Annotated in this window: 54 protein-coding genes and 3 pseudogenes (2 of these 57 running past the window's edge); 26 read left to right on the top strand and 31 right to left on the bottom strand. The window is 58.0% G+C overall.

What is annotated here, in order from left to right:
• The 4 genes from KRR23_RS14010 to ribBA form a co-directional block, all read right to left on the bottom strand.
• A protein-coding gene (locus KRR23_RS14010) for an ABC transporter permease (RefSeq protein WP_123581628.1) crosses the window boundary here: on the bottom strand, positions 1-597 show its 5' portion. Its footprint begins 213 nt before the window's first position; 597 of the gene's 810 nt are visible here — the first part of the coding sequence; its start codon is at positions 595-597; the stop codon falls past the left edge of the window.
• A 6-nt stretch (positions 598-603) separates the two neighbouring features.
• The gene (locus KRR23_RS14015; RefSeq protein ID WP_216743162.1) at positions 604-1,548 is read right to left on the bottom strand and encodes an ABC transporter permease; all 945 of its coding nucleotides are present in this window, start codon (positions 1,546-1,548) and stop codon (positions 604-606) included.
• Positions 1,545-2,570 carry an ABC transporter substrate-binding protein gene (locus KRR23_RS14020; protein ID WP_123581626.1) on the bottom strand — a complete coding sequence of 342 codons (1,026 nt, stop codon included), beginning with the start codon at positions 2,568-2,570 and terminating at the stop codon, positions 1,545-1,547. Before KRR23_RS14020 ends, KRR23_RS14015 begins: the two co-directional genes overlap by 4 nt.
• Positions 2,571-2,800: 230 nt before the next feature.
• Complete coding sequence (gene ribBA, locus KRR23_RS14025; RefSeq protein WP_216742970.1) at positions 2,801-3,910, bottom strand: bifunctional 3,4-dihydroxy-2-butanone-4-phosphate synthase/GTP cyclohydrolase II; 1,110 nt, start codon at positions 3,908-3,910, stop codon at positions 2,801-2,803.
• A 71-nt stretch (positions 3,911-3,981) separates the two neighbouring features.
• Between ribBA and KRR23_RS14030 the strand changes: the two genes are divergently transcribed.
• Complete coding sequence (locus tag KRR23_RS14030; RefSeq protein WP_216742971.1) at positions 3,982-4,278, top strand: DUF1330 domain-containing protein; 297 nt, start codon at positions 3,982-3,984, stop codon at positions 4,276-4,278.
• 111 nt (positions 4,279-4,389) lie between these two features.
• Here the strand turns inward: KRR23_RS14030 and KRR23_RS14035 are convergent, their stop codons facing one another.
• The 8 genes from KRR23_RS14035 to KRR23_RS14070 form a co-directional block, all read right to left on the bottom strand.
• Positions 4,390-4,953, bottom strand: coding sequence for an NUDIX hydrolase (locus KRR23_RS14035; RefSeq protein WP_216742972.1), 564 nt, complete (start codon positions 4,951-4,953; stop codon positions 4,390-4,392).
• 2 nt (positions 4,954-4,955) lie between these two features.
• Positions 4,956-5,708, bottom strand: a complete 753-nt coding sequence (locus KRR23_RS14040) for a GntR family transcriptional regulator (protein WP_123581623.1) — start codon at positions 5,706-5,708, stop codon at positions 4,956-4,958.
• Positions 5,709-5,793: 85 nt separating this feature from the next.
• Complete coding sequence (gene pcaC / locus KRR23_RS14045) at positions 5,794-6,183, bottom strand: 4-carboxymuconolactone decarboxylase (protein ID WP_123581622.1); 390 nt, start codon at positions 6,181-6,183, stop codon at positions 5,794-5,796.
• Complete coding sequence (locus tag KRR23_RS14050; RefSeq protein ID WP_216742973.1) at positions 6,180-7,655, bottom strand: NAD-dependent succinate-semialdehyde dehydrogenase; 1,476 nt, start codon at positions 7,653-7,655, stop codon at positions 6,180-6,182. The genes pcaC and KRR23_RS14050 overlap by 4 nt, the downstream gene beginning before the upstream one ends.
• A gap of 62 nt (positions 7,656-7,717) precedes the next feature.
• Entirely contained in the window at positions 7,718-8,203 is a 486-nt protein-coding gene (locus KRR23_RS14055) for a flavin reductase family protein (protein WP_216742974.1), read from the bottom strand.
• Positions 8,204-8,215: 12 nt separating this feature from the next.
• Positions 8,216-9,697 carry an aldehyde dehydrogenase gene (locus tag KRR23_RS14060; RefSeq protein WP_216742975.1) on the bottom strand — a complete coding sequence of 494 codons (1,482 nt, stop codon included), beginning with the start codon at positions 9,695-9,697 and terminating at the stop codon, positions 8,216-8,218.
• The gene (locus tag KRR23_RS14065) at positions 9,694-10,527 is read right to left on the bottom strand and encodes an alpha/beta fold hydrolase (protein WP_216742976.1); all 834 of its coding nucleotides are present in this window, start codon (positions 10,525-10,527) and stop codon (positions 9,694-9,696) included. The genes KRR23_RS14060 and KRR23_RS14065 overlap by 4 nt, the downstream gene beginning before the upstream one ends.
• A 45-nt stretch (positions 10,528-10,572) precedes the next feature.
• Positions 10,573-11,163, bottom strand: coding sequence for an amino acid synthesis family protein (locus tag KRR23_RS14070; RefSeq protein ID WP_216742977.1), 591 nt, complete (start codon positions 11,161-11,163; stop codon positions 10,573-10,575).
• Between the two features lie 905 nt (positions 11,164-12,068).
• On the opposite strand from KRR23_RS14070, the gene KRR23_RS14075 reads away from it, so the two are divergent.
• Genes KRR23_RS14075 through KRR23_RS14085 form a run of 3 tightly spaced genes read left to right on the top strand, consistent with a single transcriptional unit; the run spans position 12,069 to position 15,226 of the window.
• On the top strand, positions 12,069-13,478 hold the full coding sequence (locus KRR23_RS14075; RefSeq protein WP_216742978.1) for a circularly permuted type 2 ATP-grasp protein: 1,410 nt from the start codon (positions 12,069-12,071) through the stop codon (positions 13,476-13,478).
• Positions 13,479-13,481: 3 nt separating this feature from the next.
• Positions 13,482-14,432 (top strand): alpha-E domain-containing protein, encoded by a 951-nt coding sequence (locus tag KRR23_RS14080; RefSeq protein WP_054597419.1) that lies wholly within the window; start codon positions 13,482-13,484, stop codon positions 14,430-14,432.
• Positions 14,429-15,226 carry a transglutaminase family protein gene (locus KRR23_RS14085; RefSeq protein ID WP_216742979.1) on the top strand — a complete coding sequence of 266 codons (798 nt, stop codon included), beginning with the start codon at positions 14,429-14,431 and terminating at the stop codon, positions 15,224-15,226. Before KRR23_RS14080 ends, KRR23_RS14085 begins: the two co-directional genes overlap by 4 nt.
• Before the next feature lie 218 nt (positions 15,227-15,444).
• Here KRR23_RS14085 and KRR23_RS14090 read toward each other — a convergent pair whose 3' ends face one another.
• Positions 15,445-16,104 carry an MliC family protein gene (locus tag KRR23_RS14090; protein ID WP_216742980.1) on the bottom strand — a complete coding sequence of 220 codons (660 nt, stop codon included), beginning with the start codon at positions 16,102-16,104 and terminating at the stop codon, positions 15,445-15,447.
• A 178-nt stretch (positions 16,105-16,282) separates the two neighbouring features.
• On the opposite strand from KRR23_RS14090, the gene KRR23_RS14095 reads away from it, so the two are divergent.
• From KRR23_RS14095 to KRR23_RS14105, 3 genes are all read left to right on the top strand, one after another.
• A complete protein-coding gene (locus tag KRR23_RS14095) occupies positions 16,283-16,591 on the top strand; it encodes a hypothetical protein (protein ID WP_216742981.1) in 309 nt (102 codons plus the stop codon).
• Positions 16,592-16,684: 93 nt separating this feature from the next.
• Positions 16,685-17,125: a CBS domain-containing protein gene (locus KRR23_RS14100; protein ID WP_216742982.1), complete on the top strand. Its 441-nt coding sequence runs from the start codon at positions 16,685-16,687 to the stop codon at positions 17,123-17,125.
• A 93-nt stretch (positions 17,126-17,218) separates the two neighbouring features.
• Entirely contained in the window at positions 17,219-18,838 is a 1,620-nt protein-coding gene (locus tag KRR23_RS14105; protein ID WP_216742983.1) for a methyl-accepting chemotaxis protein, read from the top strand.
• A 162-nt stretch (positions 18,839-19,000) separates the two neighbouring features.
• Here KRR23_RS14105 and KRR23_RS14110 read toward each other — a convergent pair whose 3' ends face one another.
• Complete coding sequence (locus KRR23_RS14110) at positions 19,001-19,198, bottom strand: YbdD/YjiX family protein (protein ID WP_216742984.1); 198 nt, start codon at positions 19,196-19,198, stop codon at positions 19,001-19,003.
• Positions 19,199-19,213: 15 nt separating this feature from the next.
• Positions 19,214-21,271, bottom strand: coding sequence for a carbon starvation CstA family protein (locus KRR23_RS14115; protein ID WP_216742985.1), 2,058 nt, complete (start codon positions 21,269-21,271; stop codon positions 19,214-19,216).
• A gap of 288 nt (positions 21,272-21,559) precedes the next feature.
• On the opposite strand from KRR23_RS14115, the gene KRR23_RS14120 reads away from it, so the two are divergent.
• Positions 21,560-22,921: a cache domain-containing protein gene (locus tag KRR23_RS14120; protein WP_216742986.1), complete on the top strand. Its 1,362-nt coding sequence runs from the start codon at positions 21,560-21,562 to the stop codon at positions 22,919-22,921.
• Positions 22,922-22,954: 33 nt separating this feature from the next.
• Positions 22,955-23,587, top strand: a complete 633-nt coding sequence (locus tag KRR23_RS14125; protein WP_054597410.1) for a response regulator transcription factor — start codon at positions 22,955-22,957, stop codon at positions 23,585-23,587.
• 68 nt (positions 23,588-23,655) lie between these two features.
• On the opposite strand, the gene KRR23_RS14130 is transcribed toward KRR23_RS14125, so the two are convergent.
• Together KRR23_RS14130 and KRR23_RS14135 are read right to left on the bottom strand one after the other, a co-directional pair.
• Positions 23,656-24,294 carry a c-type cytochrome gene (locus KRR23_RS14130; RefSeq protein ID WP_216742987.1) on the bottom strand — a complete coding sequence of 213 codons (639 nt, stop codon included), beginning with the start codon at positions 24,292-24,294 and terminating at the stop codon, positions 23,656-23,658.
• An 11-nt stretch (positions 24,295-24,305) separates the two neighbouring features.
• A complete protein-coding gene (locus KRR23_RS14135) occupies positions 24,306-25,547 on the bottom strand; it encodes a molybdopterin-dependent oxidoreductase (RefSeq protein ID WP_216742988.1) in 1,242 nt (413 codons plus the stop codon).
• Positions 25,548-25,913: 366 nt separating this feature from the next.
• Between KRR23_RS14135 and KRR23_RS14140 the strand changes: the two genes are divergently transcribed.
• On the top strand, positions 25,914-26,582 hold the full coding sequence (locus KRR23_RS14140; RefSeq protein WP_216742989.1) for an ATPase: 669 nt from the start codon (positions 25,914-25,916) through the stop codon (positions 26,580-26,582).
• A gap of 409 nt (positions 26,583-26,991) precedes the next feature.
• On the opposite strand, the gene KRR23_RS14145 is transcribed toward KRR23_RS14140, so the two are convergent.
• The gene (locus KRR23_RS14145) at positions 26,992-27,957 is read right to left on the bottom strand and encodes an AraC family transcriptional regulator (protein WP_216742990.1); all 966 of its coding nucleotides are present in this window, start codon (positions 27,955-27,957) and stop codon (positions 26,992-26,994) included.
• A 291-nt stretch (positions 27,958-28,248) separates the two neighbouring features.
• Here KRR23_RS14145 and KRR23_RS14150 point away from each other — a divergent pair, with 291 nt between their 5' ends.
• The 3 genes from KRR23_RS14150 to KRR23_RS14160 all read left to right on the top strand — a co-directional run bounded on the left by KRR23_RS14150 (position 28,249) and on the right by KRR23_RS14160 (position 30,901).
• Positions 28,249-29,556 (top strand): sugar ABC transporter substrate-binding protein, encoded by a 1,308-nt coding sequence (locus tag KRR23_RS14150; protein ID WP_216742991.1) that lies wholly within the window; start codon positions 28,249-28,251, stop codon positions 29,554-29,556.
• Between the two features lie 231 nt (positions 29,557-29,787).
• Complete coding sequence (locus KRR23_RS14155; RefSeq protein WP_367880649.1) at positions 29,788-30,063, top strand: TOBE domain-containing protein; 276 nt, start codon at positions 29,788-29,790, stop codon at positions 30,061-30,063.
• A 64-nt stretch (positions 30,064-30,127) separates the two neighbouring features.
• Positions 30,128-30,901: an L-iditol 2-dehydrogenase gene (locus KRR23_RS14160; RefSeq protein WP_216742992.1), complete on the top strand. Its 774-nt coding sequence runs from the start codon at positions 30,128-30,130 to the stop codon at positions 30,899-30,901.
• A 72-nt stretch (positions 30,902-30,973) separates the two neighbouring features.
• Here KRR23_RS14160 and KRR23_RS14165 read toward each other — a convergent pair whose 3' ends face one another.
• The 3 genes from KRR23_RS14165 to KRR23_RS14175 form a co-directional block, all read right to left on the bottom strand.
• Positions 30,974-32,392: an amino acid permease gene (locus KRR23_RS14165; RefSeq protein WP_216742993.1), complete on the bottom strand. Its 1,419-nt coding sequence runs from the start codon at positions 32,390-32,392 to the stop codon at positions 30,974-30,976.
• Positions 32,393-32,552: 160 nt separating this feature from the next.
• Entirely contained in the window at positions 32,553-33,605 is a 1,053-nt protein-coding gene (locus tag KRR23_RS14170) for an ornithine cyclodeaminase (RefSeq protein WP_216742994.1), read from the bottom strand.
• A 50-nt stretch (positions 33,606-33,655) separates the two neighbouring features.
• The gene (locus tag KRR23_RS14175) at positions 33,656-34,690 is read right to left on the bottom strand and encodes a histone deacetylase family protein (RefSeq protein ID WP_216742995.1); all 1,035 of its coding nucleotides are present in this window, start codon (positions 34,688-34,690) and stop codon (positions 33,656-33,658) included.
• 119 nt (positions 34,691-34,809) lie between these two features.
• On the opposite strand from KRR23_RS14175, the gene KRR23_RS14180 reads away from it, so the two are divergent.
• The gene (locus KRR23_RS14180; protein WP_123581588.1) at positions 34,810-35,310 is read left to right on the top strand and encodes an Lrp/AsnC family transcriptional regulator; all 501 of its coding nucleotides are present in this window, start codon (positions 34,810-34,812) and stop codon (positions 35,308-35,310) included.
• 177 nt (positions 35,311-35,487) lie between these two features.
• Here the strand turns inward: KRR23_RS14180 and KRR23_RS14185 are convergent, their stop codons facing one another.
• A complete protein-coding gene (locus KRR23_RS14185) occupies positions 35,488-37,380 on the bottom strand; it encodes a sigma-54-dependent Fis family transcriptional regulator (protein WP_216742996.1) in 1,893 nt (630 codons plus the stop codon).
• A 342-nt stretch (positions 37,381-37,722) separates the two neighbouring features.
• Here KRR23_RS14185 and KRR23_RS14190 point away from each other — a divergent pair, with 342 nt between their 5' ends.
• The 6 genes from KRR23_RS14190 (at position 37,723) to KRR23_RS14215 (ending at position 43,953) form a co-directional block, all read left to right on the top strand.
• Complete coding sequence (locus tag KRR23_RS14190; RefSeq protein ID WP_216742997.1) at positions 37,723-38,823, top strand: ATP-NAD kinase family protein; 1,101 nt, start codon at positions 37,723-37,725, stop codon at positions 38,821-38,823.
• Positions 38,801-39,778, top strand: coding sequence for a thiamine pyrophosphate-dependent dehydrogenase E1 component subunit alpha (locus tag KRR23_RS14195; RefSeq protein WP_216742998.1), 978 nt, complete (start codon positions 38,801-38,803; stop codon positions 39,776-39,778). Before KRR23_RS14190 ends, KRR23_RS14195 begins: the two co-directional genes overlap by 23 nt.
• Positions 39,779-39,812: 34 nt before the next feature.
• Complete coding sequence (locus KRR23_RS14200; protein ID WP_216742999.1) at positions 39,813-40,832, top strand: alpha-ketoacid dehydrogenase subunit beta; 1,020 nt, start codon at positions 39,813-39,815, stop codon at positions 40,830-40,832.
• Complete coding sequence (locus KRR23_RS14205; RefSeq protein ID WP_216743000.1) at positions 40,829-41,941, top strand: acetoin dehydrogenase dihydrolipoyllysine-residue acetyltransferase subunit; 1,113 nt, start codon at positions 40,829-40,831, stop codon at positions 41,939-41,941. The genes KRR23_RS14200 and KRR23_RS14205 overlap by 4 nt, the downstream gene beginning before the upstream one ends.
• Positions 41,942-42,031: 90 nt before the next feature.
• Positions 42,032-43,096: a 2,3-butanediol dehydrogenase gene (locus KRR23_RS14210; RefSeq protein WP_253912109.1), complete on the top strand. Its 1,065-nt coding sequence runs from the start codon at positions 42,032-42,034 to the stop codon at positions 43,094-43,096.
• Between the two features lie 188 nt (positions 43,097-43,284).
• Positions 43,285-43,953: a dTMP kinase gene (locus KRR23_RS14215; protein WP_216743002.1), complete on the top strand. Its 669-nt coding sequence runs from the start codon at positions 43,285-43,287 to the stop codon at positions 43,951-43,953.
• A 63-nt stretch (positions 43,954-44,016) separates the two neighbouring features.
• On the opposite strand, the pseudogene KRR23_RS14220 reads toward KRR23_RS14215, so the two are convergent.
• Positions 44,017-45,531 (bottom strand): annotated as a pseudogene (locus KRR23_RS14220) (AAA domain-containing protein); the annotation flags it as partial.
• Positions 45,532-45,534: 3 nt separating this feature from the next.
• Between KRR23_RS14220 and KRR23_RS29405 the strand changes: the two are divergent.
• The 5 genes and pseudogenes from KRR23_RS29405 (at position 45,535) to KRR23_RS14245 (ending at position 49,660) form a co-directional block, all read left to right on the top strand.
• On the top strand, positions 45,535-45,849 hold the full coding sequence (locus tag KRR23_RS29405; protein WP_216743003.1) for a DUF3223 domain-containing protein: 315 nt from the start codon (positions 45,535-45,537) through the stop codon (positions 45,847-45,849).
• A gap of 545 nt (positions 45,850-46,394) precedes the next feature.
• A complete protein-coding gene (locus tag KRR23_RS14230) occupies positions 46,395-46,874 on the top strand; it encodes a hypothetical protein (protein ID WP_216743004.1) in 480 nt (159 codons plus the stop codon).
• Between the two features lie 12 nt (positions 46,875-46,886).
• The gene (locus KRR23_RS14235) at positions 46,887-47,129 is read left to right on the top strand and encodes a hypothetical protein (RefSeq protein WP_216743005.1); all 243 of its coding nucleotides are present in this window, start codon (positions 46,887-46,889) and stop codon (positions 47,127-47,129) included.
• 985 nt (positions 47,130-48,114) lie between these two features.
• Positions 48,115-48,723, top strand: a pseudogene (locus KRR23_RS14240) (XdhC family protein); the annotation flags it as partial.
• 25 nt (positions 48,724-48,748) lie between these two features.
• Positions 48,749-49,660 carry an AraC family transcriptional regulator gene (locus KRR23_RS14245; RefSeq protein ID WP_216743164.1) on the top strand — a complete coding sequence of 304 codons (912 nt, stop codon included), beginning with the start codon at positions 48,749-48,751 and terminating at the stop codon, positions 49,658-49,660.
• A gap of 84 nt (positions 49,661-49,744) precedes the next feature.
• On the opposite strand, the pseudogene KRR23_RS29115 reads toward KRR23_RS14245, so the two are convergent.
• The 7 genes and pseudogenes from KRR23_RS29115 to KRR23_RS14275 form a co-directional block, all read right to left on the bottom strand.
• Positions 49,745-49,891: pseudogene (locus KRR23_RS29115) on the bottom strand (DUF2256 domain-containing protein); the annotation flags it as partial.
• Complete coding sequence (locus tag KRR23_RS14250) at positions 49,854-50,666, bottom strand: oxidoreductase (RefSeq protein ID WP_216743007.1); 813 nt, start codon at positions 50,664-50,666, stop codon at positions 49,854-49,856. The pseudogene KRR23_RS29115 and the gene KRR23_RS14250, both read right to left, overlap by 38 nt.
• 58 nt (positions 50,667-50,724) lie before the next feature.
• Positions 50,725-50,988: a hypothetical protein gene (locus KRR23_RS14255; RefSeq protein ID WP_216743008.1), complete on the bottom strand. Its 264-nt coding sequence runs from the start codon at positions 50,986-50,988 to the stop codon at positions 50,725-50,727.
• An 89-nt stretch (positions 50,989-51,077) separates the two neighbouring features.
• The gene (locus KRR23_RS14260; protein ID WP_216743165.1) at positions 51,078-52,076 is read right to left on the bottom strand and encodes an NADP-dependent oxidoreductase; all 999 of its coding nucleotides are present in this window, start codon (positions 52,074-52,076) and stop codon (positions 51,078-51,080) included.
• Positions 52,077-52,152: 76 nt separating this feature from the next.
• Complete coding sequence (locus tag KRR23_RS14265) at positions 52,153-53,022, bottom strand: alpha/beta fold hydrolase (protein WP_216743009.1); 870 nt, start codon at positions 53,020-53,022, stop codon at positions 52,153-52,155.
• A 103-nt stretch (positions 53,023-53,125) separates the two neighbouring features.
• Positions 53,126-53,914, bottom strand: coding sequence for an SDR family oxidoreductase (locus KRR23_RS14270; RefSeq protein ID WP_216743010.1), 789 nt, complete (start codon positions 53,912-53,914; stop codon positions 53,126-53,128).
• Between the two features lie 52 nt (positions 53,915-53,966).
• Entirely contained in the window at positions 53,967-55,067 is a 1,101-nt protein-coding gene (locus tag KRR23_RS14275; RefSeq protein ID WP_216743011.1) for an alkene reductase, read from the bottom strand.
• A gap of 167 nt (positions 55,068-55,234) precedes the next feature.
• Between KRR23_RS14275 and KRR23_RS14280 the strand changes: the two genes are divergently transcribed.
• Positions 55,235-55,834: a TetR/AcrR family transcriptional regulator gene (locus tag KRR23_RS14280; protein WP_216743012.1), complete on the top strand. Its 600-nt coding sequence runs from the start codon at positions 55,235-55,237 to the stop codon at positions 55,832-55,834.
• Positions 55,835-56,025: 191 nt separating this feature from the next.
• Here the strand turns inward: KRR23_RS14280 and KRR23_RS14285 are convergent, their stop codons facing one another.
• On the bottom strand, positions 56,026-56,418 hold the 3' portion of the coding sequence (locus KRR23_RS14285; RefSeq protein ID WP_216743013.1) for a TetR/AcrR family transcriptional regulator. The gene runs 147 nt beyond the window's last position; only the last 393 of its 540 coding nucleotides appear in the window; the start codon falls outside the window, past its right edge; it ends in the stop codon at positions 56,026-56,028.

Consider the following 56,418-nt stretch of genomic DNA (forward strand, 5'->3'; position numbering starts at 1 on the left):
CGCACCGGCAACCATGCCCGGACGAATCGCCGGAAAGGTCACCTTGAACACCGCTTGCAGGCGTGAGGCGCCACAGATCACCGCAGCGTCCTCGATCGACTGGTCGAACAGCTTCAGCGAGTTGATGATCGAGATGATGGTGAATGGCAACGCAACGATCACGTGGCTGACCACAAAGGCGAACATTGTCCCGGTGTAGCCGAGCTTGAGAAACAGCGCGTACACCGCCACCGCGATAATCACCAGCGGCACGATCATCGGCAGGGTGAACAGGCCATAAAGCATTTCCCGTCCAGGGAAGCGTCCTCGCACCAGGGCAAACGCGGTCGGCAATCCGAGGGCTACGGCGCAGATCGTAGTCAGCACCGCGACCTTGAGGCTGGCCATGGCCGCGTTCATCCAGTCGGCGTTGGAGAAGAACTGGCCGTACCATTTCAGCGTCCAGCCCGGTGGCGGGAACACCAGCCACTGGGAGGAGCCGAAGGACAGCAGCACGATGAACACGATCGGCAACAGCAGAAACAGCGCAATCAGCCCAGTGGTGAAATACAGGCCGAAACGCATGCGTCGGCTCATGGCATTGGGGGTCAGGAGCATGACGGCTTACCTCGCGTTGCTGGCGCCAACCGGAGATTCCGGCTGGAGCTTCAGGTAGAAGTAGAACAACACCAGCGTGATCACGATCAGCAAGTCGGCGCCGGCACTGGCCAGGCCCCAATTGAGGAACGACTGCACCTGCTGAATGATGAATTCCGGCAGCATCATGTTTTGTGCGCCACCCAGCAGCGCCGGGGTGACGTAGTACCCAAGGGACATCACGAACACCATCAAACCGCCGGAGAACAGCCCCGGCCGGCACAGCGGTAGGAACACCCGGAAGAAGTTGGTCCACGGGCTGGCGCCGCAAATCGAACCGGCCTGCAGGATCATCGGGTCGATGGCCTGCATGGTCGCCTGCAATGGCAGCACGATGAACGGGATCATGATGTAGCTCATGCCGATCACCACACCGGTGAGGTTATGCACCATCTCCAGCGGCTGATCGATGATGCCCATCGCCATCAATGCCTTGTTGATCACCCCGGATGCTTGCAGCAGCACCAGCCAGGAGTAGGTCCGTGCCAGGAGGCTGGTCCACATCGACAGCAGCACGATGTTCAGGATCCAGCGGCCCCAGCCACGGGGCACCAGCGTGATCGCCCAGGCCAACGGAAAACCCAGCAGCAGGCTGAACAGGGTCACCAGTCCGGCCACCGAGAAGGTATTGAGCAACACCCGCGCATACGCTGAGTTGGCGAACAGTTGCTCGTAGTTACCCAGGCCCGGGACCGGCTCAAGCACGCCACGCAACAACAGGCCGATCAACGGCGCCAGAAAGAACAGGCCGAGGAACAGCAGGGCGGGGAGCAGATTACTTGCGCCACGCCAGCGTTGTGCCAGTGACGGGGATTGCTTCATCACAGCCGCCTTGCCAGGGGACGAGCCGGTAGCGTCAGAGACGCCCCCGGTCGCAATGGAGTGACGGGACGCAGTGGCCGTCATTTTCATTTGACTAGCCATTCGTTCCACCGTGTCGCGATGGCCGGACCGTTCTTGGCCCAGTACGCGAAATCAAGAGTGATCTGATCCTTAGCGTAGGCAGTCGGCAGGTTCGGGGCCAGCACCGAATCCAGGCGCGCCACGCTGTCGACGTTGACCGGCGCGTAGGCGGTCAGGTTGGAGAAGTCGGCCTGGCCTTTGGCGCCGCTGGCGGTGGCCAGGAACTTCATGGCCGCTGCCTTGTTTTTCGTGCCTTTTGGCACCACCAGAATGTCGGCCATGACCAGGTTCTGTTTCCAGCTCACGCCCACGGGTGCGCCATCTTCTTGCAGGGCGTGGATCCGGCCGTTCCAGAACTGCCCCATGCTCGCTTCACCAGAGGCCAGCAGTTGTTGCGATTGAGCACCGCCGCCCCACCAGACGATATCTTTCTTGATGGTGTCGAGTTTCTTGAAGGCACGATCCAGGTCCAGCGGATACAGCTTGTCGGCGGCTACACCGTCGGCCAGCAGGGCCAGTTCAAGCACACCCGGGCTCGGCCATTTGTAGAGGGCACGTTTGCCGGGATAGGTCTTGGTGTCGAACAGTGCGGACCAGTCCTGAGGTTTGCTGGCGCCGAGCTTGCTCTCGTTGTAGCCGAGGACGAAGGAGAAGAAGAACGAACCGACGCCGTAATCGGAGACAAACCGCGGGTCGATTTTATCGCGCTGGATCACCGAAAAATCGAGGGGTTCGAGCAAGCCTTCGGAGGCTGCGCGCAAGGCGAAGTCGGCTTCTACATCGACCACGTCCCATTGCACGTTGCCGCTTTCGACCATGGCTTTGAGTTTGCCGTAGTCGGTAGGGCCATCCTGGACCACGGTGATGCCGCTGGCCTTGCTGAACGGATCGGCCCAGGCCTGCTTCTGCGCATCCTGGGTGCTACCGCCCCAACTGACGAAGTTGACGCTTTCAGCCGCCATCAACGCCTGGCTGGTCACGCTAAGCAGTCCCGCAAAAAGTATTGCGGTTGCAGATTTGTTCAACACCATTTTCACGCCCTCATTGTTGTGTTTATGAGCGGGGCATTTGAGTGCCCGCCTATCGGGAGCAGTAGGTCCATCTGGTCAGTTACGACTGTCCGGTCTATGGAATATCATATTATGGTATTCCAATCTTTGTGCAAGCACTTTGCCTGACCGGCTATCAGCCAAAAGCGCTTTTTTTATCCATCAGGCCGCCGGGTAGCGCGGCCTACGCGGGTATAGCGACAAGCCCGGAATCATTCGGTGAAAGGGATGCTCTCCACCACTTCGAGGTCATAACCGGTCAAACCGGCGTACTTCAGCGGCGGCCCGAGATGTCGCAGCTTGCCGACCCCGAGATCCTGCAGAATCTGCGCCCCGGTACCTACTTCAGAATAGATGCGCGATTGCGAACGGCTGAACTGTCGCTGTGCCTGGGTCAGCTGGGGCACGCGCTCAAGCAGCGCCTGCGACGACTCATGGTTGGCCAGCACGACCACCACGCCGCGACCCTCTGCGGCCACCCGCTGTAACGCTGCCCATAGCGTCCAGTTGGAGGGGCCGTTGTATTCGGCGCCCACGAGATCGCGCAGCGGGTCGATCACATGCACACGCACCAGCGTCGGTTCGTCACGGCGTAACTCACCCATGACCATCGCCATGTGGACGCCGCCTTCGATGCGGTCTTCAAAGGTGATCAGCCGGAAGGTGCCATGCACCGTGGGCAGTTCACGTTCGCCGATACGCACCACGGTGCGTTCGGTGCTGAGGCGATAGTGGATCAGGTCGGCGATGGTGCCGATCCTGATCCCGTGCTTGCGCGCGAACACTTCCAGGTCCGGGCGGCGGGCCATGGTGCCGTCATCATTCATCACTTCGACAATCACCGAGGCGGGAGTAAAGCCGGCCAGGCGCGCCAGGTCGCAACCGGCCTCGGTATGACCGGCGCGGGTCAGCACGCCGCCTTCCTTGGCGCGTAAGGGAAAGATATGGCCGGGTTGCACAAGATCGGCAGGCCCGGCGTTGGCGGCGACTGCCGCCGCGACGGTGCGCGCCCGGTCGGCGGCGGAGATACCGGTGGTCACGCCGGTGGCGGCCTCGATAGACACGGTGAAGGCAGTGCTGAAGGCGCTGCCGTTGCTCGGCACCATCTGCTCCAGCCCGAGGCGTTGGCAGTGCTCGTCGGTCAAGGTCAGACAGATCAGGCCACGGGCTTCGCGGGCCATGAAGCTGATGGCCTCGGCGTTGCAACAGTCGGCGGCGAGCAGCAGGTCGCCTTCGTTTTCCCGATCCTCGTCATCGACCAGCAGCACCATTTTGCCGAGACGATAATCTTCGATGATTTCTTCGATGCTGTTGAAGGCCATGCTGGAACTCTCAGTGTTTGGTGGGTATATTTATTGGTATACCATAATACAAAATCAAACAAGAGGTCACTATGAAGGCGTACTGGATTGCACATGTGGATGTCACCGACCCCGATCAATACAGCCAATACACGCAGCGGGCACCGGCGGCTTTCGCGTTGTACGGTGGGCGGATGCTGGCTCGGGGCGGGCGCAGCGAAGCGCTGGAAGGTCGCCGCGAACCACAACGCAGCGTGGTTATCGAGTTCGATTCTTACGAGCAGGCGCTGGCCTGTTACCGCAGCGAGCAATATCAAGAGGCGAAACGACACCGAGAGGGCGCGGCTCGGGCCGAAGTAATCATTGTCGAGGGCGTAGCGCCGTTGTAATGCCACCCGTAGGAGCTGCCGAAGGCTGCGATCTTTTGGCGGTTCAAGATCAAAAGATCGCAGCCTTCGGCAGCTCCTACGCAAGACGGTTGGGGCTGTAGATGGGGACTGCTAGCGGATGAAGTGGATCTTGCCGGTGTCGTCGTTACCGATGTAGATGCCGTAGACCCCGGCCCGGCGTTCCTCGATGTAGCGTTCGAGGATTTGCCGGATCGCCGGGTAGTAGATGCTGTCCCAAGGGATGTCCTCGGGCGCGAAGAATTTGTAGTCGAGGGTTTCCGGCCCGTACTGGCCGGTGATCTCCAGGGCGATGGCGCGGAAGATGATGTACACCTCGCTGATCTTCGGCACGCTGAAGATCGAGTAGGGCGAGAGGATTTCCGCGCGCACACCACTCTCTTCCCAGACTTCGCGCAGCGCGGCCTGCTCGGTGGTCTCTCCACCTTCCATAAACCCCGCCGGCAAGGTCCAGGTGCCTGGACGCGGCGGGATGGCGCGCTGACACAGCAGGTACTTGCCGTCCTGCTCGATGATGCAGCCGGCAATGATTTTCGGATTGACGTAATGGATGTAGCCGCAACCGCGGCACATCAGGCGCTCGTGCGTATCGCCCGGCGGAAGCTGAGACCTGAGGTCATTGCCACCGCACTTTGGACAAAAGCTCGGGCTGAACATGGTTAGCGACCTATGCGCGGTTCTTTGAGCGCGATGGGCAGGGTGATCTCCGGAATAACGCCGGTTTCTTCCTGTTTGCGCTTGAGGTAATCGAGAGCGACCTTGGCGGCGGCGCGCACGTGGTCGACACACGCCTGGTGAGCGGCCAACGGATCGCCGCTCTTGATCGCTTCGACCATGCGTTCCATTTCCTGGTTACTGCTGCTGCGACGGTTTTCCTGGGATACCGACGTCGCCCGCAGGTAGCTGATCCGTGCTTGTAACTGACGCAGCTGGGTGGCCGCGACATGGTTGCCGGAGCCTTCGAGCAGGACGTCGTAGAAACCCTGGACCGAGTCGATAACCTGTTGCAGTTCGCCTTCCTTGAGGGCCTTGCGGTTTTCCTCCAGGGCCTTTTCCAGGGCCTTGATGTTCTTGGCCTTGGCGCGCAGGGTGAACAGCTGAACGATCAGGCCTTCGAGCACGCAACGCAGCTCATAGATATCGACAGCATCGGCCAAGGTGATGATGGCGACCCGTGGGCCCTTGGCGTCGGCGAACTCCACCAGACCTTCGGATTCCAGGTGACGCAAGGCTTCGCGTACAGACGTGCGGCTGACCCCCAGTCGATCGCACAGATCGCGCTCGACCAGACGGTCTCCCGGCATAAGCTGGAAGTTCATGATGGCGCTTCGCAGTTTATCCAGCACGATTTCGCGCAGGGTAACGGGGTTGCGATTGACCTTGAAGCTGTCGTCGAGTGGCAGGCGTTTCATGGGGTCCGCTCTGAGTGTGGCTGTCCATGCAAAAAGAGCACTTCGATCCAGGATCATCGTGCTCGGTCATCAAAACAGCCAAGGGTTAACTGGAGGCCTCGGCGTCGGCTTCGGCGAAGGCTTCACGGGCCAGCCGGAAGCTGTCTACGGCAGCGGGGACACCGCAATAAATACCGACCTGAAGCAGAATTTCGCGTATTTGTTCACGACTCAGCCCGTTACGCAAGGCGCCGCGCACATGCAGCTTGAGTTCGTGGGGCCGGTTGAGGGCCGAAATCATCGCCAAGTTTATCATGCTGCGCTCTTTAAGCGACAAACCCTCACGGCCCCAGACGTGGCCCCAGCAGTACTCGGTGACCAGCTCTTGCAGCGGCCGGGTGAAGTCGTCGGCGTTCTCGATCGAACGGTTCACATAGGCTTCGCCCAGCACCTGAGTACGGATTTTCAGCCCTTGTTCATATTTCTCGTTGTTCATCGCTGCGTGCTCCCGAAGTCTTCAAGTCCACCCATCAGGGTGTATTTGAGTTCCAGATAATCCTCGATGCCGTACTTGGAACCTTCACGGCCCAGGCCCGAGGATTTGATGCCACCAAACGGCGCGACCTCGGTGGAGATCAGCCCTTCGTTGATCCCGACCATGCCGTACTCCAGGGCTTCACTCATACGCCAGGCACGGCCCAGATCGCGGGTGTAGCAATAAGCGGCGAGGCCGAACTCGGTGTCGTTGGCCAGCTGTACAGCTTCGGCTTCCGTGTCGAAGCGGAACACCGCCGCCAGAGGGCCGAAGGTTTCTTCCTGGGCGACCTTCATCTGCGTGGTGACGCCGGCCAGTACCGTCGGCTGAAAGAACCCGTGCCCGAGTGCATGACGCTCACCGCCGCAGAGCAGTTGGGCACCTTGGGCGAGCGCGTCCTGTACGTGATCTTCGACCTTGGCCACGGCGCGTTCGTTGATCAGTGGACCCTGGTTCACGTTGGCGTCGAAACCGCTGCCGACGTGAAGTTGTTTTACGCGCTCGGCCAAGCGAGCAACAAAGGCGTCGTGAATACCGCGCTGGACCAGGAAGCGATTGACGCAGACGCAGGTTTGCCCGGCGTTGCGAAACTTGGCGATCAGCGCACCGTCCACCGCACGCTCCAGATCAGCATCGTCGAACACGATGAAGGGCGCATTGCCCCCCAGTTCCAGCGAGACCTTCTTCAGCGTCGGCGCGCACTGCGCCATGAGCAGTTTGCCGATGGCGGTGGAACCGGTGAACGACAGTTTTCGCACCTGTGGACTGGCAGTCAGCTCAGCACCGATGGCCACCGCGTCACCTGTGATTACGTTGAAAATGCCCGGTGGAATGCCCGCCTGTTCGGCCAGCACGGCCATGGCCAGCGCCGAGAACGGAGTTTCCGGGGCCGGTTTGACGATGCACGGGCAGCCGGCGGCCAGCGCCGGACCGGCTTTGCGGGTGATCATCGCCGCCGGGAAATTCCACGGAGTGATGGCCGCCACCACACCAATCGGCTCTTTGCTGACCACAATGCGCGCATCACCTTTGTGGCTGGGAATAGTGTCGCCATAAATGCGCTTGGCTTCTTCGGCGAACCACTCGATGAAGCTTGCGGCGTAGAGGATTTCGCCCTTGGATTCGGCCAGTGGCTTGCCTTGTTCGAGAGTGAGGATTTCGGCCAGGGCGTCGGCATGTTCCAGCATCAGTGCGTGCCAGCACTTGAGTGTCTGGCTGCGTTCCTTGGCCGTCAACGCACGCCAGGCCGGCCAGGCCTTATTGGCGGCGGCGATGGCTTGGCGTGCTTCGCTGGCGCCAAGGTTTGGCACCCGGCCGATCAGTTCACCGGAGGCCGGGTTGAAGATGTTCTGACAGGCGCCATTCGGCGCATCCAGCCATTGGCCATCGATAAAGGCCTGCTGGCGGAACAGTTGCAAGGCTGCTGGGCTCATGCCGGCTCCTGAGAAAATGGGGGACGCGCTCCCACATGGACCTGCGCCCCTGAAAGTAAATATCAGGCCAGGGTAGGCAGAGGACCCAGCTTGCCTTTGTGGTAGATCATCGGCGTCACCGGTTGCTCGGGCAGAATCAGGTTCTTCACCGCGCCGACGATGATGGCGTGATCGCCGCCATCGTATTCACGCCACAGTTCGCACTCGATGATCGCCGTGGCGTTGTCCAGCAGCGGGTTGCCCAGCTCACTGAGGTGCCAGGCGATGCCTTTGGCCTTGTCTTTGCCTTTTCCGGCAAACGCATAGGCTTCGGCAGTCTGGTCGGCCGACAGCAAGTGAATCGCGAACTGCTTGCTGTCACGCAGGATCGGGTAAGTGTCGGAGGCATAGTTGGGGCAGAACAGCACCAGCGCCGGATCAATCGACAGCGCACTGAAGGCGCTGGCTGTGATGCCGACGATACCGCCGTCCGGGTCCAGAGTGGTGACCACCGTTACCCCGGAAGGGAACGAGCTCATGACGTCTTTGTAAATGCCGGGTTCGATCATGTCGGCGGTCTCCTAGCGCATCACGAAGGGATCAGGCATCGGTGCCTGAGAGAGGTTGATCCACACCGTTTTCAGTTCGGTGTAGGCCAGCACCGAATCGATGCCGCTTTCGCGTCCATAGCCGCTGTTCTTGAAGCCGCCGATCGGCGCCATGGCCGATACCGCACGGTAGGTGTTGACCCAGATAATCCCCGAACGCACGTCCCGGGCCAGGCGATGGGCACGACCCAGGTCGCGGGTCCAGATGCCGGCGGCGAGGCCGAACTGCGAGTCGTTAGCAATTGCCAGGGCTTCGGCTTCGTCCTTGAAACGAATGACCGAAGCTACCGGACCGAAGACTTCTTCCTGCATGATCTTCATCGAGTTGCGGTCGCACTCGAACAAGGTCGGCTCGTAGAACCAACCGTCACCCAGATTCTGCGGACGCTTGCCGCCCAGTCGCAAGTGAGCGCCTTCGGCGATGGCATCGGCCACCAGGCCTTCGACCACAGCCAGTTGTTGCGCGGTGGCCATCGGGCCCATTTCACTCGCGTCATCCTGCGGGTTGCCGATGCGGATACGCTTGGCACGCTCCACCAGACGTGAGACGAACTCATCGTAGATTTCGTCCTGCACCAACAGCCGCGAGCCGGAGACGCAGCTCTGACCGGAGGCCGCGTAGATCCCGGCAATCGCACCGTTGATCGCGCTGTCGAGGTCGGCGTCGGCAAAAATGATGTTCGGCGATTTTCCGCCCAGCTCCAGCGACAGCTTGGCGAAGTTCTCGGCGCTGCTGCGCACCACATGCCGCGCCGTTGCGGCACCGCCGGTGAAGGCAATCTTGCGTACCAGTGGATGACGGGTCAGGGCCGCGCCGGTGCTGGGGCCGTAGCCAGTGACAACGTTGACTACGCCCGGAGGAATGCCGGCTTCCAGTGCCAGACGCGCCAACTCAAGAATGGTTGCGGAAGCATGTTCCGACGGTTTGATCACGATGGTGTTGCCTGCCGCCAGGGCCGGAGCCAGCTTGATCGCCGTCAGGTACAGCGGGCTGTTCCAGGGGATGATCGCCGCGACCACGCCCATGGCTTCGTGCACCGTGTAGGCAAACAGGTCCGGTTTGTCGAGGGGCAGGGTGCCGCCTTCGAGCTTGTCGGCCAGGCCTGCGGTGTAGTGGAAGAACTCCGGCAAATAGCCAACCTGGCCACGGGTTTCGCGAATCAGCTTGCCGTTGTCGCGGCTTTCCAGCTGCGCCAGTTGCTCTTTGTTTTCGGCGATCAGGTCGCCAAGCCGACGCAGCAATTTACCGCGAGCGGTGGCGCTGAGGCCACGCCAGGCCGGGCTATCGAAAGCAGTCTGCGCTGCCTGTACGGCACGCTCGACGTCAGCTTCGTCGGCATCGGGCAGTTCAGCCCAGGCTTGGGCCAGGGCCGGGTTCAGGCTTTCAAAGGTTTTGCCGGACAGGGCATCGACCCATTCACCGCCGATGCACATCTGGAAGCGTGCGAGTGTCATGCAACGATCCCCTTTTTTGGGTTTTGTCGGGCGTGCGCGGTGTCGAGAAACTCCAGCAACAGCTGGTTGACCAGGCGCGGCGATTCTACGGGCATCATATGCCGTTGCTCGGCGAGCACGGCAACCGTGGCACCTGGAATTCGTTCGGCCAATTGCCGGGCCATTTCCGGTGTCGAGCCAGGGTCCAGTTCCCCGGTGGCGATCAGTGTCGGCACCTGAATATTGGCCAGATCCTCGGCGCGGTACATGTCCTGGGTGGCGAACAGCTCATAAGTGGTCAGGTAACCCTGCGGGTCGTTATCTGCCAAGGTCTGGCGCAGCGCGGCAATCTGCGCCGGATTAGCCGCCTGGTATTCGCGGCTGAACCAGCGCGACAGTGCGGCTTCGGCGTTGGCATCCGGTCCGTGCTCGGCAGCCTGGGCGGTGCGGGCAATCACCCCGGCGCGCTGTTCGGGGCTGCGATTGAACACGCTGTTGAGCACCACCAGGCCTTGCAGGCGTTGCGGGTAATGCAAGGCAAAAGCCCTCGCCACCAGCCCGCCCATGGAAAAACCGATGACCGTCGCCTGCGGCAACTGCAGATGGTCGAGCAGTTCCAGCAACTGATCGGCATAGCCGAGAAGGGGCGTACCGCTTTCCGGGCGCGGGCTGGCGCCGTGACCCAGCATGTCGTAGGTAATCACACGGTATTTAGTGGACAGGCCAACGACCTGGCCGCCCCACATTTCTTTGTTCAGGCCCACGCCGTGGATCAAGACCACGGGCTGGCCTTGGCCGGTCGCCAGGTAACTGGTGCCAGCCGGGGTGCTTTCAGCGGTGAGCCGAATCATGGAGCGCTCCTGCATGCCTTTTTGTTGTAGTGGCTCTTACCGGAATTACTGGGCCTTCTCGGCAGCCAGTTCTTCCAGATCGATGTAACGGTTACCGATGCGTGGGTGCAGACGGCCGCCATCGGCACACCCCAGGACCACGACGATTTCGTCAGCGCGCGGTGCATCTTCGATCTGCATTTCCAGGGTGATGTAGTGCGAGCGCAGGCCTTCGTCGTCCTTGTGCATCATCGGAATCTGGATCGAGGTGCCCGGACCGCCGCGTTTGTTGGTAAAGCTCAGGTAGCTCTTGGCTTTAACCGCTTCGCGGTAATGGTTGCCGAAGCGCAGGGTGTGGATGACGGCGGAGGCGTGCTCGATTTCGCCGTCGGCGCCCACTACAGCCGCCTTGCCGTAAGCCTCGATCTTCTCGGCACCGCCAATAATTCCCACCAGGCGTTCGACCATCAGCGCGCCGAGGTCGGAGCAGTTGGCGCGAATTTCCGGTTTCAGGTCTTCGACAAAGCCGCGGCCCAACCAGGGGTTTTTCATCACCACGGCCAGACCGACCATGGTCACCGGCTTGTCGGCGGCTTTGCCGCCTTCAATAAAGGTTTCTTCGACGTAGCTGACGATCTTGCGGATTTCGAAACTCATGAGCTGCTCCGTATGCGGGTTGAGAGGTGTTTGTGCGTATGATGGTATACCATAATATTGGTAGCGCAAGAGGCTGAAATGAGTTTCCGGCCAGAAGGCGATGAAAAGAGCGAAGGGCATCGGAGGCGGGTCATGCGCTGTGTCGCAGGTACTGTGGAGATCGCTTGGAGACAAGGTTGATCTGTCGGATTGGATTGGAGGCTGCACCTGCCTGACAACGGGGGAGCTCGACGGCACTTGAACGCTCATTCAACTGAATACCGTCGTGCATCACTAGCGAGCGCTTTAACTCCATGCGCAGTCATGGAGTGCGTTTGTGTGCGCATTAATGGTGCAAGGATGCAATTCGATGTACGGGTCTGAAGGATTGGTATTACAACGCTCATAAAAAAGAGTGAGTAAAAATTTCCCGTTTACAGGGCAATAAAGTCAACGTGTTTACCCAATGCACCGATTTTGTCCGCGCCAGAGTTGTGCAAACGGTAAGTTCAATAAATGTTTCAACTTGTTACGAGAAAAACACCGTAAAAATGAAAGAAAATGTCGCCCCAGCATCATTATTGAAGGCTTTTTCGATTTTTAACGGCCCTGGCGTTGCGTGGGCACAGCCCTTGCAAAAGCACTTTCAAACCATCGGAAGTGTGGTTTTTGCGTGAAAAGAAACTGGGGGCGTTACAAGTAGGAGCGCCAGTAAGCTAATCCGGAAACGGCCAGATCTCTGACGCCAGAATGCGTCAAGACGCTGTCGGAATCGTGAGCTTCCAGCTTCATAAAGGGACAGGAAGTTCACGGTGCACACTGAGGTGCTTTACAGAAACAGTACTCACTAAAACAACGTAAGGCTTCATCTATTGGAATGACAAAGTTATAAAAAATGCCGGCTGTATCGCGGCAAGGAGTGGGGTATGTCCCGAGCTTTTTTTAATGAAATGTATGATGCGAGTGGTGGCTGCCGCCCACATTACCAGGAGTTTGCGCGCTGGTTGGCGGACACGCCCCTGGAGCTGCTGGATCAGCGTCGTCGCGAAGCCGACCTGCTGTTCCATCGAGCCGGCATCACCTTCACGTTATATGGGGACGAGCAAGGCACCGAGCGGTTGATTCCGTTCGATATCATTCCACGCAGCATCAAGGCCAGCGAATGGCAGATGGTCGAGCGTGGCTGCATTCAGCGGGTCCAGGCCTTGAACATGTTCCTGGCCGATATCTATCACGGGCAACGGATTCTCAAGGAGGGCATTATCCCGGCCGAACAGGTGTTGGCCAACGAGGGTTATCAGGTCGCCATGCAGGGCCTGAATCTGCACCGCGGCATCTATGCCCACATCTCCGGGGTCGATCTGGTCCGCGATGGCGACGGCAGTTACTACGTACTCGAAGACAATCTGCGCACGCCCAGCGGCGTCAGCTACATGCTCGAAGACCGCAAGATGATGATGCGCCTGTTTCCCGAACTCTTCGCCGCCCAGCGTGTGGCGCCCATCGACCACTACCCGAACCTGCTGCTGGACACCCTCAAGAGTTCCAGCCCCCTGGACAACCCGACGACCGTGGTACTGACCCCGGGCCGCTTCAACAGCGCTTACTTCGAACACGCGTTCCTGGCCCGTGAAATGGGTGTGGAACTGGTTGAAGGCGCCGATCTGTTCGTCCGCGACGATCATGTCTACATGCGCACCACCGCCGGCCCGAAACAGGTGGATGTGATTTATCGGCGCCTCGACGATGCGTTTCTCGACCCGCTGTCTTTCAATCCGGACTCCATGCTGGGCGTGCCCGGGCTGGTGACGGTTTATCGCGCAGGGAACGTGATCCTCGCCAATGCGATTGGCACCGGTGTGGCGGATGACAAGTCGATCTACCCCTATGTGGGCGACATGATTCGCTTCTACCTCGACGAGGAGCCAATCCTCAAGAACGTACCGACCTGGCAATGTCGCAAACCGGAAGAGCTGTCCCACGTGCTGGCCAATCTTCCCGAACTGGTGGTCAAGGAAACCCAGGGTTCCGGCGGCTACGGGATGCTGGTCGGCCCGGCGGCCACGGCGGCGGAAATCGAGGACTTCCGCGCACGTCTCAAGGCCCGCCCCGAAGCCTATATCGCCCAGCCGACGCTGTGCCTGTCCACGTGCCCGACCTTTGTCGAAAGCGGCATCGCCCCACGCCACATCGACCTGCGCCCGTTTGTACTGTCGGGCCGTGAAACCCGCCTGGTGCCCGGCGGCCTGACCCGCGTGGCATTGCGCGAAGGCTCGCTGGTGGTGAACTCGTCCCAGGGCGGCGGCACCAAAGACACTTGGGTAGTGGAGGACTAAGACATGCTTTCAAGAACCGCTTCGGACCTCTACTGGATGTCCCGTTATCTGGAGCGCGCCGAAAACCTGGCGCGCATGCTCGAAGTCAGTTACTCGCTGTCGCTGATGCCCCAGGCCGGGCGCACCGACGGTCATGCCGAGCTGTCGATGTCGCTGTTGGCCGCCGGCACGCTGGACGACTACAACCAGCGCTACGGCGAACTCAATACCGAACGCATGCTGCATTTTTTCGCGCTGGATGAAACCAATCCCGGCAGTATCTATTGCTGTCTGCAGGCGGCGCGGGCCAATGCCCACGCGGTACGTGGGCGGATCACCGCCGACATGTGGGAGAACATCAACGCCACCTGGCTGGAGATGCGCAACATCGCCCGCAATGGCCTGGGTCGTTATGGCATCAGCCATTTCTGCGAATGGGTCAAGGAGCGCTCGCACCTGTTCCGCGGGGCAACCTCCGGCACCATCATGCGCAACGATGCCTACTGCTTCATTCGACTGGGCACCTTCCTCGAACGCGCCGACAACACCCTGCGCCTGCTGGATGCGCGCTACGAAATGTACGGCGAGGAGTCGGAGGAGGTGAGCGACAACTCGGCCCGCGGCTACTACCAATGGAGCGCCTTGCTGCGCGCCTTGTCGTCTTTCGAGGCGTTCAACGAGCTCTACCGCAACGCACCGAACGCCGAGCAGGTCTCCGAGATGCTGCTGTTGCGCGCCGCCGTTCCACGTTCGCTGCACGCCTGCATCGAGGAACTGGACCAGATCCTCGCCAGCCTGCCGGGCAGTAACGGGCGGGCGGCCCAGCGGCTGGCCGCCGAATTGAATGCGCGGCTGCGCTACACCGGGATCGACGAGATTCTCGGCTTCGGTCTGCACCTCTGGCTGACTGATTTCATCTCCCAGGTTCGCCATCTCGGCCAGACCGTCCACGAATCCTATCTGGAGGTCGTATGAAACTGTCCATACGCCACGACACCACCTACAGCTACACCGACGAAGTCTGCACCAGCATCCAGTTCCTGCGTTTGACGCCCAAGAACACCGAGCGCCAGCACATTCTGGAATGGCACCTGGAACTGCCGCGCCTGGTACGTAGCCAGCTCGATCCTTACGGCAACATCCTGCACGTATTGACGATGGATGAGCCCCACGGCGCCCTCGTGCTGACCGCCTATGGTCAGGTGGAAATCGACCAGATGCTGGAGGTGGAGCACGACAGTCAGTCGCCGTTGCCGTTCTTGCGCACCAGCCATCTGACCAAGGCTGACGACGCCCTCAATGCCTTTGCCATACAGCGGTGCGGCACGCGGCGTGATCGCGGGGCGTTGATTGACCTTATGAATGGCCTCGCCGAACACATGGTCTACAGCCCGGGCGCTACAGCGGTGGACACCACCGCAGCCGAAGCCTTTGCCGCCGGCGTCGGGGTCTGCCAGGACCATACCCATGCTTTCCTGGCCTGCGCTCGCAGCCTGGGCATTCCTGCGCGCTACGTCTCCGGTTATCTGTGCACAGAAGATGAAAGCCATCTGGCCAGCCATGCCTGGGCCGAAGCCTGGCTCGACGATGGTTGGTACAGCTTCGACGTCACCAACAGGTTGGTGCTGCCCGAGCGTCATCTGAAACTGGCGGTGGGCCTCGAGTACCTCGACGCTTGCCCGGTGCGCGGCATGCGTCGCGGGGGAGGGGCCGAGCACATGCTCGCGCGGGTCCAGGTGTCGTCCCAGTTGCAGGTTCAGCACCAATAAAACTCGCTCGCACCGTCACCATAACCGGCTATACCGTCTCCATGACGGTATGGCCGCTCATCATTCAGATCTTCGGCCAGCCGAGCCACGCCCGCACCCGCACCTTTCGAACGGACTCGCATATCGCTGTTTTTTGAGGGACAGGTTAGTGGCGAGGGTTCTGTATCCTCGCCTGCAGCTCTCCAAACGGAAACTAAGCGACCGTTGCACCAGCGCAATCAGCCGGCCGGCTCGGCCGTACAACTCATTTCGGCGGAGCCTGGTTTTTGGAAAAGGACCACATTGTCGTTTTGCCAGAAGCTGTAGTTCCCCTGGAAGTCCTTGCCAGCGTATTGGGTTCCAGAATTACTTGGCACCTGGCTCAGGGTGATCGAAGTATTCGCCCATTTCAGGTACACGACACCCGGTTGCGTGCTGAAGAAGGTGGCAGTAATCAGCGCGTCAAACCCCGTACAACGAAAAGCCAGGGGGCCTTCGGTGAGCCGGTCTGGATCCTTGGTTCTCACAATTGCCGAGCCTTGGCGCAGCTGGTGCGCGCGCGCGGCATAACTTCGGATCGTGCACACCTTGGGCGCAGGCGCGGAGGCGCACTGATTACGGGCCTCGATCCAGAACTGTTGGTCGATCATGACGGTGTCTGGAGGCGGTACTGAATGTTCATCCGTGAGCGCCAGGCGATAAAGACGCGTCAGTTCGATATCCATCTGTGCCAGTTGCGGATCGCGACAGATAAGCTTTTCGATGGATGCCCTTGCCTGGGCGCAGTCGAAACTGGTCTTGAAGATTGGCGAAGGAGGGGCCGCGTTCACACAGGTGCTTGTCGCCGCGCACACGCTGGCAGCAAGCAGACAGGTGAAAAGGGCGGTGACCGTTTTCATGTTGGTTTCACCCGAATCATGAGGTGATGCCACGGATTGCCGTGGGACCTATCGATCCGTTGAACAGTTGCAGTGGGTGTATCGCAGTGTAAGGCAGTGCTCAAAACTTGCCACACCGCCCGGATGCACTTTTATAAAGCGCTATGCATAACCATTTGCACCAGAGGGAGTCAACACAATGAGCTTTCGACTCCGTCTGCTCAAGCGTCTCGAATGGTTATTCGTATCAAAGCGCGCTCTTGAAAGTCTGCCCATCCCGCCGAAACTCGCTTGGATCGCAGTCACCGTGACAATCCTCTATCGCTCAGATCCAGGGTTCCCACGCAGGATGAAGTTTACTGCTGTCGACTGGCACAAAGGCTGCAAGGCTCGTATCAGGATCATCTGGAACGGATTCCAGTGGACAGCCCCCTCGGTCAACGATGATCGATTGGCCGAACAGGTCATGGGCAACTTCGGTGCATCAGGCATGGACGTCTGGTTTTAACACCGCACAAGAACAGGCAAAGGCGCCTGAAACCGAAAGGTTTCAGGCGTTTTTTTTTTGCTTTTTTAAGCGTGATTGACGTCGGAGGTCCGTATGAAAACAGCCGCACAATTGCTGAAGCTGAAGGTCGTGCAAAACCAGCAAGTACATAGCATCGCGCCAGACCAGATGGTCCTTGAAGCGCTGAAGCTGATGGCCGAGAAGAATGTGGGTGCTCTGCCCGTCATAGAGGAGGGGCAGGTAGTCGGCGTTATCAGCGAACGCGACTATGCGCGCAAGGTCGTTCTGCAGGGGCGCTCATCGGTCGGTACGCCGGTCAGGGCCATTATGAGCGCGCCCGTGGTGACGGCAGACAGTCAGCAGAGCATCGAGCGTTGCATGGAGGTCATGACCGACAGTCATTTGCGCCATTTACCGGTGGTGGAAGGCGACCAGTTGATTGGCCTGTTATCGATTGGGGATCTGGTCAAAGAAGCCATTGCCGAACAGGCCGACCTGATCCGGCAACTGGAACACTACATCCGCGGACATTAAAACGACAGGAGTGAGGTGGAACCAAGGCTTACGCGGACATGAAGTTTCAAATGTGCTGCCCGCCGGGCAGGTACTAATCAGGGAGCATTTGATTTGGCCAAGTTAAGCACGGCTCAACGTATCGTCATCGGCTTTGCCATCGCGCCGTTGGTACTGACAGGCCTGGCGTTCTATGCGTTGCACGATCTGGCAACGCTGAAGGACCAGGCAATGGTGATCGTCAAACAGGACTGGCCGAAAATCGATCCGATCATGGTCATTGCCACAGGTGTTCGGGACAACGCCAGGAACACCCGGGACTTGCTGATCGACAAAGACAATCAGCAAGCGCAACAGGCCATCGATGCCACCAAAAAGCGCATCAGCCAGGCACTTGAAACGCTCGAACCGTTGTTCGATCTGCCGGAAGGCAAGGCGGCGTATATGGCCCTGAAAAGGAATCGCGAAGCTTATGTCGCCGCATTCACCCAGGTACAGGCCTTGATCAGGCAAGGTGCCTTTGATGCCGCAATGGCGCAGTTGAAACAGCAAGTGATACCCGCTGAACAGCAGGTTTATAAAAGCCTGGACGTCCTGATGGCGCAGCAAGGGCAGATATTCGCCGATCGTGAAAGGTCGGCGCAGGTCCTGTACAGCGATGCGCGCATGAACATGCTGGGGTTGCTGGTTTTCTGCCTGGCCTCGGTCATCGCCGCGGCGGTCATCGTGACGCGCGGTGTCACCCGGCCCTTGGGTGGAGAGCCCGATGTTGCTGCTCGGGCACTGAGTCAAATCGCGCAAGGCGATCTGAGGATTCAAGTGCAGGTGAATGCCAATGCCGACGGTAGCGTGATGATGAACATGCACCAGATGCAACAAAGCCTGAACGCGATGGTTAAACACATCGCGGCGTCGGTCGATCAGGTGGCCAGTTCGTCCGAAGAGCTGAGTGCAGTCAGCAGCCAGACCCGTGACAGTCTGCAGTTGCAGAGCCTGGAGATCGAGCAGGCTGCGACGGCGATCAATCAAATGACGGCGGCCGTCGACGAGGTCGCACGCAATGCCGTCAGCACCAGCGAGGCGTCCCGGGTGTCCGAGCAAACCGCGCAGCGCGGCCGTGAACACGTTCAGGAAACAGTCGCCTCGATAGGCACGCTGGCGGACGGCATGACGGATACCTCGCAGCGTATCCAGCAATTGGCCGGGCGCGTACAAGACATCAGCACGGTGCTGGAGGTGATTCGCAGCATTGCCGAGCAAACCAATTTGCTGGCCCTCAACGCGGCGATTGAAGCAGCCCGTGCCGGTGATGCCGGACGTGGTTTTGCGGTGGTCGCCGACGAGGTGCGGGCACTGGCCCATCGCACTCAGGTGTCGACCCAGGAAATCGAGCAGATGATTGGCAACATTCGGCTCGATACCGGGCACGCGGTGACCGCCATGCAAAGTAGCGGTCACCTGGTACAGACGACCCTGGAAGTCGCGCAACGCTCAGGCGAGGCACTGGAAGCGATCACCCGGTCAATCTCGCAGATCAATGAGCGCAACATGATGATCGCCAGCGCCACAGAGGAGCAGGCATTGGTGGCTCGTGAGGTGGATCGCAATCTGGTGAGCATTCGTAACGTGTCCGGGCAGGTCTTGCTGGGTGCCCAGCAGACCCACACCGCCGGTCTGGAATTGGCGCAGATGGCAGGAGCACTGCACGAGACGGTGGCGCGATTCAAAATCTAGACGGGCACGGGGCTGGCCACCAGTACCGTTTGCGAGGCCGAGTAGCGAATCTGCGTTAAAGGAACGGATCACTAACGAAAAATGGGAGCAGGTCAGTGCGAGCAAGCTCGCTCCCACAAAAACCTGCTCCCACATCACCTCTGATAACCCGCCGTCAACGGGTCAACAGCACTTCGGCCCAGCCTTGCTACCGTAACGAGCCTCCTGTCGCTCCCGAAAGAACGCCTCGTAGCTCATCACCGGTTTGTCCGGGTGTTTGGTTTGCATATGCTCGACGTAGGTGTCGTAGTCGGGCATGCCGACCATCAGGCGCGCGGCCTGACCGAGGTATTTACCGAGGCGACTCAGGTCATTGAACATGCTTGCAACCCTCGATTACGCTTCTGGAATAGCCTGGAATGGCGATTCTTTATCCGTGCGTTCTTTGCTGCCCCAGGCGGAAATACCGACCTTGATCGCATAGAACAGGATGCTGAAGACCACGAACAGGAACAGCGCCGTCAGCGTTGCGTTGGTGTAGGCGTTGTAGATCACGTGCTGCATCTGCGTGATGTCCTTGGCCGGGGCGAGGATCTGACCGTTGGCCAGGGCATCGCTGTATTTCTTCGCCAGCGACAGGAAGCCGATCGCCGGGTTGGCGTCGAACAGCTTGATGAAACCTGCGGTGGTGGTGCAGATCAGCAGCCAGGCCGCTGGCAGCAACGTCACCCAGATGTAGCGTTGGCGTTTCATTTTGATCAGCACGACCGTACCGAGCATCAGCGCGATACCGGCCAGCATCTGGTTGGAGATACCGAACAGCGGCCACAAGGTGTTGATGCCACCCAGCGGATCGATCACGCCTTGGTACAGCAGGTAGCCCCACATTGCCACGCAACCACCGGTCGCGATCAGGTTGGCAGTCCAGGATTCCGTGCGTCTGAGCGCTGGCACAAAGGAGCCGAGCAAGTCCTGCAGCATGAAACGCCCGGCACGGGTGCCGGCGTCGACCGCGGTCAGGATGAACAGCGCTTCGAACAGGATCGCGAAGTGGTACCAGAACGCCATGGTGTTTTCACCCGGCAGTACACTGTGCAGGATTTGCGCGATACCGACCGCCAGGGTCGGTGCACCGCCGGCGCGGGCCAGAACGGTGGTTTCACCGATGTCCCTGGCCACCGCTTGCAGGGCTTCCGGGGTAATCGCAAAACCCCAACTGCTGACGGTTTGCGCGACCTGCATCACATCACCGCCGACAATCGCCGCCGGGCTGTTCATGGCGAAGTAGACGCCCGGTTCGATCACCGAAGCGGCAACCATCGCCATGATGGCCACGAAGGATTCCATCAGCATGCCGCCGTAACCGATGTAACGGGCATGGCCTTCACTGGCCAACAGTTTCGGGGTGGTCCCGGAAGCGATCAGCGCGTGGAAACCGGAGACCGCGCCACAGGCGATGGTGATGAACAGGAACGGAAACAACCCGCCTTTCCAGACCGGTCCGGTGCCATCGATGAACTGGGTCAGTGCCGGCATTTTCAGCTCGGGCATGGTGATCAGGATGCCGATCGCCAGGGCCATGATGGTGCCGATCTTGAGGAAGGTCGACAGGTAGTCACGCGGCGCCAGGATCAGCCAGACCGGCAGCACCGCGGCAACGAAACCGTAGCCGATCAGCATCCAGGTGATCTGGATTCCGGTGAAGGTAAAGGCTTTGGCCCAGACCGGATCAGCGGCAATCTGCCCGCCCAGCCAGATCGACCCCAGCAACAGCAGCACGCCGACAACGGAAATCTCACCGATGCGGCCCGGGCGGATGTAGCGCATGTACACGCCCATGAACATCGCGATCGGGATGGTCGCCATCACCGTGAACATGCCCCATGGGCTATCAGCCAAGGCCTTGACCACGATCAGCGCCAGCACCGCGAGGATGATGATCATGATCAGGAAGCAGCCGAACAGCGCGATGGTCCCGGGGACACGGCCCATTTCTTCACGGACCATGTCGCCCAGGGAGCGGCCGTTGCGGCGAGTCGACATGAACAGGACCATGAAGTCCTGAACGGCACCGGCCAATACCACGCCGGCGATCAGCCAGAGCGTACCGGGCAGGTAACCCATTTGCGCCGCCAGTACCGGGCCGACCAGTGGCCCGGCGCCCGCAATGGCCGCAAAGTGGTGACCGAAAAGAATGTGTTTGTTGGTGGGTACGTAGTCCAGACCGTCGTTGTTGACGACGGCGGGGGTGGCTCGACCGGGATCGAGCTGCATCACCTTATTGGCGATAAACAGGCTGTAATAGCGGTATGCGACAAGATAGATAGCGACTGCTGCGACTACGATCCAGAGGGCGTTGATGGCTTCGCCGCGGCGCAGGGCCACGACACTCAGCGCAAAAGCTCCCAGGACAGCCACGGCAAACCAGGCGAGGTGTTTAGCCAGACGGGTCATTGCGTGTCTCCTGCCGACAGCCAGTGGGCTGCGGCGGTAATTTTTATAATTGTGTCCGCTGTGCGGAGCTGGCCCAATATCCACGCATGCTGTCTACAAATAAATCCGCGTTACTACGTACGCAGCATCTGCGTAGTTCTACGTAGACGACGCTGATCTCCTTGTGGGAGCGGGCTTTGTATTTCAACTGAGCCGCAGGTCATTCCGTCCAGCGCCGCTACTGGACACGCGTATCTTTGGCATATGATGCCGGGCCTTCGCTTTCCCTCGGTCCGGTCAGGAGCAAAGATGCAGCTCAAACATAAAATCGTCGCGCTCGGGATTCTGCCGCTGGTGTTGGCGATTGCGGTCATCTGCGCGCTGGTGATTTCCCTGAACCGCCAACTGGGTGATCAACAGACGCAACTGATCGAAGACAGCATTCTGGCCAGCAAGCGTGCAGAACTGAAAAACTACGTCGAAATGGCGCAAAGCCTGATCGCGCCGCTGTATGACAATGGCAAGGGTGACGAGCACGCACAGCAACAAGTGCTGGAAGAACTGCGCAAGCTCAGCTTTGGTATCAATGGCTACTTCTTCGTCTACGACCGCCAGGGCCGTAGCCTGATGCACTCGCGGCAGTCGGAACTGGTGGGCAAATACCTGTGGGACATGAAAGACCCGCATGGTCTGCCGGTGATCCAGGCGCTACTGAAAAGTGCGGAGTCAGGGGAGGGCTTTCAACGCTACGCCTGGAACAAACCCTCTTCCGGTCAAGTGACCGACAAGCTCGCCTATGTCGTGATGCTGGATCGTTGGGGCTGGATGCTCGGTACCGGCATCTACCTCGAGGACGTTGAGCGCGCAACACAGCAGGCGCGTGACGAGGTGGCTCAGGGCATTCGCAAAACGATGCTCGCCATTGCCATCGTTGCCCTCGTGGCAGTGCTGTTCGTCTTCGCCAGCGGCATGACGCTGAACGTCAGCGAACATCGTCTGGCCGACAAAAAACTCCAGCGGTTGACCCAGCGTATCGTCAGTTTGCAAGAAGAAGAGCGATCACGGGTTTCCCGTGAGTTGCACGACGGTATCAGCCAGGTACTGGTGTCCATCAAGTTTCAGTTCGAACTGGCCAGCCACGTGCTGGAGAGTGGACAGGACACGGGCTTGAGCATTTTAAGAGAGGCCACGGAGCGTCTCGGAGAAGCGATTGGCGAGGTTCGCAGCCTTTCACACAACCTGCGCTCGTCGCTGCTCGACACGCTGGGTCTGTCGGCGGCAATTGGTCAACTCGCCACAGAGTTCGAGCAACGTAGCGGACTCGTAGTGACCTACAACAACAACGATTTCGAGTGCCATCTGGTCGATGGAGCCCCGGTCTCGTTGTTTCGCATTGTGCAAGAAGGCCTGACCAACATCGAACGACATGCCCGGGCCAAAAACGTATCCATTACACTGCACGGGTCCGAAGAGTCCATACGGCTGACGGTGGTCGATGACGGTGTCGGTTTCAACGTCGCTCAAGTCGAACGCCGTCACTCCGGTATAGGGCTGCGGAACATCCGCGAGCGGGTCGAGCATTTTGGCGGGCGATTCGAGCTTGCATCGACGCCGGGAAGAAGTGTCCTGGACGTTCTGCTGCCAATGAAAATGCCCGGTCCGAAACACTGACTCAGCCAATAACAACAAGAGTGAATGCCCCTGATGAACCTGTCCTACCCAATCCGCGTCGCCCTGGTCGACGATCATTCCCTGGTCCGTGACGGGATCAAGGCGCTGCTGGCGGTCATGTCTCCCCTGGAAGTGGTGGGGGAAGCCGAGAGTGGTGCCGAAGCGATTGAGATGGTGAGGCTCTGTCAGCCGGACCTGTTACTCGTCGACATCAGTCTGAAGGACATGAACGGACTTGAGCTGACCCGAGTGTTGAGCAAGCAATATCCGTTGCTCAAGATTCTGGTACTCAGCATGTACGACAACTATGAGTATGTGAGTGAGTCTGTGCGTTCTGGCGCCAGCGGCTATGTGCTGAAGAACGCACCTTCACGGGAAATCATTGCGGCCATTGAAGCGATTGCCAGCGGCGGAACGTTTTACAGTGCAGAGATCGCGCAGCGGCTCATCGCCGACAAGAATACCGAGAACGAGCTGACGCCGCGCGAGAGTCAAGTGCTGTGCAAGATGGCGCTGGGAATGAACAACAAGGAAATGGCCCGCGAGCTGGACATCAGCGTTCGGACGGTGGAAACCCATCGTTTGAGCATCCGTCGCAAGCTCAACATCGACAAGCCCGCGGCCTTGGTAAAGTACGCGATGGACCACGGGATCATTTCGCATTAGAGCCTGTCAGGCCCGATCGTTTGGTGAGGCTAATCAGTCGCTGATACCTCACCGAGCCGCAAGTGTGCTCACTGACGCAGCACGAAAGTCGCCAGGGTGTGCAGATCGTCCGGGCTTAACTGCGTGAAAGGCGGCATCGGGATATTCCCCCATTTGCCGGTACCGCCTTGCTGAATGCTGGACGTTACCTTGGCCAGTGCCTGGGGGTCATTGGCATACTTTGCGGCCACATCGTGATAGGCCGGGCCTACAACCTTATGATCGATCGCATGACAGGACAGGCAGGAGTTGCTCTGTAGCAAGGCCATGGCGTCGACTTTGGTTGCAGGCGCCGCCGGGGTCTGGCTTGGCGATGGGCTTGAGGCTGCCTGCACATCGGCATCGCTCGCATGGGCACTGCCGTAGGTCACCGCAAGGTAGGCGCCGATGATGCTTACATCCTGATCGCTGATCGGAGCACCATACACGTGCTGCATCTTGCTCGCTTCCCCAGTCCACTGCGCCAGGCTCATGCCGGGAGGCTGGAAGTTGATGTAGTCGGCAGAATGGCAGGTGGAGCACTTCTGTTGAGCCAACGGGTAGCCGGGCAGGGCATTGGGTTTGAACACAGCCGTTTCGGGCGGCAACGTGATCGATAGTGGCGCTGCGCTAGCCATGCTAGCCAAACAAACCTGAACTGCGCAGAGCAAGGTGGTCATGCGTTTCATGCGGGGCCCCCTCAGGCGACGGTCACGTAACTGGTTTCTACAACGTGGCGGCGGTAGCCACCGGGGTTCCAGTCGGCTCGCAACGGCTGTGTTTCGCCTGCACGGTTACTGGCCCGCACCATCAACTGGGTGGCGCCCTTGCTGGTAAAGGTGATTGGCAGCGTCCACTCACGGAAGGAGAAACGGCCAAGATCCTGCCCAAGCGTGGCTTCGCGCCAACTTTTCCCGCCGTCGATCGACACCTCCACCTTGTTGACCCCAACACCTCCGTCGAACGCAATGCCCTTGAGCACTACGTTTTTTTTCAGTGGCAACACATCGCCGTGTTTGACGCTGGTGATAAAACAGCGTACCGGCAACTTGGAAATTGGCGCCGTTTGCGCCGCAGTGGTGCCGGGGGCGATGCAGAAACAATCGTTGTCTGGAACGCGGTAACCTTTAGCCATGAAGAAACCGTCGTAAGTGTGATCGACGACTTCGATCTCACTCAGGTGCTTGACCCAGTACGTACCGAAATAGCCCGGCACCACCAGACGTATCGGGTAACCGTTGAGGAATGGCAGGTCGGCACCGTTCATCGACCAGGCGATCATGGGCTCGCCGTCCATCGCATGGCTGATGTCCAGGGCTTTGATGTACTCCGGCGTGCTCGGCAGCACTGGCTTATCGAGCCCACGGAATGTCACTTGCCTGGCGTCGGCTTTCACCCCGGCCTTTTCCAATACCGCCTTGAGCGGTATTCCCACCCAGCGGGCATTACCCATTGAACCATTGCCCAACTGAGCGCCGAACACGCGCGGCATCGAAAAACCACGGCTGTTACCCGAACATTGATTGACGGCCACTACTTCTACCGGTTCGGCCAAAGCCTTGAGTTCTGCAAGGGAAAGTGACAGCGGTGTGTTGACCGAGCCCTTGATCGTCAGGCGGTAACTGTCCGGATCAATGCTGGTAGGAATATTGGCCAAATGGTAACGCACAAAAAACGCGTCATTCGGCGTGATGGGCCCTTCGTTGAAGACGGGGAATGGCGTCTCAAGGTGTGGCGGGCGGGTGGTCACCAGGGTCAACGGACGTTTTTGCGGGTATTGCACCAGCGGCCGTGGACCGGCAGCAAAGGTCACTTCTTCCGGTGTTTCGTCGGCTGCCTTGGCCATGTTAGCCAATGGCGAAGCTGCCAAAGCCAGGGCGAAGGCATCGCGTAGAACGCGCCGGCGACTCGGGTTGCCGTTATCAACAGGACTGAACTTCATGCTGTTCTCACTTTGTTTTTTTACTGAGACGTATCCGACAGCACCCCCCTCATACGCCAATGGGGGAGGAGAGGTATCCGATGTAATGCGTAAGTGGTTTTTCAATTAACTGATCGACGTCGATTAGCAAGCCAGTATCGTCACGCGCAAAGCGGCTGCTTTTCATTGAGCGTCAGTGACTTGGCATTTGATGACAGACGATGCCGGCATATGAGGTATAGCCTGCCCAAGCTCATCACAACTGTAGCTCATAGGCTTCCTACCATTCGTTCAGTCGATAGTTATCATCAAGGAATGCAAGTTCTGTTTTTCCGGCAAAGGAGGAGGATGGCGACATACCGAAGCCGCTTCTGAAGGAACTGCGCGATGAGAATTTCTACCTTGCTGGCACTTATCGCCGTTTTGACCGGCAGTGTAGCCGCCACAGCACCGACCTACGCGGCCGAACAGTCCTGCCACTTTTTACCCGTGGTCGACAGCACCATCAGCCTGCAGCATGCCCAATCGGTGGGTGTGCTCTACAGCGAAAACACCCTCAACACCCTCCAATACCTGGAGCAGTACCATTCGGTAGCGCTGAACGGCGCGAAGAACCCTGCGCTCGATTCGCGTATCAGCAACGCGTTCGTCAACAGCTCCGATCCGAAACTCGCGATCAACTGGCTCATGGGTTCGCTACAGAAAGAGTTCGCCTCGGTGACCGTCTACGACAACCTCGATGCGCTGGTACAAGCCCATCCCGACGTAGTGGTGATGCTGGACACTTACAGCCGTCTGGTGTCCAAGCGCAACAACCAGGTTGAAGCGCGATTCATGGCCAAGTTCTACGACTCGAACCTGCAGTACATCGGCAAGGCCGAAGGCTCGCGAGAACAGCAAATGCCTTCGGTCTGGGTTCATGGCAAAGCGGCACCAGAGATTGCCGCGCAAATCGACCAGCAGACCGAGCTGCAATTGAACGCGCTGAAGCAGTTTGATGCGTCACTGAAGATGCTTGTGTCGTCCAGCGAAGTGGCTCAGCTCGCAAATAACTGATGAGCGCGATTACGCATTTATGAATAGCCAATGCCTTATCAGGCTAAAGCAACGCAGCCTGGTTCGCCAAACAGCTGGCAAGCGGTCGTGGAAATTTACGCGCCTATTAACGGCAAGCCGCATATCACCCAGATCATCCGGATCTAAGCACGTATCAACCCCGTCGGGTCGCGCATGGAATGCGCGACCCGACGTCTACTGCGAGGATCACGGTCACATCTAGCGGCAGGCCTATGGCCTCAGTTTTCACGCCAGAAAAGCACTGCGGCAGCCAGTGCCTACCCCGGAATAAACATCGCCACCGCCGCCGCCATCAGGTCGGTCAGGGCTTCACCAAATACGACTGCGCGAGGCAACACCATCGTCATTTCCTTCTTGTTGTGGGATGCGGCTGACTGATTCGCATCGGTCAGGCATCAACTGCCAAATGGGTTTTTGTGTGCGGTAGGGAGGCGTGGAGACCATTGCGATTGAACAGGTTCATCGCCGTTCCGCGACGATATTCACTCGGTGTCTGTTCCATCTCGATGCGGAAGTGTCTGTTGAAGTTGGAAATGTTTTCATAGCCCACTTCAAAACAGATGTCCGCCACGGACATCTCTGTTTGCAACAATAGTCGGCATGCGCGCTGAACCCTGAGTTTACGCATCAGATCGATGAAGCCATGGCCGGTTACCCGTTTGAAGAAGCGCGAAAAGCCGGGCTCGCTCATTTCCAATTGCTGAGCGATCACCGACAGGCGAATGTCGCCAGTGAGCTCAGTCAACAGGTAGTCAAAGGCCTTGTGGATGCGTTCAGAACTTCGGTCGTCCAGGGTAGGTGCGTAGCAAGCGCTGGCCAGCGTATGGGCGTCCTGGGTAGGCGCTTTCATTAGCGTATTGATCAATTGCAGGAAAAAAATCAGCCGTTCAAGCCCTTGCGCAGGGCCGATGTCTTCCATCAATCGAGCCGCCTGTACTGCGGTTGCCCCGGTGAACTCCAAACCACGGCGCGCACGTTCAAAAAGGTGCTGAAGCTCGCCTAACTCAGGCATCGTGCTGCGCAAAGCCAGAATGGCTGCACCATCGAATTGCAGCACAACGTCGCGTCCCTTCAAGAGCTCGCCGGGCCTCAGATCGCCTATCCAATCATGTGGAAGGTCAGGGCCGATAAACGCTACGTGACCGGCGCCGAATGCGCCGATGTAATCACCCGCAACGAGCTTGCCGCTGCCTTGGCGGATCAGATGAATTTCGAATTCTGGATGGTGGTTCCAGCGAGCGAGGGAGTAGGGGTAGTCGTGCTCATACCAGCGAAAGCAATGATCGGGCTCGGGAAGGATGACTTCCAGTTCGGCGGGGCGCTGTTCGAAAAGCGCTGTTCGGCTATCAGTCATGGCTGAACCCAGATGGTTATTTCTTGTTTGTATGCGAACAACATACGCCCTGTGCGCGGGCGCTTGCTAGTTCAGGATTGCGTATCAGTGATACTTTTTTGATTCCCGGAAGGTTTCACTGGTCGGGTTAAAAAAGTATCGGTTTGCCGTCCTCTGCGCGTTTGTCGGGGCTATTTCAAGGTGCTGTAATCAAATCGTCCCCCATTGCTGCAGAGCTGAAATTGCCCAGCGGTGGTTAACAATAAAAATAAGAGCTCCCGTCGTCCAAGGCGCGGAGCGGAGAGCACCTTGATGAGAATCCCGAAAGCGCTTTTCCTTTCTGCTGGCCTGTCCTTCGCCCTCGTCAGTCAAGCCGCCGAAACAGTGACTATTGCCACTGTGAACAATGGCGACATGATCCGCATGCAACGGCTCTCCAAGATTTTTGAACAGCAGCATCCCGATGTGAAGCTCAATTGGGTGGTGCTGGAAGAAAACGTTTTGCGTCAGCGCCTGACCACCGATATCGCCACTCAAGGTGGCCAGTTCGACGTACTGACGATTGGCACCTACGAAACACCGTTGTGGGGCACCAAAAACTGGCTCGAACCCATCACTGGGCTGTCACCGGAGTACGACCTGGAGGACATCTTTCCTTCTGTCCGCCAAGGCTTGTCGGTTAACAGCACGCTCTACGCATTGCCATTCTATGGCGAAAGCACAGTCACCTATTACCGCACCGACCTGTTCAAGAATGCAGGCTTGAGCATGCCGGAACATCCGACCTGGACGCAGCTCGGCGAGTTTGCATCCAGGCTGCACCAGCCGGATAAAGGTCTGTACGGCATGTGCCTGCGCGGTAAGGCGGGGTGGGGCGAGAACATCGCACTGCTCAGCACCATGGCCAACGCTTTTGGTGCACGTTGGTTCGATGAGAAGTGGCAGCCGGAGCTGTCCAGCCCCGAGTGGACTGCAGCGGCGCACTTCTACGTTGATACGCTCAAGAAGTTCGGGCCGCCAGGCGTGTCGAGCAATGGTTTCAATGAAACCCTGGCCCTCTTTAACAGTGGTAAATGCGCGATCTGGGTGGATGCCAGCGTCGCGGGCTCGTTCACCACCGACAAAGAGCAGAGCAAGGTCGTCGACAGTGTGGGCTTTGCTCCTGCACCGACGGAGGTCACCGACAAAGGTTCGTCATGGCTGTATGCGTGGTCGCTGGCAATACCGGCAACCTCCAAACACAAAGACACCGCAAAAGCCTTTATCACCTGGGCTACGTCGAAAGAATACATTCAGTTGGTCGCAGAAAAAGATGGCATCGCCAATGTGCCGCCCGGCACCCGGCAGTCCACCTACAACGAGGCCTATTTGAAGGCCGCGCCTTTCGCGCAAGTGACCTTGCAGATGATGCAGCACGCAGATCCTGCGCACCCGTCCATCAAGCCTGTTCCTTACGTTGGCATCCAATACGTCACCATTCCCGAGTTCCAGGCGATAGGGACTTCCGTAGGGAAGTTGTTTTCGGCGGCTCTCACTGGGCAGATGTCGGTTGATCAAGCACTCGCTGCAGCGCAGACCTCCACCGAACGCGAGATGAAGCGCGCCGGTTATCCCAAGTAACCGGCAGACCTCTAATTGTGGCGAGGGAGCTTGCTCCCGCTGGGCCGGTCCGCGTTCGGGCGAAGCGGCCCCAAAAACGGCGAATGCGATTTGTCAGCGAACGCATCGACGAGATTGGCGTGGGCTTTGCCCACGAGCGGGAGCAAGCTCCCTCGCCACAGGGAACTCGCTGTACAACGAGTAAGTGATCGCCATGAATAGCTCACACCGCGTGACGGAAGCACTCTGTCCGTGGGTAATGAAGTCACTGTCGGCATACGTCCCGAACACCTCAGCCTGGATGATCAAGGACAACTGCCTATCACCACTGATGTCACCGAACGCCTGGGTAGCGACACCGTCTGTCACGTCGTCGCCAAGTCCGGCGAAGCACTTACCGTGCGAGTCAATGGCGACTGTGATGTCGCTTATGGAGAGCAGCGATGGGTTGCGCTTGATGTTCTGCATTGCCATTTGTTCGACGAGTACGGGAAAGCTGTAGGGCCGTTGGCGCGTCTCGCTGCCTGATTTCCAAGCCACTCCAATGCCCTCGGTTGGGCGCAGCCAATTTTCAGAAACGGATAAACAATCAATGAAACGACTAGAAGGTAAAAGCGCGCTGGTGACTGGATCCGCCCGAGGCATTGGACGTACTTTTGCGCAGGCCTATATCAGTGAAGGGGCAACAGTCGCCATCGCTGACATCAATCTTGAGCGCGCTCGGGCTACGGCCGCCGAGCTTGGTCCAAATGCTTACGCAGTCGAGATGGATGTTACCCATCAGGCGTCTATCGATGAGGCCATTGCCGCCGTGATAGCGCAGACGGGTAAGCTGGATATTTTGATCAACAACGCCGCATTGTTCGATCTTGCGCCCATTGTCGACATCACCCGTGAGAGTTACGAGCGCCTGTTTTCGATCAATGTTGCTGGAACGCTTTTCACTCTGCAGGCAGCGGCCCGACAGATGATCAACCAGGGGCATGGTGGCAAGATCATCAACATGGCCAGCCAGGCAGGCAGGAGAGGGGAGGCGCTTGTGGGTGTGTATTGCGCAACCAAAGCAGCCGTTATCAGCCTTACTCAATCGGCAGGTCTGGATCTGATCAAGCACCGGATCAATGTGAATGCCATCGCGCCAGGGGTTGTGGACGGTGAGCACTGGGATGGCGTCGATGCAATGTTCGCCCAGTATGAGAATCGGCCATTGGGTGAAAAGAAAAGGCTGGTGGGGCAGGAGGTGCCTTTTGGGCGAATGGGCACAGCAGATGATCTAACGGGAATGGCCATTTTTCTCGCGTCATCCGAGAGCGAGTACGTTGTAGCTCAGACGTACAATGTCGACGGTGGCAACTGGATGAGTTGATGTCTTTCCATGGTTCCAACAAGCGCCTCGATAGGTTCGGGGCGCTTGTTTTTTTCCTGAAAAAAAGCCCTTTCAGCCCATGTACTGACTTGTCGATTCAGAAGCGAGTTTGGGCTTCCAGGTGTGGGTCAGCTGATAGGCAATGGCCAACCATATGAACCATCCAGGCATGACCATCAAGGCAATACGGGTGTCAGGTCTTAATGCCAGCAAACAGAGGACAAAGCCTAGAAACGCCAAAGAGAACCAGGCCATGGGCACGCCGCCAGGCATCTTGTAGGTTGATTGCGCATGCAGGTCGGGCCGACTTTTGCGATAGGCAATGTACGACGCGAGGATGGTCGACCAAGTGAAAATCACCAGGATTGCCGACACGGTAGAGACGATGGTAAACGCTGTCATGACCTCCGGAACGATGAACAGCAAAAGTACCCCCACCAGCATCAACAGTGTGGTGAATGCCAAGCTCAGCAGAGGCACGCTATTACCCGACAAATGCCGAAATATCCCGGGAGCGTTGTCGTGACTGGCCAGTCCAAACAGCATGCGACTGGATGAAAATACGCCACTGTTGGCCGATGAGGCGGCAGACGTCAGCACCACAAAGTTGACGATACCTGCAGCTGCGGGAAACCCTGCAACCAGAAACAGTTCGACGAAAGGGCTCTTGTTAGGCGAAACCTGTTGCCAGGAAGTCACCGCAATAATGCAGGCCAGTGCCAGCACATAAAACAGGATGATTCGCAGCGGAATCGAGTTGATGGCTTTAGGCAGAGTCTTCTCGGGGGAGCGAGTTTCGGCGGCTGCAGTACCGATCAGCTCGGTGCCGGCAAAGGAGAAGATTGCCATCTGGAATCCGGCAAAGAAACCAAACAGGCCGTTGGGGAAGGCTGCCTGTTTATCCAGCAGGTGGTTCAGGGATGCAGTAACGCCACTGGGTGATACAAAGGAGCTGGCAATCATCATGATGCTAACGCCAATCAGGGTGACGACGGCAATGATTTTAATGATCGCGAACCAGAACTCCACTTCACCAAAAAGCCTGACGGTCAGCACGTTCAAGGCGAACAGCGTCATTAACATACCGATAGCCGGGATCCAGGCGGGTACATCGGGGAACCAGTACTGAAAGAATCCGCCGACCACTACAGCATCGCCCACCACCGCGACACTCCAGCTCAGCCAGTACGACCAGCCGAGGAAGAATGCCGCTCGCGGGCCAAGGTAGGCACCGGTAAAATCCGCGAAGGTTTTGAAGTTCAAGTTGGAGAGCAACAGTTCGCCCATGGCGCGCATGACGAAGTAGACGAACATCCCGATGATCATATAAATGAGGATGATCGACGTGCCTGAGAGGGCAATGATCTTCCCGGAACCCATGAACAGACCTGTACCGATGGCACCTCCCATGGCCATTAACTGAATGTGACGATTGCTGAGCGTGCGCTGCAGCGCAGGCTGTTCAACCCGCTCGGACGGAGTAGATTTCATTACAAAACCTCTTGATTTTATGTTTTTGAGTTTTGGCAGAAAGTGGGTGTCTAGCGTTGTTGTTAGAGATGCAACGGCTACCGACGGTGGTGGTTTTTTGGGGTTTACAGGACGGTGAGTGGCCCCTTGGCACGCTGCTCGGAGGCATCACCTACGGTTATCAGTTGGCTGTGCGCAGACGCGCCGGTTTAGCCGGTTGCTGATCAAGCAGTTGGTAAAGGTTTTTTATGTCTGCGGGTGTCGGCACTAGGTGGATGCGCTCGCCAATCTCGTGCTCCCGCGCCAGGTCGTGCAGGTAGCGCAGTGACGAAAAATCTTCGAGAGCAAAACCCACTGAATCGAACACGGTGACTTGGGCGTCATTTTCGCGCCCCGGAATTTCGCCCAGCACAATGCGGAAAAACTCGACGACGGGGGAGTCGGCTTCCAGTTGTTGAATGTCGCCTTCAATCCGGGTTTGCGGTTCAAATTCAACGATGATCCGGGCGTTGCGCAGGATCTCGGCGTGCAGTTCGGTTTTTCCCGGGCAGTCACCACCGACAGCGTTGATATGCATGCCGGGTTCGATCATCTCGGGCGTCAGAATCGTTGCATAAGCTTTGTCGGCGGTGACTGTAGTGACAATGTGCGCGCCCTTGACCGCTTCCTGTACAGAGCTGGACAGAATCACTTCAATACCCGGGAATGCCGACAGGTTGTGCTTCAACTTGAGTGACGCGTCACGATCAATATCGAAAATGCGGATTTCCCTGATCGACAGCATTTCGTGGAAGGCGAGGGCTTGAAATTCGCTTTGAGCGCCGTTGCCAATGATTGCCATGATGCTTGCACCAGGGCGAGCTAGGAACTGCGCGACCAGCGCGGATGTCGCGGCGGTGCGCACGGCAGTGGTCAGTGTCAATTCGCTGAGCAAGGTTGGATAGCCACTGTGGACATCGGCGAGAACGCCGAAAGCCATGACGGTCAGCAAGTCCCTTTGACCATTGCCCGGGTGGCCATTCACGTATTTGAACGAGTACTGTTGGCCATCGTCGGTGGGCATCAACTCGATCACACCGTCGACGGAATGATTGGCGGTGCGAGGCGACTTATCAAACTGCGCCCAGCGTGAATAGTCAGCTTCGATGTATGTGGCCATCTCGCGGATTGCCCGGCGGATACCCACCTCGGCGAACAGGCGTGCGGCATGATCGACATCGATAAAATGAGTCATGTTTTTATTTTCCGATTCAGTAGTTGAAATGCTGTAGGGCAGGGGATGGCTCAGGCGCGTTTGCTCTCGAAGCCATGCAGCACGTTAACCGCATTGATCCCGATTTCATCGACCATGTAGCCGCCTTCCATCACGAACAGGGTCGGGCAGCCGACGCCTGCTATCAGCTCGCCGATGCCGATGAAGTCTTCGCTTTCCAGCAGGAAGTGGCTGATCGGATCGTCCTTGAACGTGTCGACGCCGAGTGAAATAACCAGCACTTCAGGGGCGAATTGCTGGAGTTTCTTACACGCGTGGAGCAGGGCGTTGCGGTAGCTTTCCCAGGTGGTGTTCTTCGGCAGCGGATAGTTCAGGTTGTAACCTTCGCCGTGGCCGGTGCCGACTTCGTGGCTGAAGCCTGAGTAGTACGGATAGGACACCGTCGGCTCACCGTGTAGCGAGACAAACATGACGTCACTGCGCCCGTAGAAAATGTTTTGGGTGCCGTTGCCGTGATGAAAGTCGACGTCCAGTACCGCGACACGTTTGGCGCCTTGGGTAATGGCCTGTTGTGCAGCAATGGCGGCGTTGTTGAGATAGCAATAGCCGCCCATGTATTCACGCGCTGCGTGATGGCCGGGCGGACGGCACAGGGCAAAGGCACTGTCGTGGCCTTCATCGATCAGCGCCAGGCCGGTGAGGGCGATGTCTGCACTGGTTTTTACCGCTTGCCAAGTGGTGGCGGTAATCGGGGAGCCGGCGTCCATGGCGTAGAAACCGAGCTTGCCGTCGATGAACGTCGGGACTTGTTCGTTGGACAGGTCGCGCACTGGCCATACTAGCGGCAGGGCATCGTGGGTCCGTCCAGTCGCGCACCATTCTGACCAGGCGCTTTCCAGAAAACTGACGTAGCGCTCGCTGTGCGCATTGACGTAACACGACCGGTCAAATATTCGCGGTTCGACGATCTGGCCAAGGCCTACCTGCTTGACGCGGTTATGGACAGTATCGGCCCGACTGGGCTGTTCGAACGACGGCTTGAGCACACCGTCTTTCAATTCGGTGCCGTGGTGCAAGCGATGGGAATCACTGAAAACTGTAAACATTCTGCGCATCCGTTAATGTGAGCCAGTGCAAATATTCTGTTCCGGCGGGGACGCGCTTTCTTTGCTTTGTTTTCATCGTTTACTGGATTATTCGGGCGTTTTTACTCAGGAATGGCGCAATGCAGAAAAAATCATCCAAACGCATCAGCCTTGACGAGACCGACCTGGCGATACTCACGTTGCTGCAGGAAGATGCTAGCATTTCCAACGCCGAGCTCAGTGAGCGTCTGTCGTTAAGCCTGACGCCTTGCTGGCGAAGGCGTAAGAGAATGGAGGAGGCTGGCGTAATCAAGGGCTACCAGGCCAATCTTGATCGACGCATGCTAGGGCTGGACATTATGGCGTTTGTGCACATCCGTTTTTCCACCCATGCGGATCATGCTCCGGATGCCTTCGAGGCGGTGATTGCGCAATTGCCCGAGGTGTTGTCTTGTCACAAGATCACTGGAGATGCCGATTACGTGTTGCAAGTGTTGGCGGAGGATCTTGATAGTTACAGCGACTTTATCGAGCAAGTGCTCAGGCGTCAGGTAGGTATTGCATCCATTCAGTCCAGTCTGGCTTTGCGCGAGGTTAAGACCAGTAGCCGTATTGCGATACCCAAATCGCTCAAGGACTGAGCGGGCAGATGGCGTCAGGTGAGTAACTCATGGACCGAGGTAGCGCCGGCAGACGTGCCGGACGTGTGTTTCACGCCAAGTTTTTTGCCACACCCTGACGCCGCAGTAACGAGTGCATTTTTGTTGAACGGGTCGATACGAGCGCTCATTACAACGGTTTGCCAGGGGAGCCAGGCTTTACACCTGGCTTCTGCCAGGCATGTCGATGCCGTGCTGATGCACCCGCCGATACAGGGTTGCCCGGGAGATCCCCAAAGACTTGGCAGCGGCGGTGGGTTTCCAGCGGTGACGCACCAAGGCATCGAGCAATGCCTGGCGTTCCGGGCTCGTGCAGCAATCAATGGTGACGCCAGAGCTTGGGCCATCAAGTCGGTGATCTTGCAGTTGCTCGGGCAAATGGCTGACCTGAATCAGGTTTGAATCGCACACCGCACAGGCATAACGCAGCACGTGCCGTAACTGGCGAACGTTACCCGGCCAGCGGTAGCCAAGCAGGCATTCCAGAGCTGCACCTCCCAGGTGCATGGGTTCTGCGCAAAGCGTCGATTCCTCATCGAGAATCCGGTTGATCAGCGCCAGCCGGTCACTGCGTTCGCGCAGCGGCGGTAACTGGAAGCGCGCTCCATTCAAACGAAAGTACAGGTCTTCGCGAAACTCGCCCGCGGCGACCAGTCCTTCCAGATCGCGGTGGCTCGCGCAGACGACCTGAAGGTCGATCGCTTTGCGCCGTGAGGCTCCCAGAGGCGCCACTTCACCCTCGGCCAGAACCCGCAGCAGCCGGGTTTGCAAGGGCAGCGGCATGTCGCCGATTTCATCGAGAAACAGAGTGCCGCCATCGGCCTGTTCCAGCAGACCTTGCATGCCCTTGCTCGAGGCACCGGTAAAGGCGCCAGCGACATAGCCAAATAATTCGCTTTCGATCAGGTTCTCGGGGATCGCCGCGCAGTTTACCGCAACGAACGGCCGCTCGCGGCGCTGGCTGGCTTGGTGCAACTGACGGGCGAAGACTTCCTTGCCGGAGCCGGTCTCGCCCTGGATCAGCACCGGCAGGTTGCGGTCTTTAACCCGCACTGCAAGGCGCAGGCTTTCTTCCAGTCGCGGGTCGAGTTCGGCGGGTGTCAGTGCCAGTCGCGAAGCGTTGCGCTTCACCCGCCGTGGCACGCTGAGGCGACCATGCAATTGCGTGTGGCCACCCTGGCTGTGCAACAGGCATAGCGATTCGTCACTGATCCGATGCAGCAACTGCTGATCGAAGACTTGGCCAATGTGTTCCGGCAGTTGACCAAAACTGTGCAACAGCCATTGCCGCGCAGCCGGGTTCAACGCCTGCAAGCAGCCGTCGTCGTCCCAGGCGAGCAAGTAATCGGGTTGGCTGTCGACGTAGCCCGGGCTGCTGTGGGCTCGCAGCACCCAGTAACCCTGGGCGCTACTCATGAAAAATGCCTGTTCGATTTCACGCGCGCTCTGCACCACCATCTGCCGGATCAGATGTTGAGAGCGGCGGTCGTCGGGTGAGCGCACCGCCGACACATCGAGCACCCCGAGCAGTTCGCCCTTGGGGTCGAAGACTGGCGCCGCTGAGCAGGTGAGTCCGATAAACGCGGCGCGAAAATGGTCGCGCTTGTGAACAGTGACCGGCGTTCGCGCGGTCAGTACCGCCGCCACGCCACACGTACCTTCCTCACTTTCCGACCAGCAAGTGCCCAGGTAAAGACCGGCCTTGCGGCAGTCATTGCGGATGGAGGTTTCGACGCGGTAGTCGATGGTCTGGCCCTGAGCGTCTGTGAGCAGGACGCAGTAGTCGGCATCGCGGACCCGACCGTGGAGGCGGGCGACTTCTTCACTGGCGATGCGCAAGAATAACTCGGAGCGCTCGCGGCATTCCTGCAGCACGTTCTGCGAGAGGATCCGTGGTCCTTGTAGCGAGCCGGGATCCAGGTGGTGTTGCTCCATGGAGCGGCGCCAGGAGTCGAGAATCAAGTCCGACACAGGCAGCTGCGGCAGGTGCCCGGCATTCTTCAAAACACGGCTGACGCAATCCACATGCGCCTTTGAGTGTGCGGAAAGCATTAAGGCCTCCGATTCCATCTTCTTTTAGTTGTGCGGCTATTAAGCGCCGTTCATTGGTCGCAGACAAGCGTCGGGTCAACCGGGGCTGGCGGTGAGACGCGATGTCTCACGATCTCGCCGCCACCTCGTGCAGCCTGACATCGCGCGTTTCATTCGGGTTTGATTTCGGCCACCCCGGGGTCCCATCGGACCGCTCTACGACGGGGTTGTGCAGGTGTTTTTGCGGATCTGGCACTGGCCTTGCTCTAGCTCTGGCAACCAGCCTGACTGGCAACCCAATAATAAAAAGAGGTGCCCGATGTCCTGCCGAAATCCTTTCCCTGTTCTGCCCGTGGTGGCGTCATGAGTCGTGCGCCGCTGACCGTAGGTATCATTGCCAATCCTGCATCCGGCCGGGACGTGCGGCGCCTGACCGCCAACGCCGGGTTGTTTTCCAGCACCGACAAGGTCTCGGTGATCCAGCGCTTGCTGGCTGCCTTTGGCGCCACGGGTGTCGAACGGGTGCTGATGCCCACAGACATGACCGGCATCGCCGCCGCCGTACTGAAAAACAGTCACGGCCGCCAGGCTCGCAGCAGTCACTGGCCATCCCTTGAGTTCCTCGACCTGACCCTGCGCCAAAGCGTCGAGGATACCCGTCACGCGGCACGCTGGATGGCCGAACGCGGCGTTGCGCTGATCGCCGTGCTGGGCGGCGACGGTACTCACAAGGCGGTGGCCGCCGAAGTCGGCGACATTCCGCTGCTGACCCTGTCCACCGGCACCAACAACGCCTTTCCGGAACTGCGTGAAGCCACCAGCGCCGGGTTGGCCGGCGGGCTGTTTGTCAGTGGGCGGATCCCGCACGAGATCGCTTTGCGCCGTAATAAACGCTTGCTGGTGCGCGAGCCGAGTCGTGGCCTGTGCGAGATGGCCCTGGTGGACGTGGCGGTGTCCTCGTTGCCCTTCGTCGGCGCACGGGCCATCAGTCGCGGGGGCGATCTGGCCGAGGTGTTTGTGACCTTCGCCGAACCTCAGTCCATTGGCATCTCGGCCCTTTGCGGCTTGTGGTTTCCCGTATCGCGTCAGGCTCCGGGTGGGGCCTGGATGCGCCTCGATGCGCAATCTCCAAAAGCGCTGCTGGTGCCTCTGGCTCCCGGCCTGCTGCAAGGCTGCGGCGTACTCGCTGCAGGAAGCCTTGAACCCGGTGTCGCCCATAGTCTGTGCCTGGCCAGCGGAACCCTCGCTCTGGATGGCGAGCGCGAGATCGAATTCAACGCCCATGACCGGCCCACGGTCACCCTCGATTCCAGCGGTCCGCTAAGCATCGATGTCAATGCGGTCCTGGACTATGCAGCGCAACAGCGACTTCTGGCCATTGGCCGTGAACACCCGCAGCACCCTCTGAACCTCTCGTCTCAAGACACCCTGGAGAATAAAAATGTCGACACAGCTAACCGCTGATCAATTGCTGCATGCCTATCAGGTGATGCGCACCATCCGCGTCTTTGAAGAGCGCCTGCACGTGGAATTCGCCACCGGTGAGATTCCCGGTTTTGTCCATCTGTATGCCGGCGAAGAGGCCTCGGCCGCCGGGGTCATGGCCCACTTGGGGGACGACGATTGCATTGCCTCCAACCACCGTGGTCACGGCCACTGCATTGCCAAAGGCGTCGATGTGGACGGGATGATGGCCGAGATCTACGGCAAGAAAACCGGGGTCTGCCAAGGCAAGGGTGGCTCCATGCACATCGCCGATTTCGAGAAGGGCATGCTCGGTGCCAATGGCATTGTGGGGGCCGGCGCGCCGCTGGTCGTGGGCGCGGCCCTGGCCGCCAAACTCAAGGGCACCGACAGTGTTGCGGTGGTGTTCTTTGGTGATGGCGGCTCCAACGAAGGGGCGGTGTTCGAAGCGATGAACATGGCCTCGGTGTGGAATCTGCCGTGCCTGTTCATTGCCGAGAACAACGGTTACGCCGAAGCCACGGCTTCCAACTGGTCGGTGGCCTGCGATCACATCGCCGACCGCGCAGCCGGTTTTGGCATGCCCGGGGTCACGGTGGACGGCTTCGACTTCTTCGCCGTTCACGAAGCCGCCGGTGCCGCGGTGGAGCGGGCCAGGGCCGGGGAGGGGCCATCGCTGATCGAGGTCAAGCTGACTCGCTATTACGGTCACTTTGAGGGCGACGCCCAGACTTATCGGGCGCCGGACGAGGTCAAGCATTTCCGCGAGCACAACGACTGCTTGATGCAGTTCCGCGAACGCATCATCCGTGCCGGGCAGGCGCAGGCCAGACAGTTGGACCAGATCGACAGCGAGGTGGAGCTGCTGATCGAGAACGCCGTGCTCAAGGCCAAGTCCGCCCCCAAGCCGAGCGCGGCCGATCTGCTCTCCGACGTCTACGTTTCCTATCCCTGAACGCCCCCCTATAACAAGAATCGAGACCTTCATCATGGCGAGAAAAATCAGTTATCAGCAGGCAATCAACGAAGCTCTGGCCCAGGAAATGCGCCGCGATCCCAGCGTGTTCATCATGGGCGAGGACGTCGCCGGCGGTGCCGGTGCCCCCGGTGAAAACGACGCCTGGGGCGGAGTGCTGGGCGTGACCAAGGGCCTCTATCACCAATTCCCTGGACGAGTACTGGACACGCCATTGTCGGAGTTGGGCTATGTCGGTGCTGCAGTGGGCGCCGCAACCTGTGGCGTGCGCCCGGTATGTGAGTTGATGTTCGTCGACTTCGCCGGTTGCTGCCTGGACCAGATCCTCAATCAGGCGGCCAAGTTTCGCTACATGTTCGGCGGCAAGGCTTCCACGCCACTGGTGATCCGCACGATGGTCGGCGCCGGGTTGCGAGCCGCTGCCCAGCACTCGCAAATGCTGACCTCGTTGTGGACCCACATTCCAGGGCTGAAAGTGGTCTGCCCGTCGTCACCTTATGACGCCAAAGGTTTGCTTATCCAGGCGATCCGCGACAACGACCCGGTGATCTTCTGTGAACACAAAATGCTCTACAGCATGCAGGGTGAAGTACCGGAAGAGCTCTATACCATCCCCTTCGGCGAAGCCAACTTCCTGCGTGATGGCAAGGATGTGACGCTGGTCTCCTATGGCCGCACGGTCAACACCGCGATGGACGCCGCGCGCAATTTGGCCGCGCGCGGCATCGACTGCGAGGTGATCGACCTGCGTACCACCAGCCCGCTGGACGAAGACAGTATTTTGGAAAGTGTGGAGAAGACCGGACTCCTGGTGGTCATCGACGAAGCCAACCCGCGTTGCTCCATGGCTACTGATATTTCGGCTTTGGTGGCGCAAAAAGCATTCGCCTCGCTCAAGGCGCCGATCGAGATGGTGACTGCACCGCATACGCCGGTACCGTTCTCCGACGCCCTGGAAGACCTCTACATTCCCGACGCGGCGAAGATCGAGAGCGCCGTGCTCAAACTGATCGAGTGGAGCAAGCGTTCATGAGCCAGATCCATACCTTGACCATGCCCAAGTGGGGCCTGTCCATGACCGAGGGCCGGGTCGATGTCTGGCTCAAGGAGGAAGGCCAGGTCATCGCCAAGGGTGACGAAGTGCTGGATGTCGAAACCGACAAAATCTCCAGCAGTGTCGAGGCGCCTTTTTCCGGAGTGCTTCGCCGGCAGATCGCCCGTCAGGATGAAACCCTCGCAGTGGGTGCGTTGCTTGGCATCGTGGTCGACGGCGAGGCCAGCGAGGTCGAGATCGATGCAGTCGTCGAGCAGTTTCAGGCCACGTTCGTGCCTGGGGACGGCGCCGAGGAGGACCGCGGGCCGAAGCCGCAAAAGGTCGAGCTGGACGGGCGGTTGATCCGTTACTTCGAGCGCGGCGAAGGCGGGGTGCCGTTGGTGCTGGTGCACGGCTTTGGCGGTGACCTGAATAACTGGATGTTCAATCATGAAGCATTGGCCGCCGGGCGCCGGGTGGTTGCCCTGGACCTGCCGGGCCATGGCGAGTCTACCAAACAGCTTGAACGCGCAGACCTGGATGAGCTGAGCGGCGTGGTGCTAGCACTGCTTGATCACCTGGACATTCCCGCAGCGCATCTGGTGGGTCATTCCATGGGCGGAGCGGTGTCGCTGAACATTGCGCGTCTGGAGCCGCAGCGGGTACGGTCCTTGGTCTTGATCGGCAGCGCAGGTCTGGGGGAGGGCATCAACGGCGATTACCTGGAAGGTTTTGTCGAGGCTGCCAACCGCAATGCCCTCAAGCCACAGTTGGTGAAACTGTTCTCCAATCCCGAGCTGGTCAACCGGCAGATGCTTGAAGACATGCTCAAGTACAAGCGCCTGGAAGGAGTGGGCGCGGCCCTGCGCCTGCTGGTATCAGGCTTGTTCAAAGACGGATCGCAACAGCTCGATCTGCGCGACGTGGTGCAGGACGGCCAGCAGCCAGTGTTGCTGATCTGGGGCAGTGACGACGCGATTATTCCAGCGAACCATAGCGCCGGGCTGAAGGCTCAGGTCGAGGTCCTGCCAGGTCAGGCGCACATGGTGCAGATGGAAGCGGCCGAGCAAGTCAATCGATTGATTCTGGACTTTGTGCAACAGCACTGACGCCCCTCCTGGCGGCCTCTCGCGGGGTGCCAGGAGCAACTATTTCAAGGAGATTTCGCTATGAGCCTTTCAATCAATCCGCAACGCAGTATGCGTGCCGCTGTCTGGCACGGCCGCCACGATATCCGTGTCGAAGACGTTCCGCTGCCAATAGCGCCACCTGCCGGCTGGGTGCAGATCCGCGTGCAGTGGTGCGGCATTTGTGGGTCCGATCTGCATGAGTATGTGGCTGGGCCGGTGTTCATACCGGTTGACGCACCGCACCCACTGACCGGGATCAAGGGCCAGTGCATTCTCGGTCATGAGTTTTGTGGCGAAATCGTCGAGCTCGGTGCCGGTGTTCAGGGTTTCAGTGTCGGCGAACCGGTGGCGGCCGATGCCTGCCAACATTGCGGCACCTGCTACTACTGCACCCACGGGCTGTACAACATCTGCGAGAACCTGGCGTTCACCGGGCTAATGAATAATGGTGCCTTCGCCGAACTGGTCAACGTGCCGGCCAACCTGTTGTACAAGTTGCCGGCGAACTTTCCTGCTGAAGCCGGGGCACTGATCGAGCCCCTGGCGGTGGGCATGCACGCGGTGAAAAAAGCCGGGAGCCTGCTCGGGCAGAACGTTGTAGTCGTTGGTGCAGGCACCATTGGCTTGTGCACCATCATGTGCGCCAAGGCTGCCGGTGCGGCTCAGGTGATCACTCTGGAAATGTCTGGAGCGCGCAAGGCCAAGGCCCTGGAAGTAGGGGCGACCCATGTGCTTGATCCCAATGAATGCGATGCCTTGGCTGAGGTACGGCGCCTGACGGGAGGGCTCGGGGCAGATGTCAGCTTCGAATGCATCGGCAACAAACACACAGCCAAGCTCGCGATCGATCTGATCCGCAAGGCCGGCAAATGCGTACTGGTGGGGATCTTTGAGGAGCCCAGCGAGTTCAACTTTTTCGAGTTGGTAGCTACCGAAAAACAGGTGCTGGGTGCGCTGGCCTATAACGGTGAGTTCGCAGATGTGATCGCTTTTATCGCTGATGGCCGGCTGAACATCACTCCGCTGGTGACCGGGCGCATTCAGTTGGAGCAGATCGTGGGGCAGGGCTTCGAGGAGCTGGTCAACAACAAGGAGCACAACGTCAAAATCATCGTGTCGCCCGCTCGAGTCTGAAGCGGCTGAGACCGATGTTCATAAGCAGCTGTAACCCTGGATTTTGAGGCCCGTTAGCCAGAAACCGGGTTAGAGTGTTCATCAATATCTGTTCATAAGGGCCCTCCACTCGATTCGCGTAGTCGCGTCAAGCGATTACAGCGAACGAACCGGGCAAGAAAAACCGTAAATCAATCGTTATGTGAAGAATGAATCGTGCGCTGTTTGTTTCTCTAGATGGGCCCAAGGGAGCCGGCAAAACCACACTGTTGGAGGCCGTCACGAAAGTACTGAGGGCAGACAACAAAAAGGTAATCCGACTTTGCGAGAAAAAAAGCGATCCCTATCGAAGTGAAACAATGGCCCTCGTGAACAAACTCGTCAGAAATCCCACCCGGGAATTAGAGTTACGGGTTTGTGAGCGCTTTGCTGATAGCCGTACCTGGATTTCCCAGCACGTATTGGCTAAACAGCCACCAGACAGCATCATCCTGATTGATCGCTGGTACCCGTCTGATGCCGCGTTTCGCCGGATAATCCCGTTTGCAGAGATTCTACAGTTGAACATTGATCGAAACGTGCGAGTGCCAGACCTGCATATCGGGGTTGTCACCGCCCCTGATATTTCATGGGCGAGGGCAGCGGCACGACGGCGTGGGCTGAGCAGTACTGTGATCCATAAGCTGGAAGAACATGTCGCTTGTACCAAGGCGTTCGAGCGAGCGATTGCAGATCACGGCTGGGTTTTATGCCGTAATGAAGGAATGATCGAAGACGCAACGATGCAGGTAATTTCTGAGATCTATAGAGTTCTTCGATGCCCCGCAGACGAAGTTCGCTGCGCCGGCCTTGATGCGATGCATCTCTCGCGTCTATGAAAGATGCGTTACGCGCTGAACAACTGGCAGGGGTTCTTGGCGCCAGAGGGGCATCGGCTCAGCTCAGCCCTGTGTCATTGGGCCCGCCAGCTCTTGATACCCTTTGCGCAGTTTCTCCGCGATCAGCTTTTCCACTTCGCGCAATGCACGTTCGGGGCTGTCGAGGGACTTGACCAACGTCTGGCCCTTGGTGCCGATGCGACCGAAGTTCACCACCACCTCAGCCTCCGTGACGCCGATACGCCAGAACTTGTTGGAGTTACCTTCACCAAAGGTGAACTCGCGCATCGTGGTCGCCGCTTCAGTGGTTGGCGGTGGCTCGACCTCAACCGTTTCCGGTTCCACTTCCTGTTCAGGCTCAGGCAGCGCGGGTGCCTCTTCACCCCGTAGCAGCGCTTCGATGCGATTCAGCACTTCTTCCGAGTCCCGCAGCCAGTCATGGCTGAGCACGTCAATGATCTTCCAGCCGAAACTGCGCAGCACGGTCGGGCGGAAGATATAACGCTCACGCACGTTAGCCGCGGCCGCCATATCGCCGTCCAACAGCACGCCGAGGCTGAAGTGTTCAGCGCTGGCGTCACTGATCGCCAGGTCGCAGCGGAACTGCGAACGTCCGACATATTCGTGCACCATATGCCCGCGCTTGCGCAACGCGGCGGCGAGGGCGCCGCGCAGGCTGTCCTTGGGCAGGCTGACGGCAAAGGATTGCTTGGCGCCTGGGTTGAGGTTGGCGAGGATACCCTGGGAACGCGGCGCATCCCCACTGGCGCTGGCCTGGGCGAACTGTAGGAAAGCGCGTAGTGCAGCGGCACCGTCGTTATGGGTGTTGGTGATGGCCTCTGCCTCGATGCTGGAGACGATCGCCATGCGCTTGCGCGCGCGGCTGAAGATCACGTTGAGGCGTTTTTCTCCGCCGCGCTGGTTGATCGGGCCGAAGTTCATCAGCATCTTGCCGTTCGGTCCTGGCGCGCAGCAGATGCTCAGGATGATCACATCGCGTTCATCACCCTGAACGTTCTCCAGGTTCTTGACGAACAGGCCATTGAACTGCCCGGCGTCTTCACGCACGTACTCGCGTTCAAGGCGTGTGGCAAAGGCCGAGTCGCTGGTGGCCAAGTCCTCCAGGGCCTGTTCGATGGCGCCTTGTTGGGCTTCGGAGAAGGCCACGATGCCCAGACTCAGGCCGGTCTCACGTTGCAACAGTTCACGCACCAGATTGGCGATATACCGCGCTTCAGCCAAGTTACTGCGGCTGAGGTAGACGCCATCGCTCATCTTCAAAAAGCTGATCGGGCTGTCGAGCAGCGTGTCGGCGCCCTGGGTCACTGCCTGGGCATCCGTTGAGTCGAGGGCGGCGGTATGGGCCGGGGTAGGGCGCTCGATACGACGGTCGGGAATGGTGATCAGGCGCCCTTCGTAGAATGCCGCGTTGGAGAAGCTAATCAATGCTTCATGGCGGCTGCGGTAGTGCCAGGCCAGCAGGGTCGCCGGCAAATTACGCGCGGCCTGGCTCAGCAGGCTGTCGGCATCGAGGTTGATCGCAATCTGTTCGCCGTCTTCCATGGCAATCAGTTCGTTAGAGTGGGCGTTGACCACTTCCGTATCGAGAGAAACGAACTGGCAGGTCGTGGGTTGCGACTGGTGCGTCATGACGGCTCTAAAGACAGCTTCTCCTACGAACGATGCATCACTGGCGTAAGCCAGTCGCCCCATGGAAAAGTGTGTGAGGCGCTGAGCTTTGCCGTACGGCCCCAACTGGATGCCTTTCGAGCTGCGCTTGTGTGGCCGCTGAAATGTGCAATCAATGGCACCGACATAGTTCATCCCAACGATCTGCACATTGATCACAAAATCCCTTTCTGGCAGTTACTGGAGCAATTCTGTGCTCAGCAGTGAGTGGATTTTTCGTCACTGGCGACGGTGGGTAACGGAATCACGCTGGCCCTGGTTGATCGAGGGATATCGGCAGCATTTGAAGCATTCCATCTTCAACATGCGCAGCTTCAGCCCACCTGTAAATTCGCCAATGCCCTGAAGGGCGGCAGGCTTCAAATCATCTCCTAGGAGGTGCTGCTTGGCTGGGGGACAAGGGGAAATGGCGTCTGATTCAGGACGACTACGCCACAACGGCGATGCGGGATGACTATTTCGGTACAGACCTGGGGTTATGGGCGGGATCGTGACGAGCGCCCTGATGAGGCTGTGCCCACTCAGCTTCGAGGTGGCTGGTAAATTACGGTGTGTAAACCTATTTTTTGATGTGTTAACCACCGTGGTTTACAAGTCGAAAAATGGCTTTACTGATCGATCCTCGTCGGAGCCCAATGCCTCTCAGAGTCCGCGCAGGCGGTGCCCGCCGCCTTGCCAGCAAGGCGAAATGATTTGAATCCAATGCGCTCCTTGTAGAGAATCACCATCTTTGCCTCGCAAGAATACGCGCAATGAGGTTCGAAGGGACTTTCCAATACATTGGCAATCACGGGATCGTCTTCAACGTCTCGCAGATCACCCTCACCGACAGCGAACGCGGACGCCTGCGCGAGCTGCATTTTGGCGAGGCGAAAAGTGCCCACTATGAGGTCAACAGCAAGGTCGTCGAGGTGTACGACAAGATGCAGGCCAAGAGTCTGCCGTGCGTGATGATGATCGGCATCTCCAAGCCGCTGACCCGGCAACAGGGCGATGTGCTCAATGCCCAACGCACCAAGATCGCGAACCTTGCCGCCACGGCCTTCACTTCCGCCACCACTGCCGTGTCCTCCGCTTACGTGGGCTTTTCTGTAGGGGCCGGTGTGCGCATGTACGCCAATGAAATCCTGCCCACCTACCATGCTGGCGACGTACTGGTCAGCATCGAGGCGCAGGTCAACGGCGGTATCGGCCCGCAACGTACCCTCTCGACACTGATCATCAAGACCTGACTGGAGACGCACATGTCCGACATTACCCAACTGGTCATTGCCATGGTGCTGTTCTTTCTGTTCGATCGGTTTCTCAAGCCGTATCTGCTGCGCAAGTGGCTAGGGGTGGTGCTGGTGGTGGCTGGTGCGGTCGGCTGCGTTGCTGCAAGCCAGGCCCGCTTGTTGGGGTTTGATCTGGGGTTGCTGTCGATCTTTGCCGTGGCGATGGGGGTGGGGTTGTTCCAGAAGCGGCGGCGGTTCGAGCAGATTGGCTGAAGGGATGTAGGGATTCATCGCTACTAGGGATAAATCCTACCGCTATGCTGCCTCAGACGATTGAGCCAGAGCACCTAGCGCCGCAGAGCTGCGCAGGTGGCACCTTCGCTCATAACTGTGGAGGAGAGTTGGCTCTGGTGCAGCTGACTCTTGGGAGGAAATTGTAGACGGTCAAGGATTATCACAGAGGCCGGTTCAGTTTTAGTGGCACTTGGATCAATCCTGAATCAGCCTGGAGCAATTGTGCCGATCGTCGCGCGAACAACAGACCTGACGAGGGAAGTCTAAAATGCAACCTTCGTTCGCTCATCGCTGCGTCAGTTAGGAGTCAGGAGCGATGGTCGGAGTGGACGGTTGAGATTTGAGATGGCGTTCCCTGGAAGCAGCGTTATGGTTTTCAAACCGGGCATACAGGGATGGCGGGGTAGCTGAAGCTGAGAAGGTACCGGAGACATGGCTAGCAACTGCTTGATTCGGAAGGTGTATGGTCAATGCAGACAATGTGAACCTTGATAGAAGTGTGGACAATCGTAACTGATTGATTTCTCGTTATATTTTTCAACTTTCGCAATTAGAGTGGAAATTCAATTTTATTTTTCCACCCTGCTATCGATATTTTCCGGTGTTCTTCCAATTCTAAGTAACTGCTTGCAGGGCGACTAACACCTCTGTTTCAGGAGTTGCGAGCGTATGCCTTGAGAGAATTCCCGTTACGGGGATATCGTCCGATTCAATTGTCAAAAGGCGGCTGCATGTCGTGTTGTTTTGAGATACATCCCATCAATTGTACGAAAAGTGAGCGATAGAACGTCTGCGAAGATCTTTTTCGAACTGTTTTCCGTATTAAATAGAAATCCCACCATACTCAGTCTGCCGTTTGATCAATTGAAGCAAATGCTCAATCTGATCCGTGTCTGAGCTTCACAATACTCCGTATCTTGCTCGGCTGTTGCCGCTGACCGAACACTGCGCAGTTCTATTGGATGCGCTGAAGGGGCGTCAGCAGGTAGTGCGCCATGTGGAATTGGATTCCGACCAAGTGCATATCGAGCCATGCACTACGGCGTGTGCGCCGATTTCTGTCGAGCCCGATCATGTCCGTATACGGATAGGCGCGGCTCAAAGGCTGCTTATTGCGGGGCTTTCACCCGTCGCTGAATTTTGTGCGGGTTTTGCTGCGGCGCTGGGTTTTGAGGTAGTGGTGTGTGACCCGCGTTCGGAACTGACTGCGCATTTCAACATGCCAGGCGTGAAGCTAATTGAAGTTCACCCAGCGACTTACATCTCTCAAGGCGGCTGTCATGCCGCGACTGCGGTCGTAGCACTGACTCACGATCCTCGGCTGGATGATTTGACACTCATGGAGGCCGTTACGACCCCAGCGTTCTATATTGGCGCCATGGGCTCAAAACGTAATAGTCAGAACCGCCTGGAGCGGGTCAGGCGAATTGCTCGGTTGGATGATCAAAGTGTCGACCGTATCCATGCTCCGATTGGTCTGAACCTCGGGAGCAAAACCCCAGCCGAGATCGCGCTTGCGGTTATGTCCGACATCGTGAGGGTGAAAAATGGAATTGTTCGTGACGCGCTGTAGCGTCGGGAGTTTTTAGGCGATGGACATGCAAACTGCTTCTAAAAGGCATTTCGCCGACGGTGATACGGGTCATCTGGTTGATTTGGTGAGCCAGATTGTGCGCACCGATTGCGATTACCAGACAGCCATCCCGGGTCTGAGCTTTTATCGACGAAACGCGGTTACACAGTCTTTGCACTGCATATATGGCTTGGGTATCGGTTTGTGCTTGCAGGGCAGCAAGCAAGTTATGGTCGGTGAGGAGGTGCTCACTTATGCCCCGGGGCAGTCGCTGGTTACGAGCGTAGACCTTCCAGTGATAGCGAATGTCACCCAGGCCAGCTTCGCGCAGCCGTATTTAGGCATGATGCTGACTTTCGACAACACCATGGTTATGCAAGTGGCTGAGCGCCTGCAGCTATCTCAACGCATGAAGGATGATGGGTTTAGACCTGTCACTGTGCAGACACTGGACGTGTCAGTGCTGAACGCTTTTGAACGGTTGGTTGCACTGCTCGATGAGCCTTGTTTGATCGCTGCAATTGCTCCGCTAATCACAGAAGAGATCGTCGTTCGATTGCTGAACGGCGCCCATGGGCCGCAATTGCTCCACATCGTCAGTGCCGGCTCCCCGAGCCAACACATCGCGAAGGCGGTGGCCTGGCTCAAGCTCAATTTCAGTCGGGCGCTGCGCATGGATGACCTGGCAGCTACCGCCTATATGAGCCCCTCCACCTTTCGTCAGTACTTCCGGGCGGTGACCGGAATGAGTCCGCTGCAGTATCAGAAACAGCTCAGGCTGCAAGCTGCCAGACAGATGATGTTGAGTCAGAATGTAGATGCGAGTAGTGCCGGTGGTCTGGTCGGATATGAAAGCTCATCGCAGTTCAGTCGTGAGTACAGCCGCCTGTTTGGTGAGCCGCCTCAAAGGGATATAAAACGCATGCGTGTGCAATAGCTGTATGTTTCGATAGCGTAGAGTCTTGGCTGACCGGGTGATTTTTGTTTGAGCACAAAAGGGCCCTTCGCAGACCCTTTTTTGGGTTCGGCTTTTGCTGCGCCGGTAGCGTTCCAAACAGTAGCGCAATACCCCACAGCAACGAGCCCATTTTCTGCTCCATGTGAAGGGAAGATCGCAGGTCACACAGGTTTCAAACCGGCAAGCGGAACTGCTTACGCAAGGCCTTATCGAAGAATCCTGCGGGGGCAAAGCGGCGCAGCAGACTGATTTGTCGCGCTGTCTTGCCGGCAGTGTAGCGATGCTTAGGGCGGACATCGGTTGCCGCTTTCACTACTACTGCCGCCACGACTTCTGGAAGGTCGGCTTTCGGCATCACCTCTCCTAGCAGTGCCCTGAACCCAGCTCGGGCCTGATCGTATTCGCTGATTTGCGAATCCGGCTCAATACCGTTTTGATCGAAGACGGTACGCACGAATGCCGGCTCGATGACCGAGACTCGAATATTGAAGGCGCGAACCTCGTGATCAAGAGATTCCGAATAGCCCGCTAGAGCGTGTTTGACCGCCGAATAATGAGCGGAGTAGGGCGCCGGTACCAACCCTAGAATCGATCCGATATTGATGATGCGCCCCTGTCCACGGTCTCGCATCGACGGCAACACCGCATTGGTCATCCGGATTACTCCAAACAAATTCACATCGAACAATGCCTGCACCTGTGAGATCGAGAATTCCTCAGCACCACCAAGCAGACCGACACCAGCATTATTGACCAAAAGGTCGATCCGCCCGGTCTGTGCGAGTACGGTGGAAACGAGTGCATTGACAGAGTCACCATCCGTCACATCGCAAGTGAGCATGGACACCTGCGTTGGACTGTCACCAGCCTTCCGACTCGTGCCGAACACCGTATAACCTGCACGCGCCAGAGCCTCAGCAGTAGCTTGACCAATACCGGATGATGCACCGGTCACTATCGCGGTTCTTTCGGAAGATGTTTTCATTTGATACTCCAGTGTGTCCGTGAGTCGCTTTCGGCTATAGCAAGGTGCTGGTTCGACGCTATTGCTCCAGCATTAATTTGCGCCAGACTATTGTTGGAGGCGTTGGCGGAGCGGGTTTGGAGTGCAGCTCAATTTTTCCTGGCGGTGAAGCCGGGTTAATACGGGACTCTTCTGATAAGTGATCTTCACGTATGGCTGAGCCAGGAGTCTCGTCCGGCAGGATGGTCGAGTTAAAGATCAGTAAGTCAACGCTGCCTACTTGACCTTGACCTGATTCAAGGGATGGCACGGATTTCCGTGTCTTCAAATTCTCGACAGTCATTAGCTTATTTTCCTAACCTGCTCGCATACTCCTAACTGCAAAAATATGAACCCTCGTTCAGAGTTCCAGTTATCGAGTGTCAGTTGTAGTCATATGAGCTTGATGATCACCTTACCTTTGGCTCTGCCCCGTTCGACATAGCTCAACGCTTCAGCCGTTGACTCAAACGGGAAGGTTCGGTCGATCACAGGTGTGATAACTCCGGACTCGACAAGCGCAGCGATTTTTTTCAATTGAGCACCGCTCGCACGCATGAATACGAACGCATATCTGACGTCCTTTTTGCGAGCTTTTCTGCGTATGCCGCTGCTCAACAGACGCATTACCCAACCCAGTCCCCAGAACAGCTTTTGCTCCTGTGCGAACTCTGCCGTCGGTGGCCCTGAGATGGAGATAAGCTGACCACCAGGCTTGAGAATGCTGAGTGATTTTTCCAGGTCGACAGGGCCTAGGCTGTTCAATACGACATCGTAGTCGCGCAAGACGTTTTCGAAGTTTTGCTGCTTGTAATCGATGACGACGTCTGCTCCCAACGCCTTAACCCAATCCACGTTACTTGTGCTGGTCGTAGTCGCAACGAAAGCACCCAGGTGCTTTGCAAGCTGTATGGCGATTGCGCCGACGCCACCGGAGCCGGCTTGGATAAAGACTTTTTGCCCCTTCTTCAACCGTGCTGTTTCAACCAGCACCTGCCAGGCAGTCAGCGCAACCAAGGGGAGAGAAGCTGCTTCTTCCATGGTGGTATTTTTGGGTTTCAGTGCGAGGGCACTTTCCTCAATCGCGATTAGCTCGGCAAAGCCTCCGATGCGCTCCTGGGGCGGGCGTGCATAGACCTCGTCACCGGGCTTGAAGTTGCGTACGCCTGACCCCACGCGAACGACGACGCCGGCTAAGTCGTTACCCATAATCAGCGGGAATGTGTAAGGCAGGATCAGTTTGAATTCACCTTTGCTGATCTTTGAATCCAACAGATTGACGCTGCTGGCATGCACCTTAACCAGGACGTCGTTGAAGCCCGGTTCTGGTTCCGGTACCTCGCCAATACGTCCATGATTCTTGCCGTAACGGTCGATCAGGAAGGCTTTCATCATTCAGTTCTCATGGTTTCAATGGGATGGAAGCATGCGCAATCCAGCGTGCTGCTGTAAGGCGAGCTTAAGGTCTTCAGGCATTCAAAAATGCCGTCGCTCTCGTCACGAAATCATTGTGATATTGGAAGATCCCGCCATGACCCGCGTCTGGGTAAATGATCAGTTGCGAATTTGAAATACGGTTTGCCAACTCGGCAGAGTTCACAGTGGGAACCATGATGTCGTTATCGCCGTTTACGATCAGCGTGGGTATCTGGATGCGGCTGAGATCCTGTGGCGGTTGCCGGCCCCAGGCGTGAATCGCTTTCAGTTGCCGCATGAAGGCGCCAGGCGTTGGATTTTTGTCTCGGTCTTTATCACGCTCCTTCAGGCGATTTAAAAAATCCTTGGCAGCTTTTCGCCCATTGGCCGTAGCGGTGAAGAAGAGGTAAAACTTCGGGTCGCGTACTGTGAGGAGACCCTTGAGCATCAACGGCCACGACACAGACCACACCTTATCTATACCTTGGCCGCCCGCCGGCCCGGTACCGGTCAGAATAAGTTTGCGCACCAGCTCTGGGGCTCTCAGCGCAATCTCCTGTGCGACGAACCCACCCAATGAAAAACCCAGCAGGTCGACTTTTTCGAATCCAAGGGCGCGGATCACTGCGATGGCATCGTTCGCCATCTCTCCGACGGTCAAAGGGGCGGTTCCACCAGACGCGCCGATTCCCCGATAGTCAGTGGCAATGATTCGCCGGGTACGGGCCAGTCCGTCGAGAATGCGTGGGTCGAAGTTATCCAGGACTGCGCCCCAATGATTCAACAGTACGAGCGGCAACCCGTCTCTCGGCCCCAAGTCCCGGTAGGCAAATGCTGTTCCTTCGACAGTCACCCGCTGGTTCGCCGCGCAGACGAACTGCGCTGGCGACCCAAGGTCACGATTTGTGGCTTCAACGATCATGTGCGCACCGTGCCCTGATGAGGGGCGTCTAGGTGAATATAAGAAAATCTGCAGCAAGCGCCTTTACATCAAGGAATGCCTATCAGCGCCTGCTGCGTGACAATTACGCCTCGGCTTGATAGCGCTCGGCGACTAAAGATTGGCGAATCTCTGAAAGCAAACCTTGGCGGGCAGCCTGCAGAGCATCCCAACGGGCGGCGTCTTGTAACGGTGGAATGGTCACCGGCTCGCGACGATCAAAACCGACCAGCGCAGCATCGACCAGATCGCCCACGTCCATAATTTCGCTCAGGGTATTTATGTCGATGCCCGCACGTTCCCAGATTTCCGTGCGGGTGGCCGCTGGGAGCACAGCTTGCACGTAGACGCCTTTAGGCGAGAGCTCAAGGCTCAGCCCCTGCGATAGAAACAGGACAAACGCCTTGGTCGCGCCGTAGACGCTCATCCCGAATTCCGGTGCCAGTCCCACGACCGAGCCAATGTTGATAATCGCGCCATTACCGGCTTGTGCCAGGCGTGGAGCGATTGCGCTGGCGAGTCGTACCAGTGCGGTGGTGTTGAGCGCGACCAGATTGGCAACGCTGTCGGTGGATTGCTCAACGAAGCTGCCGGATTGGGCGGCTCCCGCATTATTCACAAGGATGCCGATACTGGCGTCATCACGTAGGCGAGCTTCGACGGTCGTCAAATCGGTGGTTTGAGTCAGGTCAGCCTGAATAACGTCAATGGCAACACCGTGTTTCTCACGCAGACGGGTGGAAAGCACGTCTAACCGGTTTTTGTCGCGGGCAACCAGCACCAGGTTGTGCCCACGTTGGGCAAAACGCTCGGCGTAAGTCGCGCCAATGCCTGTTGAGGCGCCGGTAATAAGTACGGTTTCAGGGAGGCTCATAATTAGATGCTCTTGAATGGATGTCGATAAGCGATTCAGTCTCTACGACTGCTCAACCCTGCGCGAAGCTGGACTCGGCAAGCATCGGGTAGTCGATGTAGCCCGCTGCACCGCCGCCATAAAGCGTTGTTGGATCGAATGCGGATAAAGAGGCATCAGCTTTGAGTCGCTCAACCAAATCAGGGTTGCCAATAAACGGACGCCCGAAAGCAATGAGGTCGGCCTTGTCTTCGTTTAGTGTCGAGGTAGCCAGATTCAGTTCGTAGCCATTGTTGGCGATGTAGGTATTTTTGAAGCGTTGACGCAGGGAGCCAAAGTCAAAGGGCGCAACATCACGTGGGCCGCCAGTTGCGCCTTCGACCACATGGAGGTAAACGAGGCCCATGGCGTCGAGTTGATCGACAACGTAGTCGAATTGGGCTTGCGGTTCGGTGCTGGAAACACCATTGGCGGGGGAGACTGGTGATATACGTATACCCGTTCGCTCAGCACCGATCTCGTTCACTACAGCCGCAGTTACTTCAAGCAACAAGCGAGCGCGATTTTCAACCGAGCCACCGTAGGCATCAGTGCGAACATTGGCACCGTCCTTGAGGAACTGATCCAGCAAATAGCCGTTTGCACCGTGGATCTCTACGCCGTCAAACCCCGCAGCGATGGCGTTCGACGCCGCCAGGCGAAAGTCGTTTACGATCCCAGGCAGCTCGCTGATATCGAGGGCTCGCGGTTCCGAAACGTCCACAAAGCTATTGTTGACGAATACTTTTGTTGCAGGACGCAGAGCAGAGGGTGCTACCGGAGCGGCACCGTTTTCCTGCAGGTCAATGTGGGACACGCGCCCGACATGCCAAAGTTGCAGGAAAATTCGTCCGCCTTTTTCATGAACTGCTTCGGTGACTTTGCGCCACCCATCTATCTGCGCCTGCGTATAAATCCCGGGCGTATCTTGATAGCCCTGTCCTTGCTGCGAGATCTGGGAAGCCTCGGAAATCAGCAGGCCTGCGGATGCTCTCTGGCTGTAATAGGTCGCAGCGAACTCGCTCGGTACAAAGCCCTCACCAGCACGGTTACGCGTCAGCGGAGCCATCACGACTCTGTTGGAAAGTGTCAGAGAGCCGAGCGTGTACGGCTCAAACAACGTCTTTTCGTTCATATCGTTTCCCGAATCGTTGATCAATGACGGCGACCTGCGCCGTGCCCGCGAAGATTCGCGATAGCGCATTTATGATGTCGATCATACTCAAAGCTGTCAACGCTTTTGATTACGATCAACATCATAGTATGATGAGCGCATTGCTTTGAGATGCAGAGGCGCACGAAATGAAGATCACCAAGACGCAATCACTCGCCAACCGAGCTCATATCGTCGATACGGCTTCCGAGCTATTTCGTGACCGTGGCTACGATGGCGTGGGAGTGGCGGAGCTCATGGCTGCAGCCGGTTTTACGCAAGGAGGTTTCTACAAGCACTTCGGCTCCAAGGCCGATTTGATGGCCGAAGCAGCTGAAAATAGCCTTTCAAAATCCCTCTCGAGTACCTGCGATCTCGACGTTACGGGATTTGTAAATCTGTACGTGTCGAGGGATCACAGAGACGGCAGGGGAGTGGGTTGTACTATGGCAGCGCTTTGCGGTGACGCTGCTCGTCAGTCAAGTGAGTTGAAGGCCACCTTTGCCGGCGGAATAGAAAACACACTGGCAGCGCTCGAAGAAAAGTACAAGGTGGGTCAGGACGCGCTGCAGGAAGGAGTGCGAGCAAAGATGATCGACATGCTGGCGCATGCAATCGGTGCAGTCATGTTGTCGCGCGCCTGCCCGGATGATTCTTCCCTTGCTGATGAAATACTCGAAGTTTGCCGCGCTGAGATAATTGCGTCATTGCCGTTGTCTTCTGCTAGTAAGTCACAGGAGAGCACCTAATGACCGGCTCATAACGGCGCGTTTTCTCATTCTGACCACCAGTCTTTTCTGCGCGTAGAATTCCATAGCCGTCGAACCAGCTCTCGATAGTGACGGCCAGCGAAGTGACTGCTGCGGTTGATTGCACGTCGATTGCTCGATCAGTATTACAATTAGGGCTCTTGCTGGTGAAGCATATTTCTGGGCGCGAACTAAATGGCGAGTGACAGCTTACAGGAGTCCAGGATTTCGTCGGTTAATAGCGAATCATCTGGACAGGCACGCGACAGTACAATGGCTCCGACTGCTTGTGCCAACAATGAAACTGCCTTCGCACGGGCTTCCTTTTGCTCGTTAGCGGATAGCCCGGAACTCAAGCCTGATATTAGCTTCTCTATGCCAGTTTCAAATACGGACTTGATGTCTATATGTTGACGAGCAGCATCGCCACCGAGCGCAGCGATCGCGCACCCTTGACCGACTGAATCACGGTGAGCACGGGATACGTAGTAATTGATGAAGTCACTCGCATTGGCGTCAGCGGTCATTTGGGAAAGAGCGAACGACGTAGCTTCGATCATCAGTGTCGACTTTGAGCTGAATTG

Origin of the sequence: Pseudomonas sp. CVAP#3 (genome assembly GCF_018986375.1) — a bacterium.
Classification (GTDB): domain Bacteria; phylum Pseudomonadota; class Gammaproteobacteria; order Pseudomonadales; family Pseudomonadaceae; genus Aquipseudomonas; species Aquipseudomonas helvetica.

Coding starts and splice junctions, on each gene's coding strand:
- ribBA (WP_216742970.1), bottom strand. CDS start 3,910: ATGGCCTTCAACAGCATCGAAGAAATCATCGAAGATTATCGTCTCGGC.
- KRR23_RS14270 (WP_216743010.1), bottom strand. CDS start 53,914: ATGAGCCTCCCTGAAACCGTACTTATTACCGGCGCCTCAACAGGCATT.
- KRR23_RS14110 (WP_216742984.1), bottom strand. CDS start 19,198: ATGTTCAATGACCTGAGTCGCCTCGGTAAATACCTCGGTCAGGCCGCG.
- KRR23_RS14200 (WP_216742999.1), top strand. CDS start 39,813: ATGGCGAGAAAAATCAGTTATCAGCAGGCAATCAACGAAGCTCTGGCC.
- KRR23_RS14090 (WP_216742980.1), bottom strand. CDS start 16,104: ATGAAAACGGTCACCGCCCTTTTCACCTGTCTGCTTGCTGCCAGCGTG.
- KRR23_RS14230 (WP_216743004.1), top strand. CDS start 46,395: ATGAGGTTCGAAGGGACTTTCCAATACATTGGCAATCACGGGATCGTC.
- KRR23_RS14215 (WP_216743002.1), top strand. CDS start 43,285: ATGAATCGTGCGCTGTTTGTTTCTCTAGATGGGCCCAAGGGAGCCGGC.
- KRR23_RS14145 (WP_216742990.1), bottom strand. CDS start 27,957: ATGACTGATAGCCGAACAGCGCTTTTCGAACAGCGCCCCGCCGAACTG.
- KRR23_RS14250 (WP_216743007.1), bottom strand. CDS start 50,666: ATGAAAACATCTTCCGAAAGAACCGCGATAGTGACCGGTGCATCATCC.
- KRR23_RS14180 (WP_123581588.1), top strand. CDS start 34,810: ATGCAGAAAAAATCATCCAAACGCATCAGCCTTGACGAGACCGACCTG.
- KRR23_RS14120 (WP_216742986.1), top strand. CDS start 21,560: ATGCAGCTCAAACATAAAATCGTCGCGCTCGGGATTCTGCCGCTGGTG.
- KRR23_RS14130 (WP_216742987.1), bottom strand. CDS start 24,294: ATGAAACGCATGACCACCTTGCTCTGCGCAGTTCAGGTTTGTTTGGCT.
- KRR23_RS14140 (WP_216742989.1), top strand. CDS start 25,914: ATGAGAATTTCTACCTTGCTGGCACTTATCGCCGTTTTGACCGGCAGT.
- pcaC (WP_123581622.1), bottom strand. CDS start 6,183: ATGAACAACGAGAAATATGAACAAGGGCTGAAAATCCGTACTCAGGTG.
- KRR23_RS14125 (WP_054597410.1), top strand. CDS start 22,955: ATGAACCTGTCCTACCCAATCCGCGTCGCCCTGGTCGACGATCATTCC.
- KRR23_RS14055 (WP_216742974.1), bottom strand. CDS start 8,203: ATGATCGAACCCGGCATTTACAAAGACGTCATGAGCTCGTTCCCTTCC.
- KRR23_RS14060 (WP_216742975.1), bottom strand. CDS start 9,697: ATGACACTCGCACGCTTCCAGATGTGCATCGGCGGTGAATGGGTCGAT.
- KRR23_RS14020 (WP_123581626.1), bottom strand. CDS start 2,570: ATGGTGTTGAACAAATCTGCAACCGCAATACTTTTTGCGGGACTGCTT.
- KRR23_RS14195 (WP_216742998.1), top strand. CDS start 38,801: ATGTCGACACAGCTAACCGCTGATCAATTGCTGCATGCCTATCAGGTG.
- KRR23_RS14095 (WP_216742981.1), top strand. CDS start 16,283: ATGAGCTTTCGACTCCGTCTGCTCAAGCGTCTCGAATGGTTATTCGTA.
- KRR23_RS14245 (WP_216743164.1), top strand. CDS start 48,749: ATGCAAACTGCTTCTAAAAGGCATTTCGCCGACGGTGATACGGGTCAT.
- KRR23_RS14175 (WP_216742995.1), bottom strand. CDS start 34,690: ATGTTTACAGTTTTCAGTGATTCCCATCGCTTGCACCACGGCACCGAA.
- KRR23_RS14150 (WP_216742991.1), top strand. CDS start 28,249: ATGAGAATCCCGAAAGCGCTTTTCCTTTCTGCTGGCCTGTCCTTCGCC.
- KRR23_RS14255 (WP_216743008.1), bottom strand. CDS start 50,988: ATGACTGTCGAGAATTTGAAGACACGGAAATCCGTGCCATCCCTTGAA.
- KRR23_RS14135 (WP_216742988.1), bottom strand. CDS start 25,547: ATGAAGTTCAGTCCTGTTGATAACGGCAACCCGAGTCGCCGGCGCGTT.
- KRR23_RS14210 (WP_253912109.1), top strand. CDS start 42,032: ATGCGTGCCGCTGTCTGGCACGGCCGCCACGATATCCGTGTCGAAGAC.
- KRR23_RS14265 (WP_216743009.1), bottom strand. CDS start 53,022: ATGATCGTTGAAGCCACAAATCGTGACCTTGGGTCGCCAGCGCAGTTC.
- KRR23_RS14170 (WP_216742994.1), bottom strand. CDS start 33,605: ATGACTCATTTTATCGATGTCGATCATGCCGCACGCCTGTTCGCCGAG.
- KRR23_RS14050 (WP_216742973.1), bottom strand. CDS start 7,655: ATGAGCCCAGCAGCCTTGCAACTGTTCCGCCAGCAGGCCTTTATCGAT.
- KRR23_RS14235 (WP_216743005.1), top strand. CDS start 46,887: ATGTCCGACATTACCCAACTGGTCATTGCCATGGTGCTGTTCTTTCTG.
- KRR23_RS14165 (WP_216742993.1), bottom strand. CDS start 32,392: ATGAAATCTACTCCGTCCGAGCGGGTTGAACAGCCTGCGCTGCAGCGC.
- KRR23_RS14015 (WP_216743162.1), bottom strand. CDS start 1,548: ATGAAAATGACGGCCACTGCGTCCCGTCACTCCATTGCGACCGGGGGC.
- KRR23_RS14280 (WP_216743012.1), top strand. CDS start 55,235: ATGAAGATCACCAAGACGCAATCACTCGCCAACCGAGCTCATATCGTC.
- KRR23_RS14115 (WP_216742985.1), bottom strand. CDS start 21,271: ATGACCCGTCTGGCTAAACACCTCGCCTGGTTTGCCGTGGCTGTCCTG.
- KRR23_RS14085 (WP_216742979.1), top strand. CDS start 14,429: ATGAAACTGTCCATACGCCACGACACCACCTACAGCTACACCGACGAA.
- KRR23_RS14260 (WP_216743165.1), bottom strand. CDS start 52,076: ATGAAAGCCTTCCTGATCGACCGTTACGGCAAGAATCATGGACGTATT.
- KRR23_RS14035 (WP_216742972.1), bottom strand. CDS start 4,953: ATGTTCAGCCCGAGCTTTTGTCCAAAGTGCGGTGGCAATGACCTCAGG.
- KRR23_RS14030 (WP_216742971.1), top strand. CDS start 3,982: ATGAAGGCGTACTGGATTGCACATGTGGATGTCACCGACCCCGATCAA.
- KRR23_RS14205 (WP_216743000.1), top strand. CDS start 40,829: ATGAGCCAGATCCATACCTTGACCATGCCCAAGTGGGGCCTGTCCATG.
- KRR23_RS14190 (WP_216742997.1), top strand. CDS start 37,723: ATGAGTCGTGCGCCGCTGACCGTAGGTATCATTGCCAATCCTGCATCC.
- KRR23_RS14275 (WP_216743011.1), bottom strand. CDS start 55,067: ATGAACGAAAAGACGTTGTTTGAGCCGTACACGCTCGGCTCTCTGACA.
- KRR23_RS14070 (WP_216742977.1), bottom strand. CDS start 11,163: ATGAGTTTCGAAATCCGCAAGATCGTCAGCTACGTCGAAGAAACCTTT.
- KRR23_RS14065 (WP_216742976.1), bottom strand. CDS start 10,527: ATGATTCGGCTCACCGCTGAAAGCACCCCGGCTGGCACCAGTTACCTG.
- KRR23_RS14100 (WP_216742982.1), top strand. CDS start 16,685: ATGAAAACAGCCGCACAATTGCTGAAGCTGAAGGTCGTGCAAAACCAG.
- KRR23_RS14040 (WP_123581623.1), bottom strand. CDS start 5,708: ATGAAACGCCTGCCACTCGACGACAGCTTCAAGGTCAATCGCAACCCC.
- KRR23_RS14080 (WP_054597419.1), top strand. CDS start 13,482: ATGCTTTCAAGAACCGCTTCGGACCTCTACTGGATGTCCCGTTATCTG.
- KRR23_RS14185 (WP_216742996.1), bottom strand. CDS start 37,380: ATGCTTTCCGCACACTCAAAGGCGCATGTGGATTGCGTCAGCCGTGTT.
- KRR23_RS14160 (WP_216742992.1), top strand. CDS start 30,128: ATGAAACGACTAGAAGGTAAAAGCGCGCTGGTGACTGGATCCGCCCGA.
- KRR23_RS14075 (WP_216742978.1), top strand. CDS start 12,069: ATGTCCCGAGCTTTTTTTAATGAAATGTATGATGCGAGTGGTGGCTGC.